At 48.2% G+C, this 57,671-nt stretch carries 52 protein-coding genes and 3 tRNA genes (2 of these 55 only partly in view); 21 read left to right on the plus strand and 34 right to left on the minus strand.

The window, feature by feature from the left end:
• From FOC66_RS03980 to lon, 3 genes are all read right to left on the minus strand, one after another.
• Positions 1-37, minus strand: partial view of a FeoA family protein gene (locus FOC66_RS03980; RefSeq protein ID WP_003746882.1) — the start only. It extends 233 nt beyond the left edge of the window; 37 of the gene's 270 nt are visible here — the first part of the coding sequence; the start codon lies at positions 35-37; its stop codon lies off the left edge, out of view.
• 351 nt (positions 38-388) lie between these two features.
• On the minus strand, positions 389-658 hold the full coding sequence (locus FOC66_RS03985) for an HU family DNA-binding protein (protein ID WP_003683413.1): 270 nt from the start codon (positions 656-658) through the stop codon (positions 389-391).
• Positions 659-843: 185 nt separating this feature from the next.
• Positions 844-3,303 carry an endopeptidase La gene (gene lon / locus FOC66_RS03990; protein WP_003746886.1) on the minus strand — a complete coding sequence of 820 codons (2,460 nt, stop codon included), beginning with the start codon at positions 3,301-3,303 and terminating at the stop codon, positions 844-846.
• Between the two features lie 213 nt (positions 3,304-3,516).
• On the opposite strand from lon, the gene FOC66_RS03995 reads away from it, so the two are divergent.
• The 3 genes from FOC66_RS03995 to lipA all read left to right on the plus strand — a co-directional run bounded on the left by FOC66_RS03995 (position 3,517) and on the right by lipA (position 5,508).
• Positions 3,517-3,792: an HP0495 family protein gene (locus tag FOC66_RS03995; RefSeq protein ID WP_003746890.1), complete on the plus strand. Its 276-nt coding sequence runs from the start codon at positions 3,517-3,519 to the stop codon at positions 3,790-3,792.
• Entirely contained in the window at positions 3,792-4,394 is a 603-nt protein-coding gene (gene lipB, locus FOC66_RS04000; protein WP_003746892.1) for a lipoyl(octanoyl) transferase LipB, read from the plus strand. Before FOC66_RS03995 ends, lipB begins: the two co-directional genes overlap by 1 nt.
• A gap of 130 nt (positions 4,395-4,524) precedes the next feature.
• Positions 4,525-5,508, plus strand: a complete 984-nt coding sequence (lipA, locus tag FOC66_RS04005) for a lipoyl synthase (RefSeq protein WP_003746895.1) — start codon at positions 4,525-4,527, stop codon at positions 5,506-5,508.
• Positions 5,509-5,713: 205 nt separating this feature from the next.
• Here lipA and hemB read toward each other — a convergent pair whose 3' ends face one another.
• The 5 genes from hemB to ybaK form a co-directional block, all read right to left on the minus strand.
• Positions 5,714-6,715, minus strand: a complete 1,002-nt coding sequence (gene hemB, locus FOC66_RS04010; RefSeq protein WP_003746897.1) for a porphobilinogen synthase — start codon at positions 6,713-6,715, stop codon at positions 5,714-5,716.
• 32 nt (positions 6,716-6,747) lie between these two features.
• Positions 6,748-7,458 carry a DUF6973 domain-containing protein gene (locus FOC66_RS04015; protein WP_036491232.1) on the minus strand — a complete coding sequence of 237 codons (711 nt, stop codon included), beginning with the start codon at positions 7,456-7,458 and terminating at the stop codon, positions 6,748-6,750.
• A gap of 159 nt (positions 7,459-7,617) precedes the next feature.
• The gene (locus FOC66_RS04020) at positions 7,618-8,490 is read right to left on the minus strand and encodes a DMT family transporter (RefSeq protein WP_003746900.1); all 873 of its coding nucleotides are present in this window, start codon (positions 8,488-8,490) and stop codon (positions 7,618-7,620) included.
• A 3-nt stretch (positions 8,491-8,493) separates the two neighbouring features.
• Complete coding sequence (locus tag FOC66_RS04025) at positions 8,494-9,126, minus strand: DnaJ domain-containing protein (protein WP_003746901.1); 633 nt, start codon at positions 9,124-9,126, stop codon at positions 8,494-8,496.
• A gap of 15 nt (positions 9,127-9,141) precedes the next feature.
• Positions 9,142-9,627 (minus strand): Cys-tRNA(Pro) deacylase, encoded by a 486-nt coding sequence (gene ybaK / locus FOC66_RS04030; RefSeq protein ID WP_003746903.1) that lies wholly within the window; start codon positions 9,625-9,627, stop codon positions 9,142-9,144.
• Between the two features lie 98 nt (positions 9,628-9,725).
• Between ybaK and FOC66_RS04035 the strand changes: the two genes are divergently transcribed.
• A complete protein-coding gene (locus FOC66_RS04035) occupies positions 9,726-10,079 on the plus strand; it encodes a RidA family protein (RefSeq protein ID WP_003746906.1) in 354 nt (117 codons plus the stop codon).
• Positions 10,080-10,207: 128 nt separating this feature from the next.
• Positions 10,208-11,167: a tRNA 2-thiocytidine(32) synthetase TtcA gene (ttcA, locus tag FOC66_RS04040; RefSeq protein WP_003746908.1), complete on the plus strand. Its 960-nt coding sequence runs from the start codon at positions 10,208-10,210 to the stop codon at positions 11,165-11,167.
• 91 nt (positions 11,168-11,258) lie between these two features.
• Here ttcA and FOC66_RS04045 read toward each other — a convergent pair whose 3' ends face one another.
• Complete coding sequence (locus FOC66_RS04045; protein ID WP_003746910.1) at positions 11,259-11,879, minus strand: TetR/AcrR family transcriptional regulator; 621 nt, start codon at positions 11,877-11,879, stop codon at positions 11,259-11,261.
• A 549-nt stretch (positions 11,880-12,428) separates the two neighbouring features.
• Between FOC66_RS04045 and FOC66_RS04050 the strand changes: the two genes are divergently transcribed.
• The 4 genes from FOC66_RS04050 (at position 12,429) to FOC66_RS04065 (ending at position 16,937) form a co-directional block, all read left to right on the plus strand.
• Positions 12,429-14,474: a TonB-dependent receptor gene (locus FOC66_RS04050; RefSeq protein ID WP_003746912.1), complete on the plus strand. Its 2,046-nt coding sequence runs from the start codon at positions 12,429-12,431 to the stop codon at positions 14,472-14,474.
• Positions 14,475-14,570: 96 nt separating this feature from the next.
• Entirely contained in the window at positions 14,571-14,969 is a 399-nt protein-coding gene (locus FOC66_RS04055) for a hypothetical protein (RefSeq protein WP_003746914.1), read from the plus strand.
• 100 nt (positions 14,970-15,069) lie between these two features.
• Positions 15,070-16,305: an MFS transporter gene (locus FOC66_RS04060; RefSeq protein ID WP_070615957.1), complete on the plus strand. Its 1,236-nt coding sequence runs from the start codon at positions 15,070-15,072 to the stop codon at positions 16,303-16,305.
• A gap of 143 nt (positions 16,306-16,448) precedes the next feature.
• Positions 16,449-16,937, plus strand: coding sequence for a DUF456 domain-containing protein (locus FOC66_RS04065; RefSeq protein WP_003746916.1), 489 nt, complete (start codon positions 16,449-16,451; stop codon positions 16,935-16,937).
• A gap of 69 nt (positions 16,938-17,006) precedes the next feature.
• Here the strand turns inward: FOC66_RS04065 and FOC66_RS04070 are convergent, their stop codons facing one another.
• The 6 genes from FOC66_RS04070 to FOC66_RS04095 all read right to left on the minus strand — a co-directional run bounded on the left by FOC66_RS04070 (position 17,007) and on the right by FOC66_RS04095 (position 22,355).
• Complete coding sequence (locus FOC66_RS04070) at positions 17,007-17,666, minus strand: YecA family protein (RefSeq protein WP_003746917.1); 660 nt, start codon at positions 17,664-17,666, stop codon at positions 17,007-17,009.
• 34 nt (positions 17,667-17,700) lie between these two features.
• Entirely contained in the window at positions 17,701-18,492 is a 792-nt protein-coding gene (locus FOC66_RS04075; RefSeq protein WP_003746919.1) for a TrmH family RNA methyltransferase, read from the minus strand.
• A 117-nt stretch (positions 18,493-18,609) separates the two neighbouring features.
• On the minus strand, positions 18,610-19,158 hold the full coding sequence (locus tag FOC66_RS04080) for a sigma-E factor negative regulatory protein (protein WP_003746920.1): 549 nt from the start codon (positions 19,156-19,158) through the stop codon (positions 18,610-18,612).
• A 5-nt stretch (positions 19,159-19,163) separates the two neighbouring features.
• Positions 19,164-19,763: an RNA polymerase sigma factor RpoE gene (gene rpoE / locus FOC66_RS04085; protein ID WP_036493687.1), complete on the minus strand. Its 600-nt coding sequence runs from the start codon at positions 19,761-19,763 to the stop codon at positions 19,164-19,166.
• A gap of 188 nt (positions 19,764-19,951) precedes the next feature.
• Positions 19,952-21,307, minus strand: coding sequence for a tRNA lysidine(34) synthetase TilS (gene tilS / locus FOC66_RS04090; RefSeq protein WP_003746923.1), 1,356 nt, complete (start codon positions 21,305-21,307; stop codon positions 19,952-19,954).
• A gap of 88 nt (positions 21,308-21,395) precedes the next feature.
• Positions 21,396-22,355 carry an acetyl-CoA carboxylase carboxyltransferase subunit alpha gene (locus FOC66_RS04095; RefSeq protein ID WP_003746925.1) on the minus strand — a complete coding sequence of 320 codons (960 nt, stop codon included), beginning with the start codon at positions 22,353-22,355 and terminating at the stop codon, positions 21,396-21,398.
• 204 nt (positions 22,356-22,559) lie between these two features.
• Here FOC66_RS04095 and FOC66_RS04100 point away from each other — a divergent pair, with 204 nt between their 5' ends.
• Positions 22,560-22,961, plus strand: a complete 402-nt coding sequence (locus FOC66_RS04100; protein ID WP_003746927.1) for an RNA-binding S4 domain-containing protein — start codon at positions 22,560-22,562, stop codon at positions 22,959-22,961.
• A gap of 93 nt (positions 22,962-23,054) precedes the next feature.
• Here FOC66_RS04100 and FOC66_RS04105 read toward each other — a convergent pair whose 3' ends face one another.
• The 4 genes from FOC66_RS04105 to FOC66_RS04120 all read right to left on the minus strand — a co-directional run bounded on the left by FOC66_RS04105 (position 23,055) and on the right by FOC66_RS04120 (position 28,176).
• On the minus strand, positions 23,055-24,254 hold the full coding sequence (locus tag FOC66_RS04105) for a hypothetical protein (RefSeq protein ID WP_003746928.1): 1,200 nt from the start codon (positions 24,252-24,254) through the stop codon (positions 23,055-23,057).
• 96 nt (positions 24,255-24,350) lie between these two features.
• Positions 24,351-26,114, minus strand: a complete 1,764-nt coding sequence (recD, locus tag FOC66_RS04110) for an exodeoxyribonuclease V subunit alpha (RefSeq protein ID WP_003746930.1) — start codon at positions 26,112-26,114, stop codon at positions 24,351-24,353.
• 135 nt (positions 26,115-26,249) lie between these two features.
• Positions 26,250-26,933: a lipoprotein-releasing ABC transporter ATP-binding protein LolD gene (gene lolD / locus FOC66_RS04115; RefSeq protein ID WP_003679081.1), complete on the minus strand. Its 684-nt coding sequence runs from the start codon at positions 26,931-26,933 to the stop codon at positions 26,250-26,252.
• Complete coding sequence (locus FOC66_RS04120; RefSeq protein ID WP_003746931.1) at positions 26,926-28,176, minus strand: lipoprotein-releasing ABC transporter permease subunit; 1,251 nt, start codon at positions 28,174-28,176, stop codon at positions 26,926-26,928. The genes lolD and FOC66_RS04120 overlap by 8 nt, the downstream gene beginning before the upstream one ends.
• Before the next feature lie 214 nt (positions 28,177-28,390).
• Here FOC66_RS04120 and FOC66_RS04125 point away from each other — a divergent pair, with 214 nt between their 5' ends.
• The gene (locus tag FOC66_RS04125) at positions 28,391-28,678 is read left to right on the plus strand and encodes a hypothetical protein (RefSeq protein WP_003683377.1); all 288 of its coding nucleotides are present in this window, start codon (positions 28,391-28,393) and stop codon (positions 28,676-28,678) included.
• Positions 28,679-28,740: 62 nt separating this feature from the next.
• Here the strand turns inward: FOC66_RS04125 and recR are convergent, their stop codons facing one another.
• The 4 genes from recR to rnr all read right to left on the minus strand — a co-directional run bounded on the left by recR (position 28,741) and on the right by rnr (position 34,338).
• The gene (recR, locus tag FOC66_RS04130) at positions 28,741-29,346 is read right to left on the minus strand and encodes a recombination mediator RecR (RefSeq protein WP_003746933.1); all 606 of its coding nucleotides are present in this window, start codon (positions 29,344-29,346) and stop codon (positions 28,741-28,743) included.
• 82 nt (positions 29,347-29,428) lie between these two features.
• Positions 29,429-31,282, minus strand: coding sequence for a SurA N-terminal domain-containing protein (locus tag FOC66_RS04135; RefSeq protein WP_003746936.1), 1,854 nt, complete (start codon positions 31,280-31,282; stop codon positions 29,429-29,431).
• 145 nt (positions 31,283-31,427) lie between these two features.
• Positions 31,428-31,775 carry an ArsC family reductase gene (locus FOC66_RS04140; RefSeq protein ID WP_003746938.1) on the minus strand — a complete coding sequence of 116 codons (348 nt, stop codon included), beginning with the start codon at positions 31,773-31,775 and terminating at the stop codon, positions 31,428-31,430.
• An 82-nt stretch (positions 31,776-31,857) separates the two neighbouring features.
• Positions 31,858-34,338, minus strand: a complete 2,481-nt coding sequence (gene rnr, locus FOC66_RS04145; RefSeq protein ID WP_003746939.1) for a ribonuclease R — start codon at positions 34,336-34,338, stop codon at positions 31,858-31,860.
• A 94-nt stretch (positions 34,339-34,432) separates the two neighbouring features.
• Between rnr and FOC66_RS04150 the strand changes: the two genes are divergently transcribed.
• The 3 genes from FOC66_RS04150 (at position 34,433) to FOC66_RS04160 (ending at position 34,798) form a co-directional block, all read left to right on the plus strand.
• Positions 34,433-34,519 (plus strand) — tRNA-Leu (locus FOC66_RS04150).
• A 38-nt stretch (positions 34,520-34,557) separates the two neighbouring features.
• Positions 34,558-34,644: transfer RNA gene (locus tag FOC66_RS04155), tRNA-Leu, on the plus strand.
• A 63-nt stretch (positions 34,645-34,707) separates the two neighbouring features.
• Positions 34,708-34,798: transfer RNA gene (locus tag FOC66_RS04160), tRNA-Ser, on the plus strand.
• 248 nt (positions 34,799-35,046) lie between these two features.
• Here the strand turns inward: FOC66_RS04160 and FOC66_RS04165 are convergent.
• The 5 genes from FOC66_RS04165 to dnaQ form a co-directional block, all read right to left on the minus strand.
• Positions 35,047-35,790, minus strand: coding sequence for a thermonuclease family protein (locus FOC66_RS04165; RefSeq protein ID WP_003746941.1), 744 nt, complete (start codon positions 35,788-35,790; stop codon positions 35,047-35,049).
• Between the two features lie 74 nt (positions 35,791-35,864).
• A complete protein-coding gene (gene rpiA / locus FOC66_RS04170; protein ID WP_003746943.1) occupies positions 35,865-36,536 on the minus strand; it encodes a ribose-5-phosphate isomerase RpiA in 672 nt (223 codons plus the stop codon).
• Between the two features lie 43 nt (positions 36,537-36,579).
• Positions 36,580-37,059 (minus strand): 2-C-methyl-D-erythritol 2,4-cyclodiphosphate synthase, encoded by a 480-nt coding sequence (ispF, locus tag FOC66_RS04175; protein WP_003746945.1) that lies wholly within the window; start codon positions 37,057-37,059, stop codon positions 36,580-36,582.
• A 31-nt stretch (positions 37,060-37,090) separates the two neighbouring features.
• On the minus strand, positions 37,091-37,777 hold the full coding sequence (gene ispD / locus FOC66_RS04180; RefSeq protein WP_003746946.1) for a 2-C-methyl-D-erythritol 4-phosphate cytidylyltransferase: 687 nt from the start codon (positions 37,775-37,777) through the stop codon (positions 37,091-37,093).
• Positions 37,774-38,511, minus strand: coding sequence for a DNA polymerase III subunit epsilon (dnaQ, locus tag FOC66_RS04185; protein ID WP_003746948.1), 738 nt, complete (start codon positions 38,509-38,511; stop codon positions 37,774-37,776). The genes ispD and dnaQ overlap by 4 nt, the downstream gene beginning before the upstream one ends.
• A gap of 341 nt (positions 38,512-38,852) precedes the next feature.
• Here dnaQ and FOC66_RS04190 point away from each other — a divergent pair, with 341 nt between their 5' ends.
• From FOC66_RS04190 to FOC66_RS04200, 3 genes are all read left to right on the plus strand, one after another.
• The gene (locus FOC66_RS04190; protein ID WP_003746951.1) at positions 38,853-39,329 is read left to right on the plus strand and encodes a hypothetical protein; all 477 of its coding nucleotides are present in this window, start codon (positions 38,853-38,855) and stop codon (positions 39,327-39,329) included.
• A 142-nt stretch (positions 39,330-39,471) separates the two neighbouring features.
• Complete coding sequence (locus FOC66_RS04195; RefSeq protein ID WP_003746953.1) at positions 39,472-40,155, plus strand: 16S rRNA pseudouridine(516) synthase; 684 nt, start codon at positions 39,472-39,474, stop codon at positions 40,153-40,155.
• Positions 40,156-40,935: 780 nt separating this feature from the next.
• Positions 40,936-42,300, plus strand: a complete 1,365-nt coding sequence (locus FOC66_RS04200) for a sodium-dependent transporter (protein WP_003746955.1) — start codon at positions 40,936-40,938, stop codon at positions 42,298-42,300.
• Between the two features lie 60 nt (positions 42,301-42,360).
• On the opposite strand, the gene dld is transcribed toward FOC66_RS04200, so the two are convergent.
• From dld to FOC66_RS10720, 4 genes are all read right to left on the minus strand, one after another.
• The gene (gene dld / locus FOC66_RS04205; protein ID WP_003746959.1) at positions 42,361-44,052 is read right to left on the minus strand and encodes a D-lactate dehydrogenase; all 1,692 of its coding nucleotides are present in this window, start codon (positions 44,050-44,052) and stop codon (positions 42,361-42,363) included.
• 164 nt (positions 44,053-44,216) lie between these two features.
• Entirely contained in the window at positions 44,217-46,340 is a 2,124-nt protein-coding gene (pnp, locus tag FOC66_RS04210; RefSeq protein WP_141745664.1) for a polyribonucleotide nucleotidyltransferase, read from the minus strand.
• 234 nt (positions 46,341-46,574) lie between these two features.
• Positions 46,575-47,438, minus strand: a complete 864-nt coding sequence (locus tag FOC66_RS04215; RefSeq protein ID WP_003746964.1) for a phosphoribosylaminoimidazolesuccinocarboxamide synthase — start codon at positions 47,436-47,438, stop codon at positions 46,575-46,577.
• Between the two features lie 163 nt (positions 47,439-47,601).
• Positions 47,602-49,044, minus strand: coding sequence for a calcium-binding protein (locus FOC66_RS10720; RefSeq protein WP_231288082.1), 1,443 nt, complete (start codon positions 49,042-49,044; stop codon positions 47,602-47,604).
• Between the two features lie 440 nt (positions 49,045-49,484).
• Here FOC66_RS10720 and rfbD point away from each other — a divergent pair, with 440 nt between their 5' ends.
• The 4 genes from rfbD to FOC66_RS04245 all read left to right on the plus strand — a co-directional run bounded on the left by rfbD (position 49,485) and on the right by FOC66_RS04245 (position 55,276).
• The gene (gene rfbD / locus FOC66_RS04230) at positions 49,485-50,348 is read left to right on the plus strand and encodes a dTDP-4-dehydrorhamnose reductase (RefSeq protein ID WP_003746969.1); all 864 of its coding nucleotides are present in this window, start codon (positions 49,485-49,487) and stop codon (positions 50,346-50,348) included.
• Between the two features lie 153 nt (positions 50,349-50,501).
• Positions 50,502-53,348, plus strand: coding sequence for an excinuclease ABC subunit UvrA (uvrA, locus tag FOC66_RS04235; protein WP_003746971.1), 2,847 nt, complete (start codon positions 50,502-50,504; stop codon positions 53,346-53,348).
• 303 nt (positions 53,349-53,651) lie between these two features.
• The gene (locus FOC66_RS04240) at positions 53,652-54,464 is read left to right on the plus strand and encodes a hypothetical protein (protein WP_036493694.1); all 813 of its coding nucleotides are present in this window, start codon (positions 53,652-53,654) and stop codon (positions 54,462-54,464) included.
• Positions 54,465-54,829: 365 nt separating this feature from the next.
• Positions 54,830-55,276: an REP-associated tyrosine transposase gene (locus FOC66_RS04245; RefSeq protein ID WP_231288085.1), complete on the plus strand. Its 447-nt coding sequence runs from the start codon at positions 54,830-54,832 to the stop codon at positions 55,274-55,276.
• A gap of 387 nt (positions 55,277-55,663) precedes the next feature.
• On the opposite strand, the gene FOC66_RS04250 is transcribed toward FOC66_RS04245, so the two are convergent.
• Positions 55,664-56,017, minus strand: a complete 354-nt coding sequence (locus FOC66_RS04250; protein WP_003746976.1) for a DUF5339 family protein — start codon at positions 56,015-56,017, stop codon at positions 55,664-55,666.
• A gap of 185 nt (positions 56,018-56,202) precedes the next feature.
• Positions 56,203-57,671, minus strand: partial view of an anaerobic ribonucleoside-triphosphate reductase gene (gene nrdD / locus FOC66_RS04255; RefSeq protein WP_081456502.1) — the 3' portion only. The gene runs 376 nt beyond the window's last position; 1,469 of the gene's 1,845 nt are visible here — the last part of the coding sequence; its start codon lies beyond the right edge, outside the window; the stop codon is at positions 56,203-56,205.

The following is a 57,671-nucleotide window of genomic DNA, read 5'->3' on the forward strand; positions in this document are numbered from 1 at the left end:
CGCCTTTTTTCAGGCGCGACAAAGGAACAGCAGACATAAGTCTCTCTTTTCTTTTTGTTTTAAAAATAGATTATTGAAAAAACGTGAGAAGTATGATGAATGTGTAGCACATTTGAAAGATTGTTTACGAATGGCTATTTGCCCCTTCTTTCGATAAGTGCGGTTTGTTTTGAATACTGTTATTGTTTCCCTTAATGATAAGGTATATCAATATAAAAATCAAATGTAACAAGATAAACTAAAAAGGCTAAAATCCTTTTATCATTAGGATTTCAGCCTTTTTATGCACTCAACAAACTAAAGGCCGTCTGAAAGGTTTCAGACGGCCTTCAAAATAAAAAACCGAATCAAATCGGTTTTTTATTCCCATTCAGGGAAAGACTCTAAATTACAGAGCGTCTTTCAATGCTTTACCGGCACGGAATTTAGGAGTTTTAGCAGCAGCAATAGTCAAAGGCTCGCCAGTTTTTGGGTTGCGGCCTTGACGTTCGGCGCGTTCGCCGACGTAGAAAGTACCGAAACCGACCAGAGTAACAGTGTCGCCGTTTTTCAACGCGTTGGTTACGGCATTAGTAGTAGCATCCAAAGCTTTTTGCGCAGCAGATTTGGAAATGCCGGCTTCTTGAGCAATTGCTTCGATCAATTCAGACTTATTCACAATTAGTCCCTTCCTATCGTAAAAAATGATGAAATGCCCGAATACTCGGGTCTTAAGCACTTTTAAAGCACATACGCACTTTATAGCAATTCTGAAATTATCATGTCAAGTAAAAAATGTGGAATTGCCCTATTTTTGGGGCATTCAGGGCAAAACCACATTTTTTGCAACATCAGACGGCCAACTTAATGCTTAGTTGCTTTTGTTCTTGACTTCGTCTTAGAAGTTTGCGGAGTTTCGTCAACCGCCAATTCAGCCGCCCATTGCTCAGGCTGAGCTTCCAAACCCAAAGCCAACACTTCATCAATCCATTTGACCGGATGGATGGTCAGACCGGTTTTGACATTTTCAGGGATTTCTTCCAAATCTTTGACGTTGTCTTTCGGAATCAATACATGCTTGATGCCGCCGCGCAAAGCAGCCAGCAGTTTTTCTTTCAAACCGCCGATCGGCAACACTTCGCCACGCAAAGTGATTTCACCGGTCATCGCCACATCCGCACGCACCGGAATTTTGGTAAAGGCAGAAACCATCGCCAAAGTCATGGCAATACCTGCGCTTGGACCGTCTTTCGGCGTCGCACCTTCCGGCACATGGACGTGAATGTCTTTCTTCTCGTAAAAATCAGGAGCCAGACCCACTGATTCGGCACGGGAACGGACAACCGACCATGCGGCCGATACTGATTCTTTCATCACATCGCCCAGTTGGCCGGTACATTGAATCGTACCCTTGCCCGGCAAGGCAACCGCCTCAACAGTCAACAACTCGCCACCGACTTCAGTCCAAGCCAGACCGGTTACCTGGCCGATGCGGTTTTCGCTTTCGGCCACGCCATAGTCGAAACGGCGCACGCCTAGATAGTCATGCAGATTTTTCTCAGTAACTTTAATTGCTTTAGGCTTGGCCTTGCTTGCTGTTTTGGATTTGGACGCTTTTTTCTTATCCTCATTCAAGGTAACCTGCATTACTACTTTGCGGCAGATTTTGGCAATTTCGCGATCCAACGAGCGGACGCCGGCCTCGCGGGTGTAGTAACGGATAATATCGCGCACCGCACTTTCATCAACCACCAACTCGCCCTCTTTCACACCATTGCGCTTCATTTGTTTCGGCACAAGGTATTGCATGGCGATATTGATTTTTTCATCTTCCGTATAACCGGACAGACGGATAATTTCCATACGGTCAAGCAGCGGTGTCGGGATATTCAAGCTGTTTGAAGTGGCAATAAACATCACATCGCTCAAATCATAATCGACTTCGGCATAGTGGTCGGCGAACTTGTTGTTTTGCTCAGGATCGAGCACTTCAAGCAATGCACTGGCCGGATCGCCGCGGAAATCGCTGCCCATCTTGTCGATTTCATCAAGCAGGAACAATGGGTTTTTCACACCTGCTTTCGCCATGTTTTGCAGGATTTTGCCCGGCATAGAGCCGATATAGGTACGGCGGTGGCCACGGATTTCGCTTTCATCACGCACACCACCCAACGCCATACGCACATATTGGCGGCCTGTGGCTTTGGCAATCGATTCACCCAAGGAAGTTTTACCCACCCCCGGAGGACCCACCAGACACAAAATCGGGCCTTTGAGCTTGTCCATACGTTTTTGAACAGCCAAATATTCCAAAATGCGCTCTTTGACTTTTTCCAAACCATAGTGGTCGGCATTCAAAATCAAATCAGCCTTGGCAATATCTTTGCTGACACGGGATTTTTTCTTCCACGGCAACTCAAGCAAAGTATCGATATAGTTGCGCACGACGGTAGATTCCGCAGACATCGGCGGCATCATTTTCAGTTTTTTCAATTCAGACAGACATTTTTCTTCAGCCTCTTTGCTCATGCCTGCTTCTTTGATTTTGTTTTCCAGCGCATCCAGCTCGCCGCGCTCGTCCTCTTCGCCCAACTCTTTCTGAATCGCTTTGACTTGCTCATTCAAGTAATACTCGCGTTGGGATTTTTCCATTTGACGTTTCACACGGCCACGGATGCGTTTCTCGACCTGCATGATGTCGAGTTCGGCTTCCAACTGAGCCAGCAGAAATTCCAAACGTTCGACAATGCCGGCGGTCTCCAGCACATATTGACGCTGCTCCAACTTCAGCTGTAAATGCGCGGCAATCGTATCCGCAAGACGGCTGTTGTCATCGATACTGCTGATGGTACTGATGACTTCGGCAGGGATTTTTTTGTTCAATTTCGCATATTGCTCAAATTGAGTCAGCAAGGTACGGCGCAAGGCTTCAATTTCGGGGTTGTCCTTGTCGCTGTTTTCATCAATCGCCTCAACATGGGATAAAAACAGTCCGCCTGTTTCGTCAACCATCAACGCGCGCGCACGACGGATACCTTCTACTAACACTTTAACGGTGCCATCAGGCAGCTTCAAAACCTGCAAAACTTGGGCAACCGTACCGGTTTGGTGCAAATCTTCAGCTTTAGGGTCTTCTGTATTAGGGTCAAGCTGGGCCAACAGGAAAACCGGATCATCATTAGCCATTGCCGCCTCAAGGGCTGCAATCGATTTAGGACGACCGACGAACAGCGGCAATACCATATGCGGATACACCACGACATCGCGTAAAGGCAAAGTAGCCAGCGCACTGTATTCCTCGAAATATTTGTCTTTTGTCGGCATAGTTAATAATCTCAATCATTGTTAAATCAGAATGTAGCTCAAAATTGGGCTGAAGCGCTCCATTTCAAGACTTGAAAACAGCTTATCCGCACCTATTTTCGAAAACATCATTTTTAATAGCCCGATATGGACGTTTACGATAAAATATATCGGATTTTGGGCCGTCTGAAAACTTTTCAGACGGCCCTGGCAAACCAAACAAGGTAGTAAACCATGACAGACTCAACTGAAAAAAAATCATTAATTGAATTCCCTTGCACCTTTCCTGTAAAAGTCATGGGCGCGGTTCATCCGGAATTTGAATCCGCCATCTTGGAAACCGTGCGCAAACATGCTCCCGATACCGAGCCGCACCACATCACTACGCGCCCAAGCAGCAAAGGCAACTATACCGGCGCGACTGTCCATGTAAATGTTGAAAATCAAGAGCAGTTGGACAATATCTACCGCGACCTGACTTCCCACGAATTGGTTAAAGTGGTGTTGTAATGAAAATCGTGCACAAAGGCTTGGTCGATTACCTGCCGACTTTCGAAGCCATGAAGGCATTCAATGCCTCGCGTGACGAAAATACCGAAGACGAATTATGGGTGGTCGAACATCCGCCCGTATTTACCCAAGGCTTGGCCGGCAAACCCGAACACCTCCTCATCCGCGACGATATACCCGTTGTCCAAATTGACAGGGGCGGTCAAATTACTTATCACGGTCCCGGTCAATTGGTCGTTTATACGATGATCAATTTCAAACGCCGTAAGACCAGCGTCCGCCATATCGTTTCCGCACTTGAAAACAGCATTATCGCCACATTGGCAGAATACGGCATTGAAGCAGCCGCCGATCCCAAACGTCCCGGCGTTTATGTCGGCGCGCGTAAAATCGCTTCCCTGGGCCTGCGTATTAAAGACGGCTCCGTTTACCACGGTTTGGCGCTCAACGTGAACATGGATTTAAGTCCGTTTACCCACATCAACCCCTGCGGTTATGCCGGTATGGAAATGACCCAAATTGCCGACTATGTCTCTCCGGTACCCAGTTTGGCAGAAGTTGCAGACAAGCTGACCAAGCATTTACAAAAAGAGCTGGCATAAGACCGTCTGAAAAAATCCGTCACACTGCCATCTTTTAACCGCCCTCTGAACTTGCCCATAAGCTTTTAGGTACAAATCCTTCTAGAAGCTTTTCAGACGGCCTTTATAACGACAGAAAGAACACATCACCATGAGTGAAGAAGTAAAAAACGACCCCAAACGCGGCATCAAACTAAAAGGTGCAGACAAAACTGCACGCATTCCGATTAAAGTGGTTCCATTGGAACAAAAATTGAAAAAGCCCGAATGGATCCGCGCCAAATTACCGGGCAAGAAATTCTTTGAAATTAAAAACATTCTTCGCGAACAAAAAATGCATACCGTATGCGAAGAAGCATCTTGTCCCAATATCAGCGAATGCTTTACCAAGGGCACGGCCACATTCATGATTATGGGCGATATTTGTACCCGCCGCTGCCCGTTCTGCGATGTTGGCCATGGCCGCCCAAATATGCTGGATCCCGACGAGCCTAAACACTTGGCCGAATCCGTCAAATCCATGAACCTACGCTATGTCGTCATTACATCTGTCGACCGCGACGATTTGCGCGATGGCGGCGCACAACACTTCGCCGACTGCATCAAAGCCATCCGAGAAACCAGCCCGAATACCAAAATCGAAATCCTCGTTCCCGACTTCCGCGGCCGCCTGGACATCGCATTGAAAATCTTGGCAGAAACACCGCCTGACGTGATGAACCACAACTTGGAAACCCATCCGCGCCTGTATAAAAAAGCCCGTCCGGGTGCCAACTACCAGCACTCCCTCGACCTCCTGCGCCGCTACAAAGAAATGATGCCCCATATCCCGACCAAGTCCGGCATCATGGTCGGCCTGGGCGAAACAGACGAGGACGTGCGCGAAATCATGCGCGATATGCGTGCCAACAATATCGAGATGATTACCATCGGCCAATATCTGCAACCTTCAGACGGCCACCTGCCCGTCCTACGCTATGTAACGCCTGACCAATTCAAAGTTTTTGAAAAAGAAGCATACGAATTGGGCTTTACCAATGCCGCCATCGGTGCAATGGTCCGCTCCAGCTACCACGCAGACGAACAAGCAGCCGAAGCTTTGCGTGAAACCCACGGCGGGTGTAGCCACCACTAAGGTTTAAATCATATAAGGCCGTCTGAAAAATAAGAAAACTGTTTTTTCAGACGGCCTTTATTTGGTCATAACTTACTATACAAAATTTTTTAGATTTTCAAAGTATAAACCTTAGTTGGGCTCTATTGAGCCAATCTTAAGTAATACAAAAAAGCGGCACAACAGGATAAACACTGTTTGCCGCTTTTTAATTTATTTCTTTATTTTACTTCTTCAACAATTTTGCCGCTTCAATCGCGTAGTAAGTCAAAATACCATCGGCACCGGCACGTTTGAATGCCAATAGGCTTTCCAAAATGGTTTTCTCACCATCCAGCCAACCGTTTTGAATGGCAGCCTGAAGCATGGCATATTCGCCGGAAACTTGGTAAGCATAAGTCGGTACGCCGAACTCGTCTTTAACTCGGCGGACGACATCCAGATACGGCAAACCCGGTTTTACCATGACCATATCTGCACCCTCTTGAATATCCAATGCGACTTCGTGCAAGGCTTCATTAGTGTTTGCAGGGTCCATTTGGTAGGTTTTCTTGTCTGCCTTACCCAAATTGCCGGAGCTGCCGACAGCATCGCGGAACGGGCCGTAGAATACTGAAGCATATTTTGCCGAATACGCCATAATGCGTGTATGGATATGTCCGGCATCTTCCAAGGCTTCGCGGATGGCAAGAATACGTCCGTCCATCATGTCTGATGGGGCGACGACTTGTGCGCCTGCATCGGCATGACACAAAGCCTGTTTTACCAAAACTTCAATGGTTTCATCGTTGAGGACATAGCCATTTTCATCGGTCAAACCGTCTTGGCCGTGAATAGTATAAGGGTCTAAGGCAACATCAGTCATGATACCCAGCTCTGGGAATTTCTCGCGCAGGGTTCGCACTACTGTCGGTACCAAGCCTTCCGGGTTATAAGCCTCCTCCGCAAATTCGGTTTTGTTTTGTGTTACCACGGGAAACAAAGCCAGCATAGGAATACCGAGCTTCAGTGCTTCTTCAGCGGTAAACAACAATTTATCCAAACTTTGGCGTTTGACGCCGGGCATAGACGGCACTGCCTCTTCCTGATTCTGACCTTCCAATACAAAAACCGGATAGATTAAATCATCTGCCGTCAAAGTATGCTCGCGCATCAGACGGCGTGAAAAATCGTCTTTACGCATACGGCGCATACGGGTGTTTGAGACATAACGCGGAGGGAAATTCATAACAATTGCCTTTCAATAATGAAGTCTTAAAATCAGTCTTCGACTTGACGTATGGCTTTGACCGAACGTTTGATTTCGCTGAGCGTACCGGTTTTATAACTATTACGTTCCTGCTCGGTCATACCGTTTTGATCCAATTTGGCGATATTTTTCAATGCTTCGGCATATTGGCCGTCTGAAAGTTTTTCCTGTTTGATGTGCCAACGGTTTTTCACTTCGGAAGCCGTCCACAAGCCTACTTTGTTGTAGTAGAACAAAATGCTTGCCGCCAGCGTCTTCATATCGCTGTCAGGTTTGGCACTGCCGATACTGCGGCCGATACGGTTGTTACGTTGATCGACTGCCTGGTCGGCAAGGTAACGGCTGAAGTAGTCGTCTTTACCTTCTCGCAACTCCATATCCGTCAGGCGCGCATTACCTGCTTTTTCGGCAATAATGCTGTCGAATTTAGAAGCAATCGCCGCCTGCCATAATGCTTGACGTACGGCATTGACCTGTGTTCCCCTGCTGTCGCCGTTTGCTTTGTCATCCAAACCTGTACGCTCGGCAAAGCGTGTGGCATTACTGGTCATATTGATTAAGCCTTCATCCTCCATCCCGATGACTTGGGCGGCCACGGGATGGTTAAGCGCAAATTGTGCCATTTTACTGCGGCGGCTTTGATCTTCCTGATACGATTGGCAACCGGACAATACCAGCATGCCGAGAACGGCGCATTGAATGTGTTTTTTAATATGTTTCATGATGTAACTATCGATATTATGGTGTGAGTTCAACTGATTGTTTAACATAGAAACGCCCGTAAGCGCAAAATAATTCCCATACGGCCAAATCGGCGCATGAATGGCTATTTTATAATAAAAATAAGGCCGTCTGAAAATTTTCAGACGGCATAAGTATTTTTAACCTACCAAGCTTCGAATTTGCGGCCAATAAAACAGACAGGCTATCGAGCAAATAGCAATACTGATACCGGCTGTATTAATGCTGCTGATTTTTTCTTTAAACATTGCCGCACCAATCAGCGTACCCAAAACAATTACGCCGATGTTCATACCGGCAAACACCAAGGTAGGATTATCCTTCATGATTTGGTGTGCCGAGATGTAGGTAACAATATTTAAAAAGTTCAGGCAGCCTAAAATCATACCGCCCACTATACCCTCTTTGGTCCATTTGCTTCCTTTGGCAAACAGGTAGCCAAACATCAAGATAGCTGCCAAACAAAATGCCACCAGCAAATTACCAGCAAACGCGGTACCGCTCTTTGCCACTTGCTTAAACAAAATATCAATGACGCCATAGCCGCACCAAACGCCCAAAAGCAGCATCACTTGCGTACTGAGACCGCCGGATTTCTTACCGCCATCGCTTTTCCAAAGCAAGAAAAACAATGCTGTAAATGCCAATACCAAACCAATCAGACGGCCTTCGGTCAGTTGTTCATGAAAAAGCGTGAATGAAGCGATAATGGGCAAAAACAGCGATAAGCGTTGTGCTGCGTCCGATTTGACGATACCTGCCGCATCGACGGATTTGCCCATAATGACAAACACGCTTGGCAACAAGATACCCAAAGCTGCAAAGAGCCACCAAGTCGGTAAAAACACCTGCGGATTGCTTAAATCCGGCCTTAACACCAGCATGGTCAAAGTAACGGCAACGATATAGTTCACCGCCACCGCCTGCTCAATATTGATTTTTTGCTTGCGCGCCACTTTCAGCAATACGGAAACCAACACGCTGCAAACGATACTTGCCAATAAATATGCCATGCTTTAAAACCATCCTTGAGTAGGAACAGGCTTATCTTCATTCAGTTTAATCAGTCCGACGACTACGCGATAAATGAGCCAAATACCGGTTGCCACCAAAATCAGCCAACCGATTAAGATAAGTATGGTCAACATCCCGAAAAGCATACCCACCAACGACACCCAAAATGTCTTAATCAGCCAATCAATATGGCTGGCATAAATACTGCCTTGCGCCTCATCGCGTTTGACATATGCCAAAATCACACCGACAACGGGTGCAAACCAGATAAACAGGCCCAAAGCATAGGTAATATAGGCGATAAAAACATAGTTTTTCACTTCAGAATTAGACGTATTGACCATATTGGCCTCCGTATTATTGTTCCCTGTATTATAGTTTTCCGTATGATTGACCACTATATTATTGAAGCCGTTGTCTTGAGCTTCCTGAGGCTCATACTGCATGGCCGCATCATAAGCCAGACGTTTTTCCGGATGAGACAACACTTCAAACGCCTGTCCGATGGCTTTGAAACGCTCCGCATCTTTCTGAATATCCGGATTGGCAACCAATTTGCCGTAAGCCTCGCGGATAACATTAATATCCGCATCCTGAGACACACCCAAGATTTCGTATAAATTTAATTGTTCCATCTTTATTCCTATCCTTTATGCATCCACCGCAACATGAACATCTTGCGGATTGAGCGTACGCAGATTTTCAGGTTTCATGCCCACGATAAACCCACGTTTGCCGCCATTGATAAAAATCTCGTCCAAAGCCCAAATGCTTTCTTCCACATAAACCGGCAACGCGGTTTTCATACCGAACGGCGATGTCCCGCCGACCAAATAGCCCGTCCATTTCGCCGCCTGATCCGCCGTTGCCGGCTCGATGTGTTTCAAGCCCAGTTCGCGTGCCAGATTGCGGGTGGAAATATGTTTGTCGCCGTGCATTAACACAACCAAGCCTTTTTTGTGTTCATCCTGCAGGACGATTGTTTTGATGACTTGATGCTCAGGCTTGCCCGCGCACTCGGCAAAATGCGCCGTACCACCATGTTCTTCATACGCATAAACATAAGGGACAAAATCGATTTTCTTACTGCGTAAAAAGCGCACTGCCTGCGTAACCGGATATTCTGCTTTACTCATGATCGTTTTCCGCCACCCTGTTCAGACGGCCCCTCTTAAATGTGGAACGTAAACAACTGCAATGTTACCATACCTTCTTTTTGAAATCAGGAGACAACATGGACATCCGCTATCTTGGCACAAGCAAACGCTATTCGGAAGCCGTCGTGGCCAACGGCTTGGTTTTCCTCTCCGGCATGGTTCCCGAAAATCCTGAAGCCGATGCCAAAGCGCAGACTGAAAATATTTTGGCACAAATCGATTCATGGCTCGCCCAATGCCAATCCGACAAGGCCCACATTTTAGAAGCCACCATCTATCTGCCCGATATGAACGACTACGCCGCCATGAACGAAGCCTGGGACGCATGGACAGCCCCCGAGCGCGCTCCGGCCCGCGCCTGCGTGGAAGCAAAACTGGCCTCACCCGACTGGAGGGTTGAAATCAAAATTACCGCCCTTCAAATCAAATAAAGCACAAATATCAGGCCGTCTGAAAATGCCGCATTGACCAAGCAAGCGCAGTTTTTCAGACGGCCTTTATTCTTTTGCGGTACAATACCGCCCTTAAATTTTTCTATTATTTCAAAGCACAAACAGCCATGTCCAAAAAAACCAAGCAAGAATTAGAAAACAACAAACTCAGCAAACGCCTGCGCCACGCCGTCGGCGACGCCATTAACGATTTCAATATGATCGAACCGGGCGACAAAATCATGGTCTGCCTCTCCGGCGGCAAAGACAGCTACGCCCTGTTAGACATTCTGCGCCAGCTCCAAGCCAGCGCACCGATTGATTTCGAACTGGTCGCCGTCAATCTCGACCAAAAACAGCCGGGCTTCCCCGAAGAAGTGCTGCCGACCTATCTCGAAAGCATCGGCGTGCCCTACAAAATCGTCGAAGAAGACACCTACTCCACCGTCAAACGCGTGTTGGACGAAGGCAAAACGACTTGTTCGCTGTGCAGCCGCCTGCGCCGCGGCATCCTCTACCGCACGGCAAAAGAATTGGGCTGTACAAAAATCGCCTTGGGACACCACCGCGACGACATCCTTGCCACCATGTTCCTGAATATGTTCTACGGCGGCAAACTCAAAGCCATGCCACCCAAACTGGTGAGCGACAATGGCGAACACATCGTCATCCGCCCGCTGGCGTATGTGAAAGAAAAAGATTTGATTAAATACGCCGAACTGAAGCAATTCCCAATTATCCCATGTAACCTCTGCGGTTCGCAGCCCAACCTGCAACGCCAAGTCATCGGCGACATGCTGCGCGATTGGGACAAACGCTTCCCCGGCCGTATCGAATCGATGTTCTCCGCCCTGCAAAACGTCGTTCCATCGCATTTGGCCGATACCGAACTCTTCGACTTTGTCGGCTTGGAACGCGGTCAAAACCTTAAACATGGTGGCGACTTAGCGTTTGACAGTGAAAAAATGCCGGAACGTTTCTCCGACGGCAGCGAAGAAGACGAAAGCGAAATCAAAATCGAGCCGCAAAAAGCCGAACGCAAAGTCATCAATATTCTGGCAAACAAACCTAAAACCTGCGGTTTATAATTCCATTTAATTTTCAGACGGCCTTTCGGTAGCTATTTACCGAAAGGCCGTCTGAATATTCATATTTGAAATTTTTGCTATTCTTTTTTATCTATTCTTTCCCTGACAAACCGTGCAGCAGCAATCCCAATACGTCTTGCGGCAACTTTTGCGGCGCGGCAGCATAAAGCGCGGCCAGTTGCGGATGGCGCATCAATATATCCGCCTGTCGGATGAACAGATCGATGAGTTCCACCGGCAAATCGGGCTGTATCAGGCGGCGTTGTTGCAGGGTGTGGAAGAATCCGCGCATAAAGGCGTATTTTTCTTCGTTCAATTCGTGGAAAAACCGCTCCAGCTCCAAATCGGTGTTCTCCTCGATGTCGCGCAGGAAAGCGGCGGAATAAAGTTCTTCAAACGATTGTTTTTGCAGGGTAAACACAGCCTCGGCGGCTTCGCGCAGGCTGCATTGCCGTGCAAGCAGATTTTCAAATTCGGCACGGACGCGGTTTTTCTGCTCGGTAACAATTTCCTGCAAGAGCGCGTTTTTGCCGCTGTAATATTTGTAAAAGGTAACGCGGCTGACGGCGGCCTCGGCGCAGATGCTGCCTACGGATACGGCGGAAAAACCGTGTTCGCGGAACAGGCGGCGGGCGGTGTCGGCTATAGTTTGTTGTTTGCTGGCAGTCATGACGGTAGGAAGGTTTTGATTTTGTTCATAAAGGAGGTTCATTAAAGTTATCCGCAAGTCGGATACCCATCATATAGTGGATTAACTTTAAACCAGTACGGCGTTGCCTCGCCTTAGCTCAAAGAGAACGATTCTCTAAGGTGCTGAAGCACCAAGTGAATCGGTTCCGTACTATCTGTACTGTCTGCGGCTTTGTCGCCTTGTCCTGATTTTTGTTAATCCACTATATTTCCCCACGGCGGCAATGGCAATATGGCGGCGTTTCAGACGGCCTCTTTCCTTATCCTCCGCTCCGTCCTACGGATGAGGACTGCCGGATGCTTGGCAGGCCAAATTCATGAAGATTACAGAATTTCCCTCCTCCAACCTTCTCCCCCAAATAGGAGAGGGATTTTTTTGGACGATTCACAAGATAAGAGGGGAAGTAAAGTGAATGATAAACACTTGCATTCCTGTTTCTTATTTCTTATACTTTACATTAATAGTTTGTTTTATGTAAATGTGTAAACACAAATATTTGCATACTGACGGAGAAATTGATTGCCTGATGTTCAATCCGCCCCAACGTATGCCGTCTGAAAGGATAAAGAAATGCAGAAACCCGCCCTCCGCCGCCTGCCCCTATTGATTGCCGCCGCCTTTGCCTCCGAATGGATTTATGCCGCCGATGCGGCGCAAGATGCGGAACAGGTGCAGTTGGAAGAAGTCGTCGTCACCGGCGAACGCACCAACCGCAGCGGCTTTGAAACCGCCACGTCCAACCGCGTTTTCACCACGCCGAACATCGACCGTAGCGGCCACAATCTTTCCGCGACCGACCTGCTCAAACAGACCGTGAACACAGTGGACTTGGGCAGCGGAAACGATTTGCCGACCGTGCGCGGCGTGGACGGCTCTGGTCCTGCCGTCGGTGCGGTGGCGTTTTTCGCGGGCACGCGGCCGCGCCTGAACCTGTCCATAGACGGCCGCTCCGCCACTTACAACGAATACGCCTTCGGCACGCAGTCGCTGTGGGACATGCAGCAGGTAGAAGTCTTGCGCGGGCCGCAAAGCCATGTGCGCGGGCAGAACGCGGTGGCGGGCGCGGTGGTGATGCGTTCCAAAGACCCAACCGACGAATGGGAAGGCGCGCTGCGCTTGGGTTTGGGCAACCAGAAAACGCGCAACATCGCCGGCGTAGTGTCCGGCCCGATTGTGAAAAACAACCTTGCCTTCCGCTTGAGCGCGGAGCGGCAGCAGCGCGAAAGTTACGAGCCGTTCGTGTCCTACGAGCCGACCGGCAACCCGCGCCGCGTGGAAAACACCAACGTACGCTTCAAACTCCTGCTCACGCCCGAAAACCATCCCGATTTTTACAGCCGCCTGACGCTGAACCACATCCGTTCGCGCGCGCCGCAAAACGAAATCATGGGCAACACCGCCAGCCGCCGTTTTTTAAAAGAAAAGCCCGTGTTCGTAACCGGCTCGACATCGGGCATCTGGGACGTATCGTGGCAGCTTAACGACTATCTGAAACTGGAAAACAAACTGGTTTACGGCCGCTACCACAACGAGCGGCTGCACCTGCCGATGACCGTCAGCCCGCAAGGCGTGCCCGCCGAACTCAAAGGCCGCGAACTGCAATGGGAGCCGGTATTGCATTTTTCCAACAAAGGCCGTCTGAAAGGCCTTGCCGGACTGCACTACTTCCGCAGCAAACAAGACGAATGGGTAGATATCCGTAGCGTCGGCGGCCGCAACACCTTTGACGACCGCAACAGCGTACGCGCTCTGTTTGCCGAAACCACATACAGCCCCAGCGAAAAATGGGACATCACGGCCGCCGCCCGCATTGAAAAAGAAACGCACAAACGAAGCGGCGGCAGCGGCGCGCTGCACCTCGATTTAGACAAAGGTCAGACCGTGTTCCTACCCAAAATCGACATCGCCTTCAAACCCACCGACCAATGGGTCAGCGGCATCAAAGCCGCGCGCGGCTACAACCCCGGCGGTGCGGGCATCACCTTCGGCCGCCCCGTCGTAACCTACACCTATGAACCCGAATATGTGAACAACTATGAGTGGTACACCCGCTGGCGCAGCGCCGACCGCCGCCTGCAACTCTCCGGCAACCTGTTCCTGAACCACTACCGCGACATGCAGCTTCCCTTCCATCTCGGCACCAACTCCGTCGTCATCCGCAACGCCAAAAAAGTCCATACCTACGGCGCGGAACTCGCCGCCGACTGGCAGGCGACCGACAGCCTGAAACTCACCACCGGACTGGGGCTGCTCAACACCAAAATCAAAAGCTATCCCGACAGCGGCATCGAAGGCAACAAACTCGGCCGCGCGCCCAAATACACCGCCAACATCGGCGTGAAATACCTGAACGACAAAGGTTGGGAAGCCGGCGGCGACGTGCGCTTCTACGGCGGCTACTACTCCGCCGCCGACAATGCCGAATCAGGCAAAATCGGCGCATACAACCAAGTCAACCTCTACACCGCCTACAACTTCAAACAAGGCCGCGTCTCGCTCTACGCCGACAACGTGTTCAACCGCCGCCGACCCATATTCATTTCCAGCGCCGACCGTCAAGACGCACTCTACCAACGCCCCAGAAGCGTGGGCGTGAGCGCGGAATGGAAGTTTTAGACGAAGCTGAAATGATGGAGGCCGTCTGAAAAAACATAGGTCGGACATTTATGCCCGACCTACCGTTTATTCCTCCAAAACACCCAAAGGAATCCCATGCACTACTTTACCCCCGCCAAAACCCTGCCCGAAGGCACCATCTACCTGACCGACCTGACCCACGTCGCCGACTTCGCCGACTGGCTGGCTGAATTCGAAACCCTGTTAAACCAAAACCGCCGCTTCGCCACCGTCTGCACCCCCATGCGGCGGCAGGTAAGCGACGAACAGCGCATTGCCGACCGTAAAACCTACATCGAATGGATAAAGGCACATCGGCCGCAACTATCCGAACGCTGCGCCGCCATGCTCCTTATCGAACCCGACGCGGCGCAACTGGCGTTCTTCCGCGAACAATCTTCAAAACTCGGCCCCGCGCTGGGCGTGAACTACATCGTCGAAGCCGACGAGCAAACCGCCTTGCTTCGCGCAGAAGAAGCGTTGAAGGCCGTCTGAAAAGATACTAAACCTATTTAAATACAAATCAAGTATTGCCACCCAATATGTTCAGACGGCCTTGTCCCTTTATTTGCCTCATCTTCAAAAGAATCATGTGATGTCCGACAATCAGACTTCCCCAAACTCACGCGACTGGCTGCTGCTTATCGGCGGCAGCACTTACAAATTCACGCTGACCGGTTTTTATCTGGTCGCACTGGTGGCCATTTTGAAAAACCACGGTTACAGCCTGAACCAACTGAGCTGGATTCATTTAATCGGCGGTATCGAAGCGGCGAAGGTGTTGTTTGCCGCGCTGATGGAGCGGCGGCCGGCGGGGCGGTTCGGGCGGTTTCGCGGCTGGCTGCTGGCGGCGACGCTGGGGCTTTCGGCAGTATTCGGGCTGATGGCCTGCACCGACATCACGCAGAACTTCCCACTGCTTCTGACCTGCTGCGTTTTGCTCTCGGCAATGTCGGCGGTATACGGCTGTGCGATGCTGGGCTTGTCATGCATCGTTCTGCCGCACCGCGAACGCGGTTTCGGCGGCGTGATCCAAACGATGGCGGCGCGCGGCGGCAAGATGATCGGCGGCGCGCTGGTGTTGTGGCTGTATCAGGAATACGGACAGACGGCGGCGGCCGGCTTTATGCTGGCGTTCAGCCTGCTGATGCTGCTGCAACTCTTGTACTACCGCGAGCCGGAAAGCCCGACTGCGCAAGGCAGTTGGACGGCGTTGGCGGCGCGGCTGGTTTCTTTTTGGCAGCAACCTGAAACGGGCTGGCGGTGGCTGGTTTTGCTGTTTGCCGTTGCCGCACCGTATGCGTTTATGGCGGCAACTTTTGTACCCAAACTGGCGGATTTGGGCTTTACTCCGAAACAGACGGGCGGGATTCTGGCGGTAGGTATTCCTGTTGCCTGCCTGATTGTGACGCCGCTGTCGGGCTGGTTTTCGCGCAATTATCCGCGCCGCAAACTCGTGTTCCTGCTCTACGCGCTGCAACTGCCGCTTTTGGCGTCCATGACCGCCATCGATACGCTCGCACGTGTCCACCCTTGGCTGCCGCCCGCGCAAATCATCGCCCTGAGCCTGAGCTACACGCTGCTGCTGCCGGTGATACTGGCGTTGGTGATGGACAAATCCAACCGTGCCACCGCCGCACTCGACAGCAGCCTGCAATTTTCCGTCGTCCTGCTCGGCAGTTACGCGGCCGGTTTCGCCACCCTACGGCTGGCAAAGGCTATTGGTTATACAGATGCGTATTGGGTTGCAGTGTACTTGGCCGTATTGGTAGGCCTGCTTTTATATTTGAATAGAAATTTATTCAATTATTCGGATCGTGATGCACAATAATTCGCTTAGATATTTATCCATCGATTTTAATTGAGCGCGCCTCCGGATAATTTTTCATTTTATTGCACAATCTCTCATGAAAATATAACAAAACGTGCCCATAATACTGCCGTTATTACACTCTTACATTCAAAAGGAACCTCATGACTGCTGTTCTCATCGTTCTCGGCTTGATTGCCATTGTTGTCGGCATCTTAGGCACTATTTATCCCGCCCTGCCCGGATTGGGTTTGATGTTTGGTGGCGCATGGCTGTTGGGTTATGCCGGTGATTATCAAGTGTTTGGCTCGGGTACGCTGACCTTTTTGGCCATCGTTGCCGTATTCGGTACTGCGATGGACTATGTGGCGGGGGCATTGGGTGCAAAATATACCGGCGCAAGTAAAACTGCGGTTTGGGGCGCGTTTATCGGCGGCATCGTCGGCGCATTCTTCTCCATTCCCGGCCTGTTGCTCGGCCCGTTGGCAGGCGCGGCCATCGGCGAATTTATCGCACGCAAAGACACTTGGCAGGCTGGCAAAGTCGGTATCGGTACGTTTATCGGCTTTATCATCGGCACAGTGGCCAAAATCGGCTGCGCCTTGACCATTGCACTGACCATTCTGTTTGTTTGGTTGGCCTCGTTGTTCTAAGACAAAACATTAAAGGCCGTCTGAATTTCAAGCATTCAGACGGCCTTTTCATTTCACTATTTATTTTTCTTATTTGCCGCAGCAGGCTTTGTATTTTTTACCGCTGCCACACGGGCAAGGATCGTTGCGACCCACTTTTTCGCCTTCGCGGCGGACGGTTTGCGGTTTATTGATGATGGCCTGCCAATACCAGTAAATATCCAGCAGGACGTGCGGCAAATCAGATTCCAGCTGGGTCAGCTCTTTTTCATTCAGATGCAAGATGACTTCACCGTTTTCCTCATCGTCATAAATACCGCCCAAAGCCATAATCGGATAGAACAAATCTTCAAACTCTTCCTGATCGACTGCTTCAAACCAATCGGTAGGCACAATATCCAGTGCGTAAAGATAGGCGTTACACCATGTGTAGAAATCCGGATTGCCGGCTTCATCTTCATAAAACCACAAATCCGGCAGGATTTTCTCATTGAGCTTCATGCGCATATCGGCAGCCATTGCCATCACCAAACGCTCGATTTCGGTACGCTCTTTGGCATCAAACAAAGATTCTTCACCCAAAATTTCAGGCAGCCAGTTGGTCGGATTCAAAGCATCCGGACCGCTCAATAAAGCCATCATAAAACCCTGCATTTCATCACAACGCATGGTGTTGTGGGCTTCGGATTTGGCATCCAGCAATTCCATCAATCGGCTGCGTGCCGCTTCATCAAAAGTCAGTATTTGCATTTTCGTTCCTTAAAATAAAATCGTATTATGGTTTTCAGACGGCCTGGGCATGGATACGCTGCCGCATTTGTTCAAACAGACAAACCGTTGCCGCCATCGCAACATTCAAGGATTCGGTTTGCCCCAACATGGGGATTTTGACACAGGCTTCAGCCTTCTCTTTTATTCGTTCACTCACGCCGCTGCCTTCGTTGCCAAACACCCAAGCGCAAGATTGACTGAGGTTCATTTCATACAAACCAATATTGCGGCCACCCAAAGCTGTTGCCCAAATTGGATGCTGATACTTTTCCATCCAAGCGGATAATTCCACTCGGCTGAAAATAGACAGCAAAAAATGTGCACCCATCCCCGCTCGCAACACTTTGGGTGACCAGATATCCACGGAATCATTGCTGCACACGATTTGCTTGACTCCGGCTGCCGCCGCACTGCGCAAAATTGTGCCTGCATTGCCGGGGTCTTGTACCCGCTCTAATACCACGCAATCGTCGTCTGAAGGCAAGCCTGCCTGTTTCGGAATATCAATCCAAGTCATCACATCATCGGCATCGGTCAAACTGGTGATTTTAGACAGAGCTTCGTTACCGACCCAAGTAATTAATCCCTCGTCCAACTGCGCCGTAATTTCTTGAATTTCAGGATGTTGCTGTTTCTTTTCAGGCAGGTAAACCTGTTTGGGCGTACCGCCGCTTTGCAAATAAGTTTGCAGCAGATGTACGCCTTCCAATACGGTTTCACCGCTTTCACGCCTTGCTTTGGCCTGCGTCAAAAGACGGAATAAATGTTTGAGCTGTTCGTTTTGAGCAGAGGTAATCAGTTTCATGGAGCGCATTATAACTGTTTTGACTTCTTTGAAGCTATGCTTTCAGACGGCCTGACGGTTTTACTGCAAAAATAAAAACCCTTGCCATAAAGCAAGGGTTTTGCATGATTTCATTTTTTACTGCACAACAGTCTGCTGCTCATTTTTCTGCTCGGTACGGACAGTCGGACGATTTTCAATTTTGCCGTCTTTCGCCGCATTCGGCACAACGGTTTCACCAGGCTCGGAAGCCGCTTTATCGTCAGGCGTACCGCTTACCGGAATGATATCTTGTGCAGGCTGAACATTAGACTTCTCGGCAACCGGCATAGCGTCACGAGAAGTTTGCGGCGTAAACTGCCATGCCGTCACAGCAATGGCACACACGCTGGCAGCGGCTGCAAAGAATTTAAAGAAGCCGTTATTGGCCGCTTCGCGATGAGTATATTTTTTCTGCTTGCCGGCAATCTCAGCTTGAGGCACTGTAAATGCTTTACTTTGCATGGTTTCATCAGCCACCTTCGCCGCCGCACCCTGACGGATACAGTCGCCGATAATGTGGTACTCATGCCAAGCGCGCAATGCTTCCTCGTCTGCCAATACGGCATCCAGCATCTCATCAGTCAATGCTTCACCGTCCATCAATGCGGACACATACTCCAATGCTTTATTTGTTTTGTCGTTCATTTTTATTACCACCTTTGATCTTCAGAAGTATCCAACAGCGGCCGCAAATCTTTTGCAATCAGTTCACGCGCTCTGAAAATACGCGAACGTACTGTACCTATCGGACAATCCACTACCCGAGCTATTTCTTCGTAAGACAAGCCGTCCATTTCCCTAAGCGTAATGGCTTGACGCATATCGTCTGGCAGTTGCGCAATGCTTGCCTCGACGGTCTGCAAGATTTCCCGATTCATCATCTCAGCTTCCGGCGTATGGTAATCGGCAATCTGATCGGTTAAATCAAGAACATCTCCTTCCTCATTGGCTGCTTCCGAACTGACAAAAAACTGACGACCCGAAGTGGTCAGGAAATTCTTTGCCGTATTGATACCGATACGGTACAGCCATGTATAAAATGCACTTTCTCCACGAAAATTTGCCAATGCACGATAAGCCCTAATCATTGCCTCTTGGGTTACATCGTGCACTTCATGCTCATCCTGAATAAAACGGGAAATCAGTCTGTTTAGACGACGCTGATATTTGGACATCAGCATCTCGAATGCCTTATGGTCACCTTTCTGCGCGCGCTCCACCAAAACTTGATCTATTTGGCGATCGTTCATACCCACCCTTTAATCATTTTACTGCTTTAAACCCAAAAATAGTAAAGCGTGCTGTGCACAGTAAAGACAGCAACGCTCTGAAATAGTTCCATAAGATTACATTCAATGGCTAAAGTTTATTTGTGCAGATGCTCTAATATTAACAATATTACTTAATATACCAATACTTAGCAAAAGTAGTTAAACTACTAATACTTTCTAAATTTAAAGTTAGTTGCTTTACTTTTTGCCATATATCCGACCAACTTTCTATGAACAGGTAGATAACCTTGCTCTATTTGAACATCGCTTCCAACCCTAAGGTTAGCAACAGCAAGGCACTTGTTGCCCATACTTATGATAATCGGCCAATATTTACGCACGAGTGGCATGATATGACACTCTTGCAATAGTTTTTCAACTGATTTTTCCCTCTGCCCGGACTGAATCACGTCGCCCTCGGATACAGTTCTAAGCACAGCCGGCTTCTCCAACTCCTCTTCCGGCAAACCGCCTTTAAAAGGTAATAAAACAAAACCGTTTTCCAGCAAAATATCTTTCAGACGGCCTCGAACTTCCCCACCATTACACCAAGGCAGCCGTTGAAATTCATTTTCTTGCCAAATAAACAACTGATCCCGATAGGCGACCAATTCGCCGTTTGGCAAACTCAACTGCGCCTGTTCTGCGGTTTCCAATACTCGGGCGAAATCGGCAATGCTGTGATAAGAAGGCAATGATTCTGTTTGCTTTCTCAAAAAATACCAAAGCAACCGACGGCGTAAGAGCGGCGTACATTGCCGCCACAGACTGATACTGAATATTCCGTCCGGACTGATGCGCTGGTATTCAGACTCAGCCAATTCATCTAAAAGCTGCAAATCTTCCTGCAATAATCGGATATTGGCACAAATTTGCTGCTCAAAATTCGGAATACGCTGCTGCCATTGCGGCAAGGCCTGATTTCTCATCCAATTGCGTAAATAGCCAGAATCCTCGTTACTTTCGTCCTCGACAAAAGGCAGCCTCCATTGTTGCGCATACTCTGCCAATTCCTGACGGGAAAATGCCAAAAGCGGCCGCCAGATTTGGATCTCTTCATTTAAATCACGCCATACCGGCATAGCTGCCATACCGCGCAATCCGCCGCCGCGTACAGCCGACAGCATAAATGTTTCGATTTGATCATTGCGATGGTGTGCCAAAACAATAATTTTCTTCAGGCCGTCTGAAAATGCCTGATATCGGGCGGCCCTGGCCGCCGCTTCCAAACCTTTTCCGTGTTTTTCCACATTGACACGGCACACCCGCAAGGCAACATTCAAACGCTGACAATAATCCTGACAAAATTTTGCCCAACTGTCGGCATTGGTGCTTAAACCATGATGAACATGGACGGCACGTAAATCAAAACGGCGAAATTCGCGCATCCGGTCCAAAAGATGCAGCAGGACAACGGAATCCAATCCGCCGCTCAAACCGACTTCAAAAACAGTATGGCTCGGCAAATCAGGAAAAGCTGCTTGAAAACTTTTAAATAGGGAATCAGGGGATAGTTGCGACATTTCAGACGGCCTGAAATTATGAATTACTCAAAAATAGAATACAAAAAAAGCAAGCAGCGGCATCTGCTTGCTTTTTCAGCAGTCAAACTTATTTATCGGTAAATTTACCGTAAGCCATGATGCGGTCGAAACGGCGGGAAAGCAAATCAGGCATGGTCATGCTTTGCGCTTCGCTTAATTGCTGTTCCAAAACGGTTTTAACGTTTTTCATCGTGGTTTCGTAATCACGGTGTGCGCCGCCCAACGGCTCGTCAATGACTTTATCGATGAGATCCAATTCTTGCAGGCGCTTGGCGGTAATCCCCAATGCTTGCGCGGCGTCTGCTGCTTTTTCGGCAGTTTTCCAAAGAATAGAGGCGCAACCTTCGGGAGAAATCACCGAATAGGTCGAGTATTGCAGCATATTGATGTAGTCACCGACAGCTACTGCCAACGCACCGCCCGAACCGCCTTCGCCGATGATGGTACACAATACCGGTACATGCAGGCGGGTCAGTTCGTACAAATTACGGCCGATGGCTTCGGACTGGCCGCGCTCTTCCGCGCCAATGCCCGGATACGCACCCGGAGTATCGACAAAGGTCATGACCGGAATATTGAATTTCTCGGCAGTCTGCATCAAGCGCAGCGCTTTACGGTAACCTTCGGGACGCGGCATACCGAAATTGCGGCGGATTTTTTCTTTGGTATCGCGGCCTTTTTGATGGCCGATGACCATCACGCTTTGGCCGTTGAAACGTGCCAAACCGCCGACAATGGCATGATCGTCAGAATAATGGCGGTCGCCGTGCAACTCTTCAAAATCAGTAAAAATACCGTTGATGTAGTCCAAAGTATAAGGACGTTGCGGATGGCGGGACACTTGTGAAATTTGAGCCGGAGTCAGCTTGCTGAAAATTGACTTGGTCAACTCGTTGCTTTTCTTTTTCAGTCTGGCAATCTCGTCGGAAATATCGACGGCAGATTCATCTTGTACGAATCGCAACTCGTCGATTTTATTGGTTAATTCGGCGATGGGTTGTTCGAAGTCCAAAAAAACGGGTTTCATAAAACAAAGCTCTCGGTAACGGTTGCTGACATGATACGCTAATCAGACGTATTTGACAGCATTTCTCAAAGGGAAACTGCCATCTTTTGCAATAAAAAATCTTTCAGACGGCCTTTAACAAAGAAATAGTATATCTGCACTAAACGAATGAAGTGCCGTATCTTATGATAAACTTCAATTCAGTTCAATCATTTCAAACAGGCTATGAAAAACAATCATGACAATTCGTCCATGCGCTTGGACAAATGGCTGTGGGCCGCGCGCTTTTTCAAGACCCGCGCGCTGGCACAAAAACATATTGAGCTGGGCAGGGTTTTGGTAAACGGCTCGAAAGTGAAAAACAGCAAAAATATTTCCGCCGGCGACACCATCGACATGACTTTGAACTCCCTACCCTACAAATTCAAAGTCGCCGCGCTCAATCATCAACGCCGCCCGGCACCGGAAGCGCGTTTACTGTACGAAGAAGACATGAAAACGGCTGCCGAACGCGAAGCTCAAAAACAACTCGACCAAGCCAGCCGCATCAGTGCCGCTTATCCGGACGGACGCCCGACCAAACGCGACCGCCGCCAGCTTGACCGCATGAAGCGCGATAGCTGGTAAGCGTTGAATCTATTGTTTCAGACGGCCCTATATCCATGCCGTCTGAAAACCAAAAACAGGCAGGACATCCTGCCTGTTTTTTATTTGTGATGATTAAAATTTATATTCTAACTGACCGCGAATAACGTTCACGTCCTGCTTATCCGTACCGACAGTAGGCGTAACCTGTTTGCCGGCCAAATAGAAGCCTTTGAGTTTCCAGTTTTTCCAAGGAATATAAGTCGCACCGATTTGCACGCCTTGAACGTTTTTGCTGTAATCCTCAACAGAAGAGACACCGGACAACGAGCCGACACGGCGGTAGTTCAAGAATACGTCGTAAGAATTACGGACGTTCCAGTCGGCCGATTTATAGCGCACTTCAGTGAACACGCCATCATTTTTGATTTTTTGTCCGGCATCATTATAAGCTTTGATATTGGACTTGCTGACCGCGGCCATCCAACGCCAATCGTCATTAAATTTAATGTCCGTACCAATTTCCCCGAAGACCGCGTTTTTCTTCGCGCCGCGTACATCGATGTCTTTCATATAGCTAACGGTTGCGCCGACGTTGATATTCTCATTCACAGGCAACACGCTTTGAATCGCGGCAAAATGTCTGCGGCGGCCGCCGATGCCCCATGCGTTGTCGTTCAGATTGCCTGTACGGCGGCCCGCATAGATTTTGGTCGGCAGGGTTTTATTGTCAAAGAAGATTTCGCCGCCGGTGACTTCAGTATCCCACACGCGGCCGTATGAAGAGAATGCGCCAAATTTACCGACACGCGCTTTGATGTTGTTGTACACAGTCCCTTCGGCATACAGTTTATTGACCGGCACATCATGATCGCCGTTAAATTTACCGGTTTCCAAATCGATATTCGGCTCGATTTGCGCTACCAATTTCCAATCTTTGTACAGTTTTGCGCGTAACCAAAACTCCGCGTTGAAGTTGGCATTGGTGTCTTCAGGCGTCGGATTAACGCTGCTGTTGTTGGCATTGATGTCTTTAGTATCCGCACGTACGCGCAAACCGCCGTTCACAGTCAACAAATCATTGAAAATGCTGATTTTATCGTCATCTTTGCGAATGATGCTGCCGGAATTGACATAATCGTTGGTGGTGGCCAAAGCCGCAGCATCACGCCCGCCATCAGCATTCTCTGCCAATGAATAAGATGATGAAGCCAATAAAATACAGGTTGCAATCAGTTTGGTTTGAAATTTCATGCCGACTCTCCAAAAGAAGGTATTGAAAGTGAAGTATTCGATAAAGCGTACAAAATCGTGGATTTTGTAAAAATTATTCATTTTGTTTACTAATTATTTTTATCGTATGTAAATTAGTGTAATCAGTCAAGCAGATTTAAACGCTTTCTCCGCTTTCAGACGGCCTCTTGATTCAGGTCAAACAGAAGCCTGCATATCAGTTTGTTCAAACTGCCGTTCCAAGGCATCGGCCAATGCCGTCCTGCGTTTTTGGTGGCATCCCACAGCCTGACACAATTCCTCCGCATTTCCCCAAAACACAAAACGTTCACGCGCGCGGGTAATGGCTGTGTAAAGCAAAGCCTTATCCAACCCTCGGGTTTCCTCCTCGCCCTCCGTCGTTGCAGGCACTGACGGCGGCAAAAGCCATACTTCCCGATATTCCGAACCTTGGCTCTTGTGCACCGTCATGGCAAAAGCCGATTCAAAATCGGGCAAACGGCTGATGGCAATTTTTTTAAATCCATCTTTCTCAGGAAAATAGGCAGACAAGCCATTCAACGATTCTTCATCTTTCATAATCAGCCCGATATCGCCGTTAAACACTTCCAGCATGTAATCATTGTGGGTAATCATGATGATTTGTCCGGCAAACCAAGGCGTTTCGCCCGAAACCTTACCTTGCCGTTGCAGATATTCTTGATAAGCCTGATTCAAATCATCCGCATCCTGCCGCCAAGCCGCCAATACCACCACATCTGCCGCATGACCGTAGGCGAGTGCGACATTATTCTCTGTCACGGCCTGCCAATAATCCTGTTGCTTTTGATACAGTAAAGCGACCTGCTCTTTCAGACGGCCTGATTTCATTTCCAACTCTTTGGGGAACTTGTCAAACTGTTCGACCGCAGTTTGCTTTTCCCCGGACACCACCGCCCTTGCCAAACAGCCGATACCGCTGTCTACGCCAAAACGGTGGCTGAACGTCAATTTGGCATTGTTTTGCGATAAAGCCTGAGGCCGCTCTTTAATCTCAAAGCCATGATTGGGCAGATAAACTTCCAGCTTTTCAGCAGTTTCTTTATCCAAAGCCGTCGGACGCGACAACGCCGCCAATACGGCACCCAGACCAACCGACGGCAACTGGTTTTCATCGCCCAGCAACACCAGACGACAACCGGTCGGCACGGCGCGCAACAAATCCAACACCAGCGGCAAATCCAACATCGAAGCCTCATCCACCACCAAAACATCCAAAGCAAGCGGATGTTCATGATTGAACGCAGGACGCATTTGCGGCGGCCGCAATTTCAACAATCGATGGACAGTCTGTCCTTCCAAGTTTTCCAAATGCGCTTTAATGCTTGGAGACAAATCAAAGCCATCCAAAGCACGCTGCAAAGCCCGTGCCATATGCGCAGCCGCCTTGCCCGTCGGCGCAGCCAACGCAATACGGGGCAGCTTCGTACTGTTATTACAAATCAGACCCAAAAGCTTTGCGACGGTCGTGGTCTTACCCGTACCCGGCCCGCCGGTAATCAGCATAAAGTTTTGCAGCAAGGCCAAAGCCGCAGCATCCCGTTGCTCTTTGCTGTCTTTAGGATCAAACCAATCACTCAGGCTTTTTGAAGCCGCCATGAAATTCACTTCTTCCGCCTCGGCACTTGCCAGCCGTTTGATTTCGACAGCCAAATCATGCTCCAACTGACACATCCGCCCTAAAAACAATTTCCTGCCTTGCAGGATAAGCGGTTTATCCGCATTGCCGACCAAATTCGGCAAGTTGCTTAAGGTATCGACATCCGCTTTATCCAAGTAAATAAACGAATGCCCGTTTTGCAAGGCTGCAAACAGTCGAACCACATAAGGCTCAATAACGGATGCGCCCTGTACTTCACGGCGGCGGAAAAACGCTATGGCCGCATCTGCGGCAGAGGAAAGGATAGAGTCGGTCGGGTTCATGGCTCAGGATTGATTGATACGGAAAGAAAAAGAAAGGCCGTCTGAAAAACAGCGTTTCCATAAATGAAAACCTATTTTTCAGACGGCCTCTATTATACCGTTCAAAGCATAAAATATTTGCCTGAAATAATAACCTTATTGCAGCACTTGCAGGCTACCGTCTTTCATGGTCATTACCCGGTCGAAACGTTCAGCCAGCTCGTCATCATGGGTCACCACAATCAGGCTGGTGTTCAATTCGCGTTTCAAATCCAGCATCATGTCCAGCACATTTTGCGCATTTTTACGGTCAAGGTTCCCCGTCGGCTCATCTGCCAACAGGCATTTCGGCTCATTAACCAAAGCACGGGCAATCGCCGCACGCTGACGCTCGCCGCCGGAAAGTTCACTCGGACGGTGCAGCATACGCTTATCCAAGCCAACCTTTTTCAGCATCTTGACAGCCTTCTCCTCAGCCATCGCCTTGGGCATTTTGCCGATTAAAAGCGGCATCATGACATTTTCCAAAGCAGAAAACTCAGGCAATAGATGGTGAAACTGATACACAAAGCCTAAATAACGGTTGCGCAATTCGCCCAACTGTTTTTGGCTCAAACCGCCCAAATCCTGATCCATCAGTATCACCTTGCCTTCAGACGGCATATCCAAGCCACCAAGAAGGTGCAACAACGTAGATTTACCACTGCCTGACGAACCAATGATACTCACGCTTTCCGCTTCGGCAACTTCAAAATCCAAATGATTCAACACTTGTACATTCAATGCGCCGTCATTATAGCTTTTGCCAACGCCGATACATTTCAAAATTGTCTTACTCATAACGCAAAGCCTCCGCAGGTTGGGTTTTCGCAGCACGCCAGCTCGGATACAGCGTGGCGATAAATGCCAAGCCAAGCGAAATGCAGGCGATAACGGCGACGTCCTTCAAGTTCACATCACTAGGCAGGTAATCGATGAAATAAACCTGTGAGTTAATCAAATGCACGCCGAACAGGTCTTCAAAAAACGCGACAATCTTGCCGACATTCCAACCCAGCAATACACCGCACACCACGCCCACAAGCGTACCGAAGAACCCCGCAAAAGCGCCCTGCACCAAGAAAATCTTCATGACGCCGCCCGGGGACAAACCCAATGTGCGCAAAATCGCAATATCGGCTTGTTTTTCCGTTACCGCCATTACCAAAGACGAGACGAGGTTAAACGCAGCAACCGCGATAATCAGCGTCAAAATGATGAACATCATGCGTTTTTCCAACTCAACGGCTTCAAAATAGCTGCGGTTGTTAAACGTCCAGTCGCGCACCCATACTTCATCTTTTTTAGCATCTGGAATCAACTTAGCAATAAAAGACGGCGCATTCTGCGGATCAGCCAACCGCAAACGCAGCCCACCGACATTTTCTCCCAGTCGATACAAGACTTGCGCATCCTTGATATGCGTCATTGCCAATGTGTTATCGACTTCATAAACACCGGTTTTTACCACACCGACCACATTAAACTGCTTCAAGCGCGGCACTACGCCGGCAGGAGTGACATTCCCCTCCGGCGTAATCACAGTAACTTTGCCGCCAAGCTCCGTACCCAATGCCTCAGCCAGCCCTTGACCTAAAATAATATCAAATTCGCCCGGCTTCAAATCGTCAAAACTGCCGGCCGGCATATCCTTGCCGTAATCAACGACATTTTTTTCTTCAGACGGCAAGATACCGCGTATCTGTACACCGCGTACTTCTCCGGCATTGGCAAGCAAAGCTTGATCGGAAACATAAGGCGCGCTGGCCAACACTTCCTTTTTGCCTTTTACAAATTCGCGCAAATTCTGCCAACCCGGCGCACTGCCGACATCGTAATAGCCGATTTCCGCATGAGGTGCAACGTTCAACAATTGACCGCGTATCTCTTTCTGAAATCCGTTCATTACCGATAACACCACAATCAGCGCCGTTACGCCCAAGGCGATACCGGCGATTGAAATCATAGTAATAAATGACATAAAGCCGTTGCGTTTTTTCGCACGCAAATAGCGCAGGCCTATCCAAGTTTCTAAAGAAGCCATTCAAAAATGCCTCATTCGTTTGTCAAAAAAGACTTATTGTACCGTAAAACCGACAGGTCGTCCGATTGCCCGACTGATGTGGCATTCAGGGATATAGTGTATGTAAAACCATGTATCTTCCCGTAAATTCCGCCGAAAAACTTGCACAATCGGCCAATCGCCCTTATTCTGAAGCTGTGACTCGTTTTGTCACCATCAAAAAGGAAATACACTAATGAACAGCAAAAAATTCTTGGCCCTCGTATCCGTAGCTGTAGGTTTGTCATTCAGCTTCAATGCATATGCCGCCAAAGAAATCAAAATCAGTTCAAACAATACCGCTTACTCCGATGCCGATGTTCAAAAACTGGCAGCCACTGCTGTCGGCATGGGCGTAAAAGAACCTGTCAGCCTCAACAGCGGAAACGGTGTTGTTACCGTATCCGGCAGCAGCGCAACCAAATGCGCATTCAAAGTCGGCAACGGCGATACGCCTCAAATTCAAGGCGTGAGCTGCAAATAATCTGATTTCATCAATGAAAAGGCCGTCTGAAAAACATTCAGACGGCCTTTTTATATTGGCATTTAAGATTGGATGTTTCGTCTATCGTAAACGGCCTGAGCCAAAGTACCGGCATCCACATATTCCATCTCGCCGCCCAAAGGGATTCCCCTTGCCAACCGGCTGACTTTATAAGGAAGATTTTTAAACAATTCCGCCAATATATATGCTGTCGCGTCGCCTTCGGCTGTGAAGTTGGTTGCAATGATAATTTCCTCAATATCACTCGCCTGCAAACGGACCACCAGCTTATCTAATGCGACTGACGAAATATCCATCCCCTGCGCCGGGCTGACTTGCCCCATCAAAACAAAATACAGGCCATCATGGCAATTGGCCGCCTCCATGCTGGAGACATCCGCCGGCATATGCACAATCATCAAACGGCTTTTATCGCGTTTTTCGTCTGCGCAAATTTCACACAAATCGCCTTCGCAAAATGTGTTGCACATCCGACAATGCTGCACCTGCCTCAAAGCAAACTGCAAAGCGTCCACCAATTCCTGCGCTTCTTCGCGTTTGTACTGTAAAAGCTGGTAGGCCATGCGTTGTGCGGATTTCGGTCCGACATTGGGCAGGATTTTTAATGCATTAATCAAGCGGACAAAGGCATCAGGATTTTTACTCATGATTTCAGACGGCCTTTAAAAAGATGGCTAAAAATAAGAAAACAGCCGGAATTCATCCGGCTGCCCTACTCTAATATTCTGCTTATTCGGCAGCATTATTAACTTGTTGTGCACCTTGCGTACGATCGATTTTCTTATCCAAATACTGGAGCAAGGCATCGAAAACATTGGCAGAAAGCTGCTGAACCAAAGCCTGTTTGGAAGCCGGAATCTGTGAATCGGCATTTTCAGGAGCGGAAACACTCTGAACTTCCATAATCACCGGCGCAGGCATACCTTCCAACAATGTATACGCAGGTTTGCCGCCGACAGGACGTGCTTTCAGCAAAGCCGCATAAGCCTCCGGAGACATGGTTTTACGTGCATCTTGCGCGCTCAATTGAGAAACAGGCGACCATTGAACGTCGGCAGTTTTACCGGCTTTCAATGCGGCCAAAGTTTCTTGGGCTTTCTTCTCTGCCAGTTTGACGGCTTCAGAGCGCAGATATGCCGCACGGACAGTGTCTTTGACTTCCGCAAATGGTGCGATTTTCTCTTCGCGCACTTCTTTCGCACGAATAACCCAAACGGTATCGTTATTGATGGCGATCACTTCAGAATTGTGTTTTTTCTTCAGCACATCATCACTAAACGCGGCATTAATCAACGCTTCAGGCAAGCCGGCTTCCTTCGCACCCGCTTTGGTCACCCATTCATCCAGGCTTTCTACTTTCAAACCTGAATTGGCGACTGCTTTTGCCAAAGAAGACGGATCATTGAAGGTATCTTCACCCAGTTTTTCTTTCGCAGCATTAAAGGCAGAAGCTGCTTTTTTCAGTTTCAAGGCTGCTTCGATACGCGCTTTGGCTTGTTCCAAAGTCGGCTCAGCTTCGACATTCAAAACTTTAATGACGTGATAACCCAAAGACGATTTAACGGTATCGCTGACCTCGCCTTTGCCCAATGCAAATGCCGCTTTATCAAATTCCGGCCCAAAGCCGCTGCCGCCGCTCTTGCTCAGATAACCCAAGTTGCCGCCTTTATTGCTGCTGGACAAGTCTTTGGAATACTTGGCCGCCAGCTCGGCAAACGAATCCGGATGTGCTTTAAGCTCCGCAGCCATTTTGTCCACTTCGGCTTTAATTTCCGCATTGCTTGCTTCATCTCCGTTAGGCATGACCGGAATGAAAATATGCGCAATTTCGGCTCTTGGCGACAAATCTACGCTTTTACTGTCGTAAGCTTTTTGTACTTCTTCCGCACTGACGGTTTGCTTCTCAGCCAAATCTTTGATGCTCAAAGCCACATATTCCAGCTTAACGGCTTGAGGAATCAAGTAATCTTTCTTATGCGCTTCATAATATTTTTGCAAAGCCGCATCATCTACTTTGACTTGTGCCGCAAATGCTTCAGGGCTGAACGTAAATGAACGGATGGTACGGGTGGCTTGAGTCAGGTTAATCAACTGACGCGCTTGCGCATCGCTGACCAAAGCGCCGTTTTGCACCAAATTCAACAGATTTTGCAACTGGAACTGTTCGCGGATATCTTCAACGAACTGATCCTCGGTCATCCTGCGTTGATCCAAATATTTCTTGAGCAAATCCTGGCTGAATTTACCGGAAGCATCATGGAAATTCGGATCATCCACAATGACTTGCTTGATTTGTTCCTGAGACACAGCAATGCCCATCAGCTTGGCACCTTGCTTCAGATAAGCACGTTGCAATAACGATTGGAATACCGCATCACGCGAAGGCGCATTATTGCCGGCAGCCTGCTCGTTTTGTATCGCAATCTGTAAAGCGTGTTCGCTGACTTTCTCATCCCCGACTTTGACAATGTAATCAGAACCCGGCGAAGACAAATTATTGGCACCGAATCCGATAAAGGTCAGACCGATGATACCTAAAACAATCTGGGCGGGTGTTTTATATTTTTCAACAATATGGAACATATTTATCCGAAAGAAAAGTTTGGCGCGGCAGCCGCAAAATGCTGCCGCAAAAATCTTAAAATCCTGAAAACAGGCTCAAAGCGCGTATTGTAACGTATTTTTTCGAGGCTTGCTTTTTCAGACGGCCTAAAAACCTAAAAATGCCTTATCCGAACATTTCCTGATACGCTTCTACTGAAAATCCGACATGAACCTGCCCTTCTTTGACCAACACAGGCCGCTTGATGATGCTGGGATTCTCCACCATTAAAGCAATCGCACCTTCTTTTGTGGCGGCAGATTCTTGCGCATCTTTATCCAGCTTGCGCCAAGTCGTGCCTCTTTTATTGAGCAAAATTTCCAAATCCGCCTGATTCAGCCAGCCATCAATCAAATCAGCAGTCGGGGAGTTTTTCTTAAAATCTACAAACTCAAACTCGATGCCGTTTTCCGCCAACCAACTGCGCGCTTTTTTAACCGTATCGCAATTAGGAATACCGTATAGTTTTATCATCTTATTTATCCTTAAGTTTTATTCATGAAATCACAAACTCAGGCCGTCTGAAACCTTTCAGACGGCCTGAGTTGAATGCCGCTTATTTCTTAGCTGCTTTCTTCACTTTAATCTTCACGCTTTTGCCTTGAGCGTTATTTTTACGCCCGGCCTTAACAGAGGCTGTTTTCGCCTGCACCTTTTTCTTGCTTGCGGCTTTAGGTTTGCTTGGCTTAGTAGGCTTGGAAGCAGGTTTACTTTTCACCTTACCCTTCTTTGCCTTCGTGGGAGCAGCCAACGCTTCATCAATTTCTTTAGCCGAAAGTTTACGCTTACGTTTTTCGACAGGTTTGTCAGCAGCTGTCGGCTTACTCGCAGGTTTTGCTTTTCTAGTGCCACGTTTCTTACCGACTGAGCCGCCGCTGATTAAGGTCAAATCAATCTTGCTGGTATCCAAATCGGCACGCGCGACTTTTACAGTAACCGTATCGCCCATGTTGAAACGGACACCGCTACGCTCGCCCTCAATCGCCATAATTTCAGGACGGAAGTTGAAATAATCCTCTCCCAAATCGCTGATGTGTACCAAACCGTCGATATGAATATCGTCCAAGGTTACAAAAATACCGAAACTGGTCATGCCCGAAATCTTGCCACTGAAGACTTCGCCGACTTTGTCGCGCATATAATAAGTTTTCAGCCAATTTTCCACATCGCGGCTGGCATCGTCGGCTCGGCGCTCGCAGAACGAGGTATGCACGCCCAAAGCCTGCCAGGTTTTATTGGGTTGGTAAGTTTGTCCATTCAATACAGCCTTAATGGCACGATGGACAGTCAAATCGGGATAACGGCGGATAGGCGAAGTAAAGTGTGCATATGCACCATAAGCCAAACCAAAGTGACCGTCGCAATGCGGCTCATAAACCGCCTGTTGCATAGAACGCAACATCATCACTTGCAACAGTTCCGCGTCCGGACGGTTTTTAAATTGCTCGGCAAGCGCGGCATAGTCTTTCGGCATCGGATTATCGCCGCCGCCCAAACTCAGCCCCAGCAAACCAAGCTGCTCGCGTAAAGTAGCCAGTTTTTCGGGGGTTGGGCCCAAGTGATTGCGGAATAAAGCCGTATGTTTGTTTTTCAGCAAGAACTCTGCCGCGCAAACATTCGCCGCCAGCATACATTCTTCAATCAGCTTGTGCGCATCGTTGCGGACAATGGGAACAATCTTGTCGATTTTACCGTTGTCGTCAAAAATCATCTGGGTTTCAATGCTCTCAAATTCAACCGCGCCACGCTCGAAACGTTTTTTCTGCAAGATTTTAAATAATTTATACAGAGTATCGATTTGCGGTTTAAACGGATGATCCCGGCCGTCTGAAATCCAATCCCAAACTTGATTGTAAGTCAGTCGCGCATGAGAGCGCATTACTGCCGGATAGAAACGGTATTCCTTGATATTGCCGGCATAAGTAATCACCATATCGCACACCATACACAGGCGTTCGACATCAGGATTGAGCGAGCAGATGCCGTTGGACAAATTCTCCGGCAGCATTGGAATCACACGGCGTGGGAAATACACGCTGGTACTGCGTTCTTGAGCATCTACATCAATCGCGTCATCCGGGCGGACATAATGACTGACATCGGCTATCGCCACCACCAAGCGGTAATTGCGGCCGATTTTTTCGGCAAAAACCGCATCGTCAAAGTCCCGCGCAGTTTCGCCATCGATGGTTACCAGAGGCAAATCCCGTAGGTCCACGCGCCCTTTCAAGTCGGTTTTACGCACATGATCGGGAATTTTCTTCGCAGCTTTGACACATGCTTCACTAAATTGGTGCGGCAAATGGTGCTTGCGCACGGCGATTTCGATTTCCATACCGCTGTCGGCATAATCGCCCAACACTTCAATGATTTTCGCTACGGCAGGGCGGTTTTGCTCGGGGTAAGTCTCAATTTCACCGACAATGACTTGACCGGATTGCGGTTTAAAGTGCGCTACGCTTTCAGGTTCCAAAACAATGCTTTGATTCAAGCGTTTGTCTTCGGCCTCCAAAATCGCCACGCCGCGATCCATATAAAAACGGCCGACCACTTTAGACTGCGCACGCTCCACTACATCTAAAACCGTACCTTCGCGACGGCCTCTGCGGTCGATACCGGCAGGACGCACGGTAACAATATCCCCGTGCATCACGCCGCGCATCTGACGCTCATACAAAACGAAATCGCCCTCGCCTGTCGGCGTAAGCGGCACGGCAAAACCAAAACCGTCTTTATGCGCTTCGACACGGCATTTAACCAATGCCAATTTTTCTGCCGCGCATACCGCGCCACGTCGATTAATCAATACCTGGCCATCGCGCGCCATCGCTTTCAGACGGCGCTCGAAGAATTCATATTCATCTTCTGCAATCGACAATTCATGCGCCAAAGCTTCGATTTTTGTCGGCACACCTTTTTGTTCCAATAATTCAATGACCCATTCACGACTGGGCAACGGATGAGCGTAACGTTGTTTCTCCCGCTCTAAATACGGGTCTTTTTCTCGTAAATTTAAAGATTTAGTATTTTTGTTCATTTTGATGGTTGACATTCTTTTTTTAAAATATATAATAGCTGCTTCTTCGCAGTTCAGATAGTCAACTCTACCTGAAATTGAAGAATAAAGCAAAGCCCAGGTGGCGGAATTGGTAGACGCGCTAGCTTCAGGTGCTAGTGTCCTCACGGGCGTGGAAGTTCGAGTCTTCTCCTGGGCACCAAATGATTTGGTGCTTCTTTGCTTAAGAAAATTTAAATTGCCCAGGTGGCGGAATTGGTAGACGCGCTAGCTTCAGGTGCTAGTATCCTCACGGGTGTGGAAGTTCGAGTCTTCTCCTGGGCACCACTGATAAATCAATCAGTCAAGTTTTTACATTATTCTGAATAAGAAGTCAGGATAATAGTCCACAGAGAGGTGGATGAGTGGTTTAAGTCGCACGCCTGGAAAGCGTGTATACGTGAATAGCGTATCGAGGGTTCGAATCCCTTCCTCTCTGCCAGATACTAAAGACACCAGCTAACGGTGTCTTTTTTTATATCCGCCTTTTTGAATATGGTTGATCCCGTCTATCCGAACAGGGTGTAATGTCTTATCAAGTATCTTTCCCTAGCAACATTTTGATGAAAATTCGTGATTTATCCTAAAATCCCGATACCATTTTCCCCTGATATAAAATCTGCCCTATACGTTTATTTCATCATAATGAAAGGCCGTCTGAAAGTTTTCAGACGGCCTCTTTCTTAAAACCTACCAAATCCCAAACCATTGTTTATCAGATTGCTTTTTATTACCGTTCTGCTGCTCGTGGTTTTGACGGCGAAATTGCCAAGGCGCTTGCGGATTGTCTTTTTTCCATAAGCCCTTACGTTTTTCCTTGGCTTGTTTTTGTGCGGCCGAATAGTCGGTGTAGGCGGTTTTACTTTGTTGTTTTTTAGCATAACTTTCATAATGCCATGCGGCGCCATCCCGTATCTGCATTAAATTCAAGTCAACCGTGCCGACTGATACTTGGGCAACTTCACGCTGATAGCGGTCACTTTCAAACACGCGTACTTTGGCTTTTTTATTCAATGCGGCATCAATCAGATTGTCTCGTGATTGCGTACCATAGGCCTGATTGATTTCCGGCGCATCGATATAGGCCATGCGAATTTTGTGTTTTCGGCCGTCGCTATCGATAATGTGCATGGTATCGCCATCATGGATTTTGATGATTTTTCCATTGTATGTGTAGGATTGTCGCGATGCCTTTTGTTTTTGTTTCTGTTCTTGCTTAGGTTCAGCTTCGGTTGTGGTGTCTGATGTGGCTTTGATGACATTTTCACCCAGCCATTCATTGACCTTTTCCAAACCGATATTGTCGTTTTGTGCCAATGTTGCGGCAACGCTTACCCCGCTACGAATCAACTCGGTATCGCGTGAACTATAGCCCAGGGCGCCCAACACAGATAAAACAACGGGCAACCATTTTATAATTTTACTGATTTGCATATTTTGCCAAATTGAAGGCCGTCTGAAAGACCTGATGCGCTTTCAGACGGCCTTTTAAGATTGATTAATCTTCATTAATCCTGACAAGGCAGGATGACTTTTGCGCCTTCTGCCGTACCCAAAACCAACACATCGGCGGCATCACGGGCAAAAATACCGTTTTCAACTACGCCGATGATTTTGTTGATTTCGTCTTCCATTTTCAGGGCTTGATCGATATTGAGGCCGTGAACATCAACGATTTGGTTACCATAGAAAGTAGTATAGCCGACACGCAACTCAGGCTGTCCGCCCATCGCAAGCAGTTTGCGCGACACCAGCGAACGGGCATTTTCAAACACTTCCACCGGCAATGGGAATTTGCCCAAACGGGAAACATATTTGCTCTCATCGGCGATACAGACAAATTTATCGGATGCACTGGCCACGATTTTTTCATTCAAATGCGCACCGCCGCCGCCTTTAATCATTTGCAGCGCGTGGTTGACTTCGTCTGCGCCGTCAACATAAACCGCCAAACCCATCACATCATTCAGTGAAACTTCTGGAATTTCGTATTTTGCCAAAAGCTCGCTGGATTTTTTGGAAGTAGATACGGCACCCTTGATTTTCTTACCGCTTTTACCCAAAGCTTCGATAAAAAAGTTAATGGTAGAGCCGGTACCGATACCGATGTATTCGTTTTCAGGAACAAATTCCACCGCTTTCTCGGCGGCAATGCGTTTGAGTTCGTCTTGAGTTGCCATGTTGTCAGTCTTTCGGTTTGAATGATGAAACGATTTTAAGCCCTTAGGCTTTAATCAGCAATACTGCCGCTTGTGCTTCAATGGCTTCCATACGCCCCAGATAGCCAAGTTTTTCGTTGGTTTTGCCTTTGATGTTGACGCAGTTTTCAGGCAAGCCTAAATCTGCGGCAATATTGGCGCACATGGCCGGAATATGTGGCGCGAGTTTGGGTTTTTGCGCAATCACGGTCGTATCGACATTAACCACCTTCCAACCCAATGCCTGCACGCTTTGATAAGCCTCGCGCAACAGCACACGGCTGTCTGCATCTTTGAACTCGGCGGCAGTATCGGGAAAATGGCTGCCGATATCGCCCAAACCGGCCGCGCCCAACAGGGCATCGGTAATCGCATGCAAAAGCGCATCGGCATCGGAATGACCCAGTAAGCCCTTTTCAAACGGAATGTTGACGCCGCCGAGTATCAAATCTCGCCCTTCGACCAGCTGATGGACATCGTAGCCCTGTCCGACACGGATATTCATATTATTTCCTTAAATAATGGGTTTTGATTGTTCAGACGGCCTTGAGCAACAATCTGACAATGTATTCGTCTTGCGGCAGCGTCAATTTTAAATTGCGCGTATCGCCCTGCACCAAGCGCGGCCGGATACCCAGTTTTTCAACCGCTGACGCTTCATCCGTAATCTCACTCAAATCATCAACCGATAAGGCGCGATTTAATAAGGCCGTCTGAAAAAGCTGCGGCGTTTGCGCCTGCCATAATCCTGCACGTGCAACGGTTTCATCAATATGATGACTGCCGTCTGCCCGCTTGAGCGTATCAGCCACCGGTATGGCCAGAATGCCACCTTCGTCATTCTCGCCTGCCTCATCAAGCAAACGCGTTAACGCTTCGGCAGGCAGGCAACAGCGCGCGGCATCATGAACCAAAATATTGTCTTGTGCCTCAGCCAAACCTTGCTCCAATAAAACGGACACACCATTGCGTACCGTTTCGGCACGACTTGCACCGCCCACTCGGAAGACACGCACCTTCTCAGATAGGGCCGTCTGAAAAACCAAATCTTCCGGCGAAAGAATAACGGCAATTAAATCTATGCGTGGGTGTTGCTCAAAAATTTCTATGGTATGTTGCAATACGGTTTTACCATTGATTTCAACATATTGTTTGGGTTTTCCCGCGCCAAATCGCGCCCCGACACCGGCCGCAGGAATCAAAGCGATATTGCGGCGTATCATGCTGACGCTCCGGCATTGGCCTCATCCGGCGTTTCCGCCTTGCGCCATACACACGCTTCGCCCAAATCGTCCAAATATTTTTCATGCGCGGCCAGCTCGTCCGCATCGGCTTTGATGACTTTCAACTGCGACGTACGTTTGGTTTCGGCAATAATGGTTGGTTTGACTTCGCCCTCTTCTTCCGCCTCGCCGCCCATCAGGTCGAACTGCTGACGCGTCATGGCAAGATAGACTTCACCCAAAAGCTCGCAGTCAATTAACGCGCCGTGCAAGACACGTTTGCTGCGGTCAACGGAAAAGCGGTTACACAAGGCATCCAAGCTTGCCTTTTGCCCTGGAAACATTTCACGCGCCATGGCCAGCGTGTCGGTGACTTTACAACCCAGTTCCTCAATAGAAGGCAGCCCCATGCGGCGAAATTCCATATTCAGGAAGCCGACGTCAAACTTGGCGTTATGGATAATCAGCTCTGCGCCACGAATAAAGTCGGCAATCTGTTTACCCACTTGGGCAAACGGCGGTGCATTCTTCGCTTCCAATACTTCAATCGTCAAACCATGCACCTTCGCCGCTTCCTCCGGCATATCGCGTTCCGGGTGGACATATAAATGAAGGTTGGAGTCGGTCATTTGGCGGTTGATCATTTCCAAGCCGGCAAATTCGACCAGACGGTCGCCGTTTTCAGGATAAAGGCCCGTGGTTTCCGTATCGAGGATAATCTGACGTTGACTCATGGTTGGTGGTTTCTGCAATTATCAAAACGTCCTGAATCATACTGAAGGCCGTCTGAAATGTATAGTCAGCAAAACTTTAGCTGCTTTTCAAATGCCCTTTTAACGCTGGATTTGTTCAGACGGCCTTTATTCTTTTTTCATCTATTGGCCGTCTATTACTCCAATTTTGAGTAGAAAATCCAATTTCTACAAAATTTTTTAAATTTAATTTCTTTAATAATGAATACCTTACTTATTATTTAAATAATAGGAACAATTATCATTTGCAAATTTAAAAAATCTCCGTATAATACAACCCATCGAAACAAAACAACCGCACCACAGAATGAAAGGAGAAGAAAATGCCCGAAAGTATTTTTAAGCAAGTCTCCCTTGACATTCTGAGACTGCACCAACAAGCCATCCGCTCTTTAATTGCCACCAAATGTTGCGATGAGTGCGAAGTACACGACGCAGTATTCATTACTTTAGATGGCCGCTATTATGTTTGGCTTCCTTGCATGGGCAAATCGCCCCAATCAGAAACCGGCATCCTGCTGATTGAAGATGAAGACGGCAATACGCGCTTAAGCTGGGTGGCCGATACACGCGAAGTCAAGCAAAAAGACAGTCTGTACAACCGCGTTGTTTCCGCTCTGCAACGAAAAATGCAGCGCACGAAAAACAAGTTTATCCAGTCGGCAAACGCCCGATTGCTCGAACTCACGCCTCAGCAAGGCCGTCTGACGACAAACAGCGAAGATTTCTCGCTTTCACCACATGACTTGATGAAAGCACTTTATCCGGCAACACATCAAATAGGAGAATTTGCCCTGTAACAGTTTTTGGTAGTGGTTTGTGTTCCTTTTGCGCCCCTTAACATTTTAAAGGGGCGATTTTTTTGCCTCTGCTTTTCAGACGGCCTCAAAACCGGTTTTCCAGTACAATAAAGGCCGTCTGAACATTTCCTACTTTTCAATCATGCAACTGCTCAAATACATCCAATCGCAAGGCCTCGGCAGCCGCAAGCAATGCCAGTGGCTGATAGACAATGACTGTATCGCCATCAACGGCGAAATTCATAATCGTGCCAAAGACGATATCGATCCGTCTCAAGTGCATACCCTGTCTGTTGATGGCGAAGAAATTGCTGCCGTACCCATGCCCTATTTCTACATTCTGCTTCATAAGCCTGCGGATTACGAAACTTCGCACAAACCCCAGCAATATCCGAGCATCTTCAGCCTTTTTCCCGACCACATGCGCAATATCGATATGCAGGCAGTCGGCCGCTTGGATGCAGACACAACCGGCATTATTCTGATTACCAACGACGGGCAATTTAACCACCGCGTTACTTCGCCCAAACATAAAGTTCCGAAGCTCTACCGCGTTACCTTGAAGCATCCTGCCAACGATACCCTTTGTGCTACGTTGAAAAACGGCGTCCTCCTGCATGACGATAATGAAACCGTCGCCGCAGCCGAAGCAGTATTGGCCGACCCAACCACATTGATGATGACCATTACCGAGGGTAAATACCATCAGGTCAAACGTATGGTTGCAGCCGCAGGCAACCGTGTCGAGCAGCTCCACCGTGAGAAATTCGGCGACTGGAATGTCGATGATTTGGCCGCCGGAGAATGGAAATTTATCCAAATCTAAAAAAATTCCAAATTTTTTCGATAAATTTTTAAACAATATGGATTTTTTATTTATTTGAAATCAAATACATAAACCTTATTATTTTTGTTTAACAGAATTTAACACTGTGAAGACTGAACTATTGTATAATTCGCCTGTCTGAGTAACACTTGCTTCGAAAGAAGTGAGTAAGTGAGTAAGACGTTTTCCCCGTAATGTGTTTGGCCATCTATACTTTCCCCTTAGTATAGATGGTTTTTTTTATCTAAAATTTGGCAATCAAACGAATGTACTTTCAGACGGCCTTTCTCATCTAAAAAAGCCACCATTGCTACACCTCATTTCCCACTCATTGACTTGCCATTATCCCTTTTCTCTTACTCGTCTCTTCCGCATCAATCTGTGCCGTTCCAATTTCAGGCAAATCATTTTATAGAAAGAAAACCGATCAGTGACTATCCAAGCTAAGGTTACAGGATGTTATTAGACAGCCTTAGATAAATACCATCTTTGTTGCCAACATATTCGAAAGCACACCTTAGTGCTATCTAATATCCTCACAACAACCCTTTCCCATATCCCACTTTCAGACGGCCTTTATCGTTACAGCTCTTTCAATCATTCATATCGTTTCAGCCAAATTCTCTGTTTGCAGGTTTCAACACCAAGTAAACCAGAGGAACTCACTAAAAATTATTCATTACATAGTTTTTTTAACTAATTTTCTTTTCCGACTTTAGTCAAGATTCGTTAAATCTTTGCGGTAAAATGTTGTCTTTATTTTTATGCATCTGAGTATTTATGTCTTCCAATCAACCCCGTCAAACCTGGTCCAACCGTTTGACTTACATCCTTACCGTTGCCGGCGCGACTGTCGGCTTTGGCGCAACTTGGCGTTTCCCGTATCTGGTTGGTGAAAACGGCGGCGGCGCGTATGTGTTTCTGTTCTGTATCGCCATGCTGGTCATCGGTATTCCGATGATTTTGGTGGAAAACGTCATCGGCCGCCGTAAAGGCGTGAACGCGCTGGATGCGTTTGGCGGCACAATGAATGGCAAACCCGTTGCCAAAGTTTGGAAATTGGTCGGTTGGATGGGCCTGATCGGCGCATTCGGCATCATGGCCTATTACATGGTACTCGGCGGCTGGGTTATCAGTTACATCGTCAATATCATCGGCGGCAATTTGGACATTTCCAGCCCTGTCAGCGGCGAAGTTACCAAAAGCTTCTTTACCGAACACATTGAAAACAGCCCTTGGGAAATTGCCTTTTACACCTTCCTATTTGTCGTTGTAAACCAATGGATTTTGGTCAAAGGCGTCATCGGCGGCATTGAAAAAGCGGCGAAATACCTGATGCCGCTGCTGTTTTTATTCCTGATTGCCATGGTCGTGCGCAACGTTACCCTGCCGGGCGCAATGGAAGGCATTACCTTCTATCTGAAACCTGACTTCAGCAAAATTACCGCCGAACTTTTCGTCTTCGTTTTGGGGCAAGTATTCTTCGCACTGAGCTTGGGTTTCGGCGTGATGATTACCTTATCCAGCTATTTGGATAAAAACGAAAATCTGGTTCAAACCGCAGTCATTACGGCAATTACCAATACCATCATCGCCGTACTGGCGGGCTTTATGATTTTCCCGTCGCTCTTCAGCTTCGGCGTTGCGCCCAATTCCGGCCCGACTTTGGTATTCCAAAGCCTGCCGATTGTGTTCTCTAATATGTGGGCTGGCCCTGTGTTCGCCGTGATTTTCTTCTCGCTGCTCCTGATTGCCGCGCTGACGACTTCGCTGACCATTTATGAAGTATTGATTACAACGATTCAGGAAAAAACCAAAATCCGCCGTACCGCAGCGATTACGATTGTGCTGGCTGCCATCTTCATCTTCGGTAACATTCCATCTATTTTGAGCTATGGCCCGTGGAAAGACGTTTCCGTGTTCGGCAAAAATATTTTTGATGCCTTTGACTATATCAGTGGCAACATCCTGTTTATGCTGACCGCGCTCGGCTCCTCGCTGTTTGTCGGTTTCGTAATGAAGGACGAAGCAAAGGACGAATTGTTTTATAAAGGCAACCATACGACGGTCAATATCTGGTTTGCCTATGTGAAATACCTTGTGCCTTTGGTGATTTTGCTGATTTTTGTCAGCAACTTGTTCTGATAAACAGCATACAAAAAAGGCCGTCTGAAATATTCAGACGGCCTTTATTTTAACTATGATTTATTCTGCCCAGTTTTTCTTCTTACTGGTTTTACCGATACCGGGGTTGAAGCTATTGGTCGGGTCGAGTTTTTTATAGAACTGTTTCAGCTCGGGCTTGGCTTCATACAGATGACCGACATTATGCTCGGCAGGATATTGCGCACCGCGTTGGTCAAGCAGATGGAGCATTTCATGTTCCAAAGCCATGCAGTCGTTGCCTTTTTTAATGATGTAGTCCTGATGGAACACATGACACATAAAATGTCCGTAATACAATTTATGGATAATTTTATTGTCGATTTCGGGCGGCAGGGTTTCAAACCAATCACGATCATCACGACGCAAGGCGATATCGAGTGCAACCAAATCCTCTACTTCATCATCATGTACAGAACGGTAACGGATCGCGGCAGAAGCCACAGCAAAGCGATGCAGCATAGCCGCCTGCGTTTCTTCGGCATTACATTCGAAGAATGCGCCGCCATGGGTTGCAAAATATTCTTTCAAGAAAGCACGCGCTTCTTCTACGCCCTCGCCACCCATTTTCAAGATCAAATGGTGTTCATATTTATCCCGATAGTTGCGCATAGATTTCGGCAAGTGATCAGGCAAAATCTTGCTGATCAGTTGCATGAATTTATCAGAGAAGTGTTTTGGTAAGAAACTTATCTTTTTGCTGAATCTATCCACACGGGCTTTCAGATCAAACAGTTTCGGAAGTTGGTGGGTACCGAACGTCTTGATGATATAAAAAGTGTCTTTGCCATAAACAGCAGCAATATCAAAAGCATGACGATGGATATACTCACCGGAAACAGGCAGGTTTTTAAACTCGCTCAAAGCGGCGCGGCGAATATCGGTCAGCTCATTAATATCATTGGTGCCGATATAAAAAACGGCAGTCTGTTTTTCTTGCGGGAAAGTATCCAATCGCACGGCAAACACCATCAGCTTGCCCGCGCAACCTGATGCTTCGTAGTGACGCGCAGGGTCGGCATTAAAACGGGCGGCAGTCGGTTCATTCACTTGGCGGACATGATCGCAGTACGCATGGTCATGCCCTTTGCCTGCATCTTGAACAATGTCTTTTTTCTGATAATGAAAACCTTGCAGATTGGTCAGAATTTCTTCAGGAGTTTCACCCAAATCAATGCCCAGATGGTTGACCAGCTCCAGTTTGCCCTCTTCGTTGATTTGCGCAAACAGGGCCATTTCCGTATAAGCCGGACCACGCTGTACCAAAGCGCCGCCTGAGTTATTACATACGCCGCCCAATACGGATGCGCCGATACAGGACGAGCCGATCACGGAATGCGGCTCACGGCCTAAAGGTTTCAGCAGCAGCTCCAATTGATTCAGAGTAGAACCGGGCAGGCAGACAACTTGTTCGTTATTATTAATCGGCTGAATGATGTTCAGACGCATGGTATTCACAATCACGATATCGCGGTCGTAATCATTACCGTCAGGAGTCGAGCCGCCGGTCAGGCCAGTATTGGCAGCCTGCGTAATCACAATGACATCAGCCTCAACACACGCCTGCAAAATTTGCCACATTTCCAAAACCGTACCCGGACGGACAACCGCCAGCGCCTTGCCTTCGCCAAAACGGTAGCCTTGGCGGTATTGTTCGGTTTTTGCCGGGTCTGTGATGATGTATTTTTCGCCGACAGTTTGCGTCAGCCGGCTGATTAATTGCGTAGCATTCATTGCATACTCCTTGAGAGATTAATATATTTATTAGATTGCAAACATTGTAGTAATCCCTTTTATCAAAGTAAAGGCAAAACCCATTTTTAAATTCATCATTCAAATAAACAAAAGGCCGTCTGAAATTTTCAGACGGCCTTTTGTTTCAAGCTTGAACAATCAAATTATTCAGCTGCTTTCTCTTCGCGAGCAGGCGCTTCCAGCAAAGCTTTGATAGACAGACGTACGCGGCCGCGGTCGTCTACTTCCAATGCTTTCACGTTCACAACCTGACCTACTTGCAGGTAGTCGCTGACATTGCGTACGCGCTCGTGGGCGATTTGGCTGATGTGTACCAAACCGTCTTTGCCCGGCATTACGCTGACAATCGCGCCGACGTTGTTGTCGAGGATTTTAACCACAGTACCTTCGTACACTTTGCCCACTTCCACTTCGGCAGTGATTTCTTCGATGCGTTTTTTCGCTGCATCGCCTGCTTCTTGAGTAGTCGCAGCGATAGTGATGGTACCGTCTTCAGCGATGTTGATTTCAGTACCGGTTTCAGCGGTAATCGAACGGATGGTTTCGCCGCCTTTACCAATCACATCACGGATTTTATCTTGGTTGATTTTCATGGTGAACAAGCGTGGCGCGTGTGCAGACAGCTCTTGCGGGCCTGCAACGGCGGCTTTCATTTGTTCCAAGATGTGCAAACGTGCTTCTTTGGCTTGAGCCAAAGCGATTTGCATGATTTCTTTGGTAATACCTTGGATTTTGATGTCCATTTGCAACGCGGTCACACCTTCGGTTGTACCGGCTACTTTAAAGTCCATATCGCCCAAATGGTCTTCGTCGCCCAAGATGTCGGTCAGGACAGCGAATTTGTTGTTATCCAAAATCAGACCCATGGCGATACCGGCAACGTGTGCTTTTAAAGGCACACCGGCAGACAGCAGACTCAAGCAGCCGCCGCAGACGGAAGCCATAGAGGAAGAGCCGTTGGATTCGGTAATTTCAGAAACCACGCGCATGGTGTAGCTGAAATCTTCAGGTTCTGGCAATACGGCCAACAACGCACGTTTAGCCAAGCGGCCGTGACCGATTTCACGACGTTTTGGCGCGCCTACGCGACCCACTTCGCCGGTAGAGTATGGCGGGAAGTTGTAGTGCAGCATGAAGCGGTCGGTGTATTCACCGGACAGCGCATCAATGATTTGTTCGTCGCGTGAAGTACCCAAAGTTGCAACCGCCAAAGCTTGGGTTTCGCCACGGGTAAACAGTGCGGAACCGTGCGTGCGCGGCAGTACGCCGGTTTGAATGTTCAACGGACGGACGGTGCGGGTGTCGCGACCGTCGATACGAGGTTGGCCGTCCAAAATTTGGCTGCGGACAACATCGGCTTCCAAGTGTTTGAAAATGCCTTTGATTTCGTTGGCTGCCAAAGTGTCGGTTTCTTCGGTAATCAACGCTTCTTTTACAGCATTCCAAGCTTCGTCCAATTTGGCAGAACGCGCTTGTTTTTGACGGATTTTGAATGCTTCTTTAATGGTTTCGCCGGCAATTTCGCGTACTTTGGCCACCAATTCTTCATTGGTTTCAGGTGCTTTCCAATCCCAAACTTCCGGATTGACTTCATCGGCAAACTCATTGATGGCATTAATGGCCACTTGCATTTGATCGTGACCGTAAACAACCGCGCCCAGCATCACTTCTTCAGACAAGATGTCGGCTTCGGATTCCACCATCAACACGGCTTTGGAAGTACCGGCAACCACCAAGTCCAATTGTGATTTCGCCAATTCGGCTTTAGTCGGGTTCAAAACGTACACGCCGTTTACATAACCCACGCGTGCCGCGCCAATCGGACCGGCAAACGGTACGCCGCTCAACACCAGCGCGGCAGACGCGCCCAGCATGGCAGGAATGTCAGAATCGATTTCAGGGTCAACAGACACGACCATCGCTACGATTTGGATGTCGTGGTAGAAACCTTCAGGGAACAGAGGACGAATCGGACGGTCAATCAGACGGCTGGTCAGGATTTCTTTTTCGCTTTGTTTGCCTTCGCGTTTGAAGAAACCGCCGGGGATTTTACCTGCTGCGTAAGTACGCTCGAGGTAATCGACAGTCAGAGGGAAGAAGTCTTGGCCTTCTTTCACTTCTTTGTTGGTGGTAACGGCAACCAAAACAACGGTGTCGCCCATGGATACTTTAACGGCAGCAGCGGCTTGGCGGGCAATTTCGCCGGTTTCCAAAGTAACGGTTTGATTACCGTATTGGAAGGTCTTAGCGTGTTTATTGAACATCATTGTTCCTTTCAAAATACCGCACTGCTAAAACACTAATAATGCACACTAAAATCCGAATGTGCATAGTTAGGGTTTCAGACCGTGCGGCAGGTTATAAACAAGCTTTCAGACGGCCTTTTCGGACGCTGAAAACAACTCTCGATTATAAAGGCAACTATCCTTAAAATCCAGTATTGATACAATAAAAAGGCCATCTGAAACATATCCTTTTCAGACGGCCTTCAAACTTAAAAATTAATCCTGAGTCAGCAAAGTCAATGCTTCCTGATATTTCTCGACCGTTTTCTGAATCACATCGGCAGGCACTTTAGGCGCAGGCGCTTTTTTGTTCCAACCGCTTTGCTCCAGCCAGTCACGGACAAACTGTTTGTCAAAAGACGGCGGATTGGTGCCGACTTTGTATTGATCGGCAGGCCAAAAACGGCTGGAGTCAGGCGTCAACACTTCGTCCATCAAAGTCAGCGTGCCTTCTTCATCTAAACCAAATTCAAATTTAGTGTCGCAAATAATGATACCGCAGGATTTGGCATATTCAGCCGCTTCCGTATAAAGCTGAATCGCCTTGGCGCGTACTTCCGCCGCCAGCTCTTTGCCGATAATGCGTTCGCATTCTTCAAAGCTGATGTTTTCATCATGATCGCCGACTGCGGCTTTGGTTGACGGCGTAAAAATCACTTCGGGCAATTGCTGCGCTTCCTGCATACCTTCAGGCAGTTGAATACCGCAAACAGAACCGGTTTTTTGATAATCTTTCCAACCGCTGCCTGCCAGATAACCGCGCACAATGGCCTCTACTTTCACCGGAGTGAGTTTTTTAGCCACAACGGCGCGTTTCTCCAAAGCTTTGGCTTCGTTTTCAGGCAAAACATCGTAAACCGTTTGGCCGGTAAAATGGTTAGGCATGATATGAGCCAGTTTTTTAAACCAAAAATTGGAAATCTGCGTCAGAATCTCCCCTTTACCCGGAATCGGATCATCCAAAATCACATCGAATGCAGACAGACGGTCGGAAGCAACCATCAACATACGTTTATCGTCAATTTCGTACAAATCGCGGACTTTGCCGGAGTAGATTTTTTTCAAGCTGATTTCAGACATTTCGGGTATCTCTTTGGTAAACAGAAGAATTTGGTATTTTAGCCCAATTTAGCATCTTTCGTCAGATTGTTTACAAAATAAAGGCCGTCTGAAACCTTATAGCTCGGTTTCAGACGGCCTTAGCCTTTGATTTTAGGGATAAACCCTAAAAACCATCATCCTATCAGATGGCAGGAGCCTGAGTCTGATCTTGGATTTGGTTCACAGCAGACAGAGAGTAGTAGTCGCCGTGGCCGGTTACTTGGTAAGTGCTACCGTCAGCAAACTTGAAGTTTTCAACTTTGTGATCGTTACCGGTGAACCAGTCATCGATGGTGATGCTGTCGTTAGTACCGACAGAAACAGTCAGGTTAGCACCTGATTTGCTCAGCAATACGTCAGAAGCTGCAACGCCTTTACCGAACAACAAGGTGTCATTACCGCTTTCTTCACGGATAGTGTCGTGACCGTAACCTTTGTCGAAGAAGTAAGTATCGTTACCGGTACCGCCGATCAGGATGTCGTTGCCGACGCCGCCGTCGAGGTAGTCGTTACCGTCTTTACCCACCAGGCAGTCGTCGCCGGCCAAACCGTACAGATGGTTGTCGCCGCCGTTGCCTTCGATGTTGTTGTTCAAAGAGTTACCGGTACCGTTCAGGTTTTGCATACCTTGCAAAATCAGGTTTTCAACGTGATCGGTCAAGGTGTAGTCAATAACGGTACGGACAGTATCGATACCGGCGTGTGCATTACCGTACTCGATAACTTGGTCGTTGGCATTGTCAACGAAGTAAACGTCGTTACCGTCGCCACCGCGCATGATGTCCGCGCCGGAACCACCGTTCAGGTAGTCGTTACCGGCACCACCTTGCAGGTAGTCTTTACCTTCTTCACCGTACAGAGAGTCGCCGTCGGCATCACCGTAAATGGTGTCGTTACCGGCACCGGCGTAGATTACGTCTGTGCCGTTGCCACCGTAGATGATGTCTTCGCAAGCAGTACCATAGATGGTATCTTTAGCATCAGTACCGCGGATAACGTTGCCGTCTTTGCAGTCTTCAGCTCGGATGACATTACCTGGGTTTTTGTCTTCGTGACCGTATGAGTTGTTTTGGTTATGGTCGTCAACACAGTCTTTGCAGTCTGGCTCAGGTTTTGGTTCTGGTTTAGGCTCAGGTTTTGGCTCTGGCTTAGGCTCAGGTTTTGGTTCTGGTTTCGGCTCAGGTTTTGGTTCTGGCTTAGGCTCAGGTTTTGGTTCTGGTTGCGGTTCTGGTTGTGGCTCAGGTTTAGGCTCAGGTTTTGGTTGAGGCTTAGGCTGAGGTTTAGGTTGTGGTTTTGGACATGGGATCGGTTTGATTGGCTCGCAGTTGTAAGGTGGGCAAACCGGAACACATTTGTAGTTAGGCGTTTTTGCCGGTGGGCAGAAAGCCGCAATAGCAGAAACCAAACCGGTTACCGCGTTAACTACTGACACGCCGACGCTGGCAATGCTAGCGATGCTGCCGATAGAAACAGAAGATTTTGCTGCAGGAGCGCAGTAGTAAGAAGAGTAGGAAGCCTTAGGCGCAGGAGCGCAGTAAGAACTAACCAGGGGTCTAGTATAATACCCCCCGTAACAGTATGCCATAATAATTACTCCCAAAAGTTAATAAAATATTGGGTTGACGGAACGAGCAAATCCGCCCTTGCCCAATTATTATTTTAGTAATATTTTGCAAAATATTTACTCAAAAATATCAAACGGTAGAATTTACCGACAAAAGGACAGAAGCTCCCCTAATTTTAAATACCATTATCCTAACAATCATAAAAACATTAACATTGATTCACAATCTCTTAACCAATATAACTGCTTAATCCATCTAGTTAAAACCTATATTTTAACTATAGTTATAGTATATTATTAAAATATTGATAAATAGTTACATTATAGGTAGATAATATCGACTACTTACTCAAACACGGCCCTGTTTGTATTTTGTTCGATGCTAATAATGTGAATTTGTCGTACTTACACTATAATGACGCAGACACCTATTTAACAGCCATCAGAGGAGATACTCAACCATGCGTACTTTATTGACCGGAGCCAAAGGCCAGCTTGCCCGTTGTCTGCGCGACCACCTGCCCGAAGATTGGGAACTGATTGCTACCGATTCGACTTCACTGGACATTACCGATACCGAAGCCGTACATCACATGATCAAAAATTTCCAACCCGATGCCATCGTTAATGCCGCAGCTTACACTGCCGTCGATAAAGCGGAAGAAAACGCAGAGGCTGCTTTTGCCGTCAACGCAAGCGCTGTTCACAACTTAGCCGCAGCCGCCCGCGCCGCGCATGCCCGCTTTATCCATATTTCCACCGACTATGTATTCGACGGCGAAGGCAAACGCCCTTACCGCGAAACCGACTACACCAATCCGCGCAGCACTTACGGTCAATCCAAAGTAGCGGGCGAACTTTTGGCTTTGGCCGCGCATCCGGAAAGCATTATTATTCGCACCTCATGGCTGTTTAGCGAATACGGCAGCAATTTCGTCAAAACCATGTTGCGCCTTGCCAAAGAACGCGATTCCCTCTCCGTCGTTCACGACCAAACCGGCTGTCCGACTTATGCAGGCGATTTGGCACACGCCATTATCGAATTATTACAACAACCCACCTCCCCACGCGGCATCTTCCATTACTGTGGCAATAAATCGGCAACATGGTACGAATTTACCAAAGCCATCTTTCAGACGGCCCAACAATTAGACGACAGCTTCCGCATTCCGGAACTGAACGCGATTACTACCGATCAATATCCCCTGCCTGCTCCGCGTCCGGCATACAGCATCATGGATTGCTCACGCCTGGAGACCGAGTTCGGTATCAAACCGTCCGACTGGCAAAAAGCCCTGCGCGAAATTCTCCGCAAAATCGACTGATAAGCTGATTCATCTATATTAAGGCCGTCTGAAACATATTTTCAGACGGCCTTTTTGTTTCTTTTATATATATCAAAAGCTTTATCTATCCAGTCTGTCATTTGAAAAGTGCTACAATAGCCGTTTATTTTATTTTTCAGACGGCCTGACAATATGTGCAACCATCATCCCAAACATTCACACGATAATGACACCATCCGCATCCGCGGCGCGCGTACACATAATTTAAAAAATGTCGATTTGGACATTCCGCGTCACAAGCTCGTGGTGGTAACAGGATTGTCAGGCAGCGGCAAATCATCGCTGGCGTTTGATACGCTGTATGCCGAAGGGCAGCGGCGTTATGTCGAGAGCCTGTCCGCCTATGCCCGTCAATTTTTGCAGATGATGGACAAACCCGATGTCGATTTGATCGAAGGCCTGTCGCCCGCGATTTCCATCGAGCAGAAATCCACCAGCCACAATCCGCGTTCCACCGTCGGCACGGTAACGGAAATCCATGATTACCTGCGCCTTTTGTACGCCCGCGTCGGCACGCCGTATTGCCCCGAACACAATCTGCCGTTGTCCAGCCAAACCGTATCGCAGATGGTCGATGCCGTGTTGAAGCTGCGGGAAGACACGCGCGTGATGATTTTGGCGCCGGCGGTGCGCGAGCGTAAGGGCGAGTTTGTCGATTTCTTTGCCGACTTGCAGGCGCAGGGTTTTGCGCGTGTACGCGTGGACGGCGAGGTCTATCAGTTGGATGAAGTGCCGAAGCTGGAAAAAAACATCAAACACAATATTGACGTGGTCATCGACCGCGTGAAAGTAAAAGCCGACATCAAACAACGTCTGGCGGAAAGTTTTGAAACCGCGCTGCGTCACGGCAACGAGCGCGCGCTGGCAATGGAAATGGACAGCGGCGAAGAGCATTGGTTCTCCGCGCGTTTCGCCTGCCCCGTATGTTCATACAGCCTGCCTGAATTAGAGCCTCGCCTGTTTTCGTTCAACAACCCGATGGGTTCCTGCCCGACTTGCGACGGCTTGGGCAACACCAATTTCTTCGACCCCGAAAAAGTGGTCGCCCATCCCGAATTATCCTTAGCAGCAGGTGCGATTGACGGCTGGGATAAGCGCAACCAATTCTATTTCCAAATGATTCAATCGCTGGCGCATCATTATAAATTTGATGTCAACGCCGCTTGGGAAAGCCTACCGGAAAAAGTGAAAAAAGTCGTGTTGCACGGATCGGGCAAAGAAGTCATCGACTTTACCTATCTATCCGAACGCGGCACCACCTTCAACCGCAGCCACGCCTTCGAAGGCATCATCCCCAATCTCGAACGCCGCTACCGCGAAACCGACAGCGAAACCGTGCGCGAAAAACTGCGTGAATACCAAAACCACCGCGCCTGCCCAAGCTGCGGCGGCGCACGTTTACGCAAAGAAGCCCGCTACGTTTACGTCAGCGGCGAACCGTTGCACGAAGTTTCCGCCTGGCCGCTGACCAAAACCCACCAATTCTTTGAAACGCTGGATTTGGACGGCAACAAAAAACAAATTGCTGAAAAAATCCTCAAAGAAATTACCGAGCGGCTCGGCTTCCTGATTAATGTCGGGCTGGATTACCTGAATCTCTCCCGCTCCGCCGAAACCCTTTCCGGCGGCGAAGCCCAGCGCATCCGCCTCGCCAGCCAAATCGGCAGCGGCCTGACCGGCGTGATGTACGTTTTGGACGAACCCTCCATCGGCCTGCACCAGCGCGACAACGACCGCCTGCTCGCCACCCTCAAACGCCTGCGCGATTTGGGCAACAGCGTGATTGTGGTCGAACACGACGAAGACGCCATCCGCGAAGCCGATTTCGTCGTCGATATGGGTCCCGGCGCGGGCGAACACGGCGGCAACGTACTGATTGCCGACACACCCGAAAACGTCGCCAAATGCGAAAAATCCGTTACCGGACAATACCTCAGCGGCAAAAAATCCATTGCCGTACCGTCTGAACGCACGCCTGTCAATCCCGACCGAATGCTCGTCCTCAAAGGCGCGCGCGGCAACAACCTCAAAAACGTTACCCTCGAACTGCCGCTCGGTTTGATTACCTGCATTACCGGCGTATCCGGCAGCGGCAAGTCCACCCTGATTAACGACACCCTCGCCAAAATCACCGCCCGCGAACTCAACCGCGCCCAAGAAGAACCCGCCCCATACGACGACATCCACGGCCTCGAACACCTCGACAAAGTCATCAACGTCGACCAATCCCCCATCGGCCGCACCCCGCGCTCCAACCCCGCCACCTACACCGGCCTGTTCACCCCTATCCGCGAACTCTTCGCCGGCGTCCCCCTCTCGCGCGAACGCGGCTACAACGTCGGCAGATTCTCCTTCAACGTCAAAGGCGGCCGCTGCGAAGCCTGCCAAGGCGACGGCGTCATCAAAGTCGAAATGCATTTCCTGCCCGACGTGTACGTCCCCTGCGAAGTCTGCCACGGCAAACGCTACAACCGCGAAACGCTCGAAATCCAATACAAAGGCAAAAACATCAGCCAAGTCCTCGACATGACCGTTGAAGAAGCCCGCGAATTTTTCGACGCCGTCCCCACCGTATCACGCAAACTGCAAACCCTGATGGACGTAGGCCTCGGTTATATCCGCCTCGGTCAGTCCGCCACCACCCTCTCCGGCGGCGAAGCCCAGCGCGTCAAACTCGCCTTGGAACTCTCCAAACGCGACACCGGCAGAACACTCTATATCCTCGACGAACCCACCACCGGCCTGCACTTCGCCGACATCGCCCTGTTGCTGGAAGTCATAGGCCGTCTGAAAGGCAAAGGCAACTCGATAGTGATTATCGAGCATAATCTTGACGTAATTAAAACTGCCGATTGGATTGTGGACTTGGGGCCGGAAGGGGGAGATGGAGGGGGGAGGATTATTGCTTGTGGTAGTCCTGAGCAGGTGGCAAAGGTTAAGGGGAGTTATACTGGGAAGTATTTGAAGGTAGTTTTATAATTTACTAATTAATGTTTAATTTTAGGAGACCTTTTATGGCAAATTTTGAGCAATGCGCTCATCAAGAAGAAAATATTTATTGATATGTACATGATTTTATGTAGATTCTTAATTGTGGAATTTGAAACTCATTTGGTAGCTCTATTAATTAATCAATAATCTCATGTGCAAAATTAGAAATAGATAGTCAGGAGAAGGAGGGACAAATAGTAAAATGATAACGCATAATAAGCTAAGAAATAATTTATTTTATTGAATAATAGTAATTTTACTTTTTGCAATTACAATTAAAGGTATAAAAACATGTCTATCAACAGAAAGCTATTACCGTCAATGCATCATGCAATTTCGTTAAATGACTTTCGAATCTATTTGGATGAAAGAGCCATTTTATCTCGTGCTGACTTATCAGAACTAAACCCATACTACACAAGATTTTTCTCTGATGCTAAAGATGTAAGAACAGGGAACTGGAATAGGGTATTTGGTAATTTTACTGATTATGGCTCTTTATTTGCACATACCAATACATCAGCAGTACCAAATGCATATGGACCAATATTAATTATTTTTAAATCTAATTATTTTCAAAATATTGTTGGTAATAATTCGTTGAGAGTAACAAAAAAGACTATATCTTCTAGTTCGTTTAATCCAAATACTGATTTTATAGATATAAGTACACTACACGAATATTTTGAAATTACTTCTCAGGGATTTTACAATTATCCAAAAACCGAATTTAAAGGGATAGAATTTTCCTGCGCACAGCGTCTTAATATAAGTCCTGATACTATACATAAAATAATAATAGATCCAATTTATCATAATGATATTAGATTGATAGATAAAGTACAGGAATTGTTGGATAATTACACAATCAATGTTGAAACAATAGAACGTAGATTGACTGAAGATAAAATTAATATATTACGCCATCTGGTATCTTGGAGTAATTCATTAAATGGTAAGCTTTTACATAAAAATATTATTCTTAGAGATCATGTTCCCGAACATCTTCAAAATTGGTTTAATAATTTAAATGATATAGGGGTTAAAATCTTAGCATCATGGCTTACCTATACATACAATGGAACACTAATACATATGGAGTAAAAAAATCATAGCAAGCCGTAGCATGCATACCCAACCGGCCGCGTGCGTGACTGCACCCCCCCCTACTCTGAATTACACGAAACTTCAAAACCAACGTGTAGAGTGTGTGCAGTACGCACGCGGTTACTTGATTGACGGTTTGCCATTTCAACTTTTAACTTCGTTGAAGCTAGCCCTTTCAGACGACCTCCAAGGTCGTCTGAAAGCGTCAAATTTAACAAAGCTAGAATCTTAAACAACAAACCATTCCTTCTCTAACACCCAAACCACAAACAAAAATCCTATGGCGCGTTATCGCAGAAACTTCATTGCCAGCGGCACATTCTTTTTCACTGTCAAACTCGCCGACCCAAAATCGCGCCTGCTTGTCGAACATATCGACTTCGCATGCGGCCTATATGGATGTGCAAAAACAATATCCCTTTGAAACCGTCGCCGTATGCGTACTGCCAAACCACATTCACGCCATTTGGACGCTGCCACCCGACGATGCGGATTATTCCCTGCGCTGGCGGCTGATTAAAACCAAATTCTCCGCACATTTTCCTCATGCCGAAAACCTGTCTGCCAGCAAACAGCGACGGAACGAACGCGGTATTTGGCAACGGCGTTTTTATGAACACACCGTACGCAACCAAACGGATTTGCAACGTTGCGCGGACTACATCCATTTCAATCCCGTCAAACATGGATTATGTGACAATGTCCGCGATTGGCCGTTTTCGTCGTTTCACCGTTATGTGCGGGACGGACGGCTGCCGTTAAATTGGGGCGGCACAAAAGAAACGGCGGTAATGAGTTTTGGAGAGTGAATGCCATAATAAAAAACTACCGGCCGCGTGCGTGCTACGCTACACACCCTAGCTGTGAATCACGCGAAACTTTAAAATCAATACGTGGAATAAGCCGTAGCCTGTATATCCAACCGACTGCGTGCGTGGCTGCGCCACACACCCTAGCTGTGAATTACGCGGAACTTCAAAACCAACGCGTAGGGTGTGTGCGGTACGCACGCACGCGGTTGCTTGATTGACGGTTTGCTGTTGTAAATTTTAAATTAGTTGAAACTAACGCTTTCAGACGGCATAAGAAATGACCGTCTGAAAATTGAAAAATGCCTTATCCCGGACACTCTGATTCACAAAACAAAAAACGGATTCCAAATCATTGGAATCCGTTTTTCTCTAAAGCTATCCGAATTATTTGGCTTCTTCTTTAGCGTCTTCAGCAGCTTCTTTGGCTTCTTCCGCTGCGTCTTTGGCTTCTTCGGCTTTCTCTTCAGGAGTTTCTGCAGCAGGAACGCCTTTCAAAGCGTCCAAAGAAGTTTTACAAGTTGCATCGCGTTGGTCTGCAGGCAGGTTTTTCAATGCTTCTTTGGTTTGTTCGAAAGATTTTTGCATCATGTCTTTGGTTGCGGCATCTACGTCTTTAGTTGCTTCGGCAAATGCTTTTTCATACTCGTCACAAACGGCAGAAGAAGATGAACCTGAACCGCCGCATGCTGACAGGGACAGGGCTGCCAACAAAGCCACCAATAAAGCTGATGTTTTCATGTGTCTCTCACTTTTTTAAATTTAGGTTAAAGGATGTTATATGTTAATTCATTATATGAAAGTGTCAAGAGTTTTTGTTTAATTTAATCAAAACTATATCATTGAAAGAGCCGGCCTATCTCAACATGATCAAGGCCGTCTGAAATTTCAGACGGCCTTAGGTTTGAAGCAATCTTTTTCAACGATTACGCCGCGTTACGGTGATAATGTCTGAGCGCGTGTTCTTTGCGCCGTCCGCTACTGAATGCGGAGACGCGTTTCAGATAGCCGATGACGCGGGTGCCGTAGTCGATATCGTGGCTGCCGCAGGCGGAACAGGCATGCAGGGTGCGTTTGTCGATATGGCCGCATTCGTTGCAGATGGTAATGCGCACATTCACGCAGAAGTAGTTGCAGCCGGTTTGTGCGGCGATGTCCAAGAGCGAGCGGTAGCCGGATTCGGGCAGGGCTTCGTCTAGGTTCAGGTGCAACGCGGAGCCGCCGTCGAGCCAGTCCACCAGTTCTTTGCCGTGAAGCAGGAATTTGTCGAGCGCGTTGATTTCTTCGTCTTCGACGACATAGAAATAGGAGTTGTAGCATTCGCGGCTGACTTTGTAGCCGTCGGCTTTGTCCCATTTGGCGTTTTTCACGCCGAGGTTTTCGGCGGGGACAAACTCGGTGTTGAACTTCACGCCGTAATGTTTGCTGGCGGCTTGGTTGGCTTCGAATATGGTTTTCAGACGGCCTTGGACGAAGTTGATGTAGTCATCGTTGTAGCCGACTTTGATGCCTTGCGATTCGGCGGCTTCCGCCATGCCGTTAATGCCGATGGTGAGGAATTGTTTGTCCAGCGTGATAAAGCCTGCATCGTAAACGGGCAGCATTCCGGCGGCTTGGTATTCTTCCATCAGTTTGCGGTAGGCGTATTGGTATTTGTGGATTTTCGCCACTTCGGCGGCAAGGTCGCGTCCATCTTGCTCCAGCCGGTTCATATTGATGGTAATGACGTTGATGGAACCTGTCGCCACGCCGCCCGCGCCGAGTGTGTAGCTGAAGGTGCGGTCTTCGATGGCGTTGCGCAGACGGCAGCAGGAAGCCAAGGAGTCGGGGTTGTTGGAAAGATAGACGAAGAAGGAATTGCCTTCCGCCAACTCTTTCGCCATTTCGTCAGCGAACACGGTGTCTTTGCATTTGCCGCCATCGGTCAGCATCGCAGCGGTCACGACAGGGAAGGTCAAAATGGCTTTGGTGCGCTCTTGGTTAAACCATTTAAGGAAGAAGTTTTGCAGCTTCGCCACGCTCGGCCACACTGGTTTGCTGAAATCGGGGAAGACGAAATCGCCGAACATTGCGTCAAAATAGTATTGATCGTAAACGGAAATATTCCAGAATACGCTCTGATAGCCGCGCGCGGCGGCAGGCTGGTTGATGCTGTACACCACCTGCTGCATATGGTTGGCAATTTCTTTGGCATGGGTTTCCAAATAATCGTCGCCGTAGTCTTTGCGGGCGAAGTAGTCGAAATAAGTCAGAAATTCCACTGTGGCCACCGCGCCGGCAAACTGCGCGCTGATGGCAAACACCAGGTTGATAAACGAGCCGCAAAACGATGCCAAATGCTGCGGCGCTTTAGATTCGCCGCCGAGTTTGCTTAAGCCGTCGAGCAGGAAGGGAT

The sequence above is a fragment of the Neisseria mucosa genome (assembly GCF_013267835.1).
Lineage (GTDB): Bacteria > Pseudomonadota > Gammaproteobacteria > Burkholderiales > Neisseriaceae > Neisseria.

Bases quoted from the DNA above. Each gene is read 5' to 3' on its own strand.
- FOC66_RS04105 (WP_003746928.1), bottom strand. From the start codon at position 24,254: ATGAATAATTTTTACAAAATCCACGATTTTGTACGCTTTATCGAATAC.
- dnaQ (WP_003746948.1), bottom strand. From the start codon at position 38,511: ATGAGTCAACGTCAGATTATCCTCGATACGGAAACCACGGGCCTTTAT.
- FOC66_RS10720 (WP_231288082.1), bottom strand. From the start codon at position 49,044: ATGGCATACTGTTACGGGGGGTATTATACTAGACCCCTGGTTAGTTCT.
- FOC66_RS04140 (WP_003746938.1), bottom strand. From the start codon at position 31,775: ATGATAAAACTATACGGTATTCCTAATTGCGATACGGTTAAAAAAGCG.
- FOC66_RS04055 (WP_003746914.1), top strand. From the start codon at position 14,571: ATGCACTACTTTACCCCCGCCAAAACCCTGCCCGAAGGCACCATCTAC.
- FOC66_RS04015 (WP_036491232.1), bottom strand. From the start codon at position 7,458: ATGAAACATATTAAAAAACACATTCAATGCGCCGTTCTCGGCATGCTG.
- lipA (WP_003746895.1), top strand. From the start codon at position 4,525: ATGAGTGAAGAAGTAAAAAACGACCCCAAACGCGGCATCAAACTAAAA.
- rpoE (WP_036493687.1), bottom strand. From the start codon at position 19,763: ATGAACGATCGCCAAATAGATCAAGTTTTGGTGGAGCGCGCGCAGAAA.
- FOC66_RS04095 (WP_003746925.1), bottom strand. From the start codon at position 22,355: ATGAAACCCGTTTTTTTGGACTTCGAACAACCCATCGCCGAATTAACC.
- FOC66_RS04135 (WP_003746936.1), bottom strand. From the start codon at position 31,282: ATGTTCCATATTGTTGAAAAATATAAAACACCCGCCCAGATTGTTTTA.
- FOC66_RS04035 (WP_003746906.1), top strand. From the start codon at position 9,726: ATGGACATCCGCTATCTTGGCACAAGCAAACGCTATTCGGAAGCCGTC.
- FOC66_RS04045 (WP_003746910.1), bottom strand. From the start codon at position 11,879: ATGAACCTCCTTTATGAACAAAATCAAAACCTTCCTACCGTCATGACT.
- hemB (WP_003746897.1), bottom strand. From the start codon at position 6,715: ATGAATTTCCCTCCGCGTTATGTCTCAAACACCCGTATGCGCCGTATG.
- FOC66_RS04240 (WP_036493694.1), top strand. From the start codon at position 53,652: ATGTCTATCAACAGAAAGCTATTACCGTCAATGCATCATGCAATTTCG.
- FOC66_RS04065 (WP_003746916.1), top strand. From the start codon at position 16,449: ATGACTGCTGTTCTCATCGTTCTCGGCTTGATTGCCATTGTTGTCGGC.
- FOC66_RS04050 (WP_003746912.1), top strand. From the start codon at position 12,429: ATGCAGAAACCCGCCCTCCGCCGCCTGCCCCTATTGATTGCCGCCGCC.
- rfbD (WP_003746969.1), top strand. From the start codon at position 49,485: ATGCGTACTTTATTGACCGGAGCCAAAGGCCAGCTTGCCCGTTGTCTG.
- FOC66_RS03995 (WP_003746890.1), top strand. From the start codon at position 3,517: ATGACAGACTCAACTGAAAAAAAATCATTAATTGAATTCCCTTGCACC.
- tilS (WP_003746923.1), bottom strand. From the start codon at position 21,307: ATGTCGCAACTATCCCCTGATTCCCTATTTAAAAGTTTTCAAGCAGCT.
- lolD (WP_003679081.1), bottom strand. From the start codon at position 26,933: ATGAGTAAGACAATTTTGAAATGTATCGGCGTTGGCAAAAGCTATAAT.
- lipB (WP_003746892.1), top strand. From the start codon at position 3,792: ATGAAAATCGTGCACAAAGGCTTGGTCGATTACCTGCCGACTTTCGAA.
- FOC66_RS04060 (WP_070615957.1), top strand. From the start codon at position 15,070: ATGTCCGACAATCAGACTTCCCCAAACTCACGCGACTGGCTGCTGCTT.
- FOC66_RS04025 (WP_003746901.1), bottom strand. From the start codon at position 9,126: ATGGAACAATTAAATTTATACGAAATCTTGGGTGTGTCTCAGGATGCG.
- FOC66_RS04190 (WP_003746951.1), top strand. From the start codon at position 38,853: ATGCCCGAAAGTATTTTTAAGCAAGTCTCCCTTGACATTCTGAGACTG.
- ttcA (WP_003746908.1), top strand. From the start codon at position 10,208: ATGTCCAAAAAAACCAAGCAAGAATTAGAAAACAACAAACTCAGCAAA.
- ispF (WP_003746945.1), bottom strand. From the start codon at position 37,059: ATGAATATCCGTGTCGGACAGGGCTACGATGTCCATCAGCTGGTCGAA.
- dld (WP_003746959.1), bottom strand. From the start codon at position 44,052: ATGAATGCTACGCAATTAATCAGCCGGCTGACGCAAACTGTCGGCGAA.
- FOC66_RS04165 (WP_003746941.1), bottom strand. From the start codon at position 35,790: ATGCAAATCAGTAAAATTATAAAATGGTTGCCCGTTGTTTTATCTGTG.
- lon (WP_003746886.1), bottom strand. From the start codon at position 3,303: ATGCCGACAAAAGACAAATATTTCGAGGAATACAGTGCGCTGGCTACT.
- FOC66_RS04100 (WP_003746927.1), top strand. From the start codon at position 22,560: ATGAAAAACAATCATGACAATTCGTCCATGCGCTTGGACAAATGGCTG.
- FOC66_RS04075 (WP_003746919.1), bottom strand. From the start codon at position 18,492: ATGAAACTGATTACCTCTGCTCAAAACGAACAGCTCAAACATTTATTC.
- recD (WP_003746930.1), bottom strand. From the start codon at position 26,114: ATGAACCCGACCGACTCTATCCTTTCCTCTGCCGCAGATGCGGCCATA.
- FOC66_RS04250 (WP_003746976.1), bottom strand. From the start codon at position 56,017: ATGAAAACATCAGCTTTATTGGTGGCTTTGTTGGCAGCCCTGTCCCTG.
- ybaK (WP_003746903.1), bottom strand. From the start codon at position 9,627: ATGAGTAAAGCAGAATATCCGGTTACGCAGGCAGTGCGCTTTTTACGC.
- rpiA (WP_003746943.1), bottom strand. From the start codon at position 36,536: ATGGCAACTCAAGACGAACTCAAACGCATTGCCGCCGAGAAAGCGGTG.
- FOC66_RS04070 (WP_003746917.1), bottom strand. From the start codon at position 17,666: ATGCAAATACTGACTTTTGATGAAGCGGCACGCAGCCGATTGATGGAA.
- FOC66_RS04215 (WP_003746964.1), bottom strand. From the start codon at position 47,438: ATGTCTGAAATCAGCTTGAAAAAAATCTACTCCGGCAAAGTCCGCGAT.
- pnp (WP_141745664.1), bottom strand. From the start codon at position 46,340: ATGATGTTCAATAAACACGCTAAGACCTTCCAATACGGTAATCAAACC.
- FOC66_RS04080 (WP_003746920.1), bottom strand. From the start codon at position 19,158: ATGAACGACAAAACAAATAAAGCATTGGAGTATGTGTCCGCATTGATG.
- FOC66_RS04200 (WP_003746955.1), top strand. From the start codon at position 40,936: ATGTCTTCCAATCAACCCCGTCAAACCTGGTCCAACCGTTTGACTTAC.
- FOC66_RS04120 (WP_003746931.1), bottom strand. From the start codon at position 28,176: ATGGCTTCTTTAGAAACTTGGATAGGCCTGCGCTATTTGCGTGCGAAA.
- ispD (WP_003746946.1), bottom strand. From the start codon at position 37,777: ATGATACGCCGCAATATCGCTTTGATTCCTGCGGCCGGTGTCGGGGCG.
- rnr (WP_003746939.1), bottom strand. From the start codon at position 34,338: ATGAACAAAAATACTAAATCTTTAAATTTACGAGAAAAAGACCCGTAT.
- uvrA (WP_003746971.1), top strand. From the start codon at position 50,502: ATGTGCAACCATCATCCCAAACATTCACACGATAATGACACCATCCGC.
- FOC66_RS04020 (WP_003746900.1), bottom strand. From the start codon at position 8,490: ATGGCATATTTATTGGCAAGTATCGTTTGCAGCGTGTTGGTTTCCGTA.
- recR (WP_003746933.1), bottom strand. From the start codon at position 29,346: ATGAGTAAAAATCCTGATGCCTTTGTCCGCTTGATTAATGCATTAAAA.
- FOC66_RS04125 (WP_003683377.1), top strand. From the start codon at position 28,391: ATGAACAGCAAAAAATTCTTGGCCCTCGTATCCGTAGCTGTAGGTTTG.
- FOC66_RS04195 (WP_003746953.1), top strand. From the start codon at position 39,472: ATGCAACTGCTCAAATACATCCAATCGCAAGGCCTCGGCAGCCGCAAG.